The organism is Mesorhizobium escarrei (assembly GCF_935825525.1).
GTDB classification, from domain to species: domain Bacteria; phylum Pseudomonadota; class Alphaproteobacteria; order Rhizobiales; family Rhizobiaceae; genus Mesorhizobium; species Mesorhizobium escarrei.
In genome coordinates this window covers 1-57,671 of record NZ_CAKXZT010000166.1, presented here as the reverse complement: position 1 = coordinate 57,671, position 57,671 = coordinate 1, and the positions used below count along the sequence as shown (strand labels likewise).

Here is a 57,671-nt window from a genome sequence, read left to right as displayed (position 1 = left end):
AGCTACCGCCGCGGCGGCGCCGCCACTCGATCCGCCGGGCGAACGTGTCCGGTCCCAGGGATTGAGAGTAGGCCCTCCGTTCTGCACGGCTTCAGTAGTCGGCGCCATGCAGAATTCCGGAACGGTCGTCCTCGCGAAGGAAAGGAAGCCATCGGCCACGAAGCGCGTGTTGAGCGTCGAGTCGACCTTCGCCTTCATGCCGGCGAACAAACGCGATCCCACGTCAGAGGCAAGTTGCGTCGAGGCGAGTCCCGAATCCTTCAGGAGGAACGGCATTGCCCCGAACGTGCCCTTGAGTTCGGCGCCCGCAGCGAGCCTCCGGCCCAAATCGTAATCCTGGTTGCACAGGGCGTTGACCGCTTGGCCCCGATCCGCAGCTAGCGAGATGGCGCAATCCATCAATTCGACGGGGCTGACCTCCTCGGTGCGAAGCAGCTTCGCGAGCCCCAGGCCGTCATGCTTTTCGTATTCGGTAATCCGCACGTCGGTTTCGCCCTTTCAAATCTTCTCAGCTGTGCGCCTGAGCGGACGGCCGCCTGTCCCGGTTCGTCAGACGACGCCCGGCAACAACGGGTCGCGACGCCTTGCCTCGTCCCCGAGCGCCGTGAAGCTCACATTGGACTGCGACTGCATATGTTCGATCAATCGGGCCAGCATCCTGATGCGCGGGCCGCGTCCAATGATTTGGGGATGCATCGTCAAAGTGAAAGCGCCGTCGTCTATTGCCTCGTGGCAATAGTCGAACTCGCCGCGCCAGCAGTCGTAGACGTCGTCGGGGGTGCGCAGACCCCCAAACAGCGGCTTGTTGATGAACGTGAAATACGGAAAATCATCCAGCTCCCAGGCGACAGGCATCTCGATCAGCCGCATTACCTCTCCCGGGACGAACGCCTCTTCGTCGACCCTATCGCCGCGGCGAGCGCGGTAGGGCCTGAAGTCGTCCGCCATCATGCTGCTGTCGTAAAGAAAGCCGCGCTGCACGAGCAGCTCAACGCTGTCTGCGGAAAGGTCCCAGGCGGGCGAACGGTAGCCGATGGGCGCGAAATCTTTGCCAAGCACCGTGCGCAGCTTGGCTATCGACCGATCGAGAAGGTCAGCCTCGGCCTCGCGCGTGTATCCGATAGGCGTCTCGTGGCAGTAGCCATGAACACCGATCTCATGCCCTTCCTCGATGATGCGGCGCGTCTGCCGGGGGAATGACACGGCGGTATGCGCCGGCACGAAGAAAGTTGCTTTGACGTCCTTCTCCCGCAAGAGATCAAGCACGCGTCCGATCCCGACATTCGCGCCGTATTCACCGCGGGAAACAGGCGTCGCGGTCGTCTGCTTGAAGGTGCTTACCCAGAGAGAAACCGCGTCAAAGTCGAACGTGAGGCAAACGCTTGTCATGGCAGCAGACCAAGATACTGCATCTCTTCTTCGCCTTTCATCCGGCGAGAGATGACAATGCGGTTGATATCGTTGGTGCCTTCGCCGATCGTGTAAAGCAGAGCCTCACGATGCAAGCGCTCGACAACATAATCCCGAATGTAGCCGGCGCCGCCGTGGATGACGACGGCTTGATGGGCGATCTCGAGCGCGCAATCGCTTGCATAGGTCTTCGCCATCGCGGTGATCATGTCGCAACGCCCGCCGCGCTCTTTCGCCGACGCGGCCTCCATCGTCATCAGCCGCGCCCCAACGAGCTTCGTGGCCATGTCGGCGAGCTTCATCTGGATGGCTTGATGGTGGTCGATCGTAACGCCGAACGCGACGCGTTCGGAGGCATAGCGCTTCGCCTCTGAGAGGGCGTTCGCCGCAACTCCCACGGCGCTCGCCGCGATCGCGACCCGACCGATCTCTAGCGAATCCATGAGCTGGGGAAACCCCATTCCCTCGGCGGGACCGAGCAATTGCGCCTTCGGAACAGCAACGCCGTCCATTTCGATCTGCACGGTATCGACCAAGTGAAACGCTGTCTTCTCGAACGTCGAGGTCACCGAAACCTTCGGGTATGCTTTCTCTACGATCAGAAGGCTGATCTTGGGCTTCGTCTCTCCGGCCACGGCGGGGTGCTTCACCAGCGTCAGAAGCAACGTCGCCTTTGCTCCGTTCGTGACGTAGGTCTTGCTTGCGACCAGGTCATAGTGATCGCCCGCGTCCTTTGCCAAACCCTTGATCGCCTGCAGATCTGAACCGCAACCTGGCTCGCTCAGGCAAAGGGCGCCGCGATGCTCGCCGGTCGCTAACCTTGGAAGATATCTGCTTTTCTGTTGTTCGGTTCCATGCGTGGCGATCGCGTACGCCACGGTGCTATGGCTGTTCACATAGGCAGCGAGCGTCGCCCATCCGCTGCCGAGCACCTCCAAGATGATCGCAAGCACGGGAATGCGAGCGCCAAGTCCGCCATAGCTTTCGGGGACCGCCAGCCCGAAGAGCCCGAGCTCCATCATCTCGCCGACCAGATGCTGAGGGTATTTACCCTCGCGTTCCAGCTGCTGGACGTAAGGCCTCACCCGCTCCTTTACGAACCGGGCGACGGTCCCGATGATCTCGTTCTCCTCCGGGGTGTGCAGTTCGCCTGTCATTTGGCCGTCCATCCACCGTCCACCACGAACGATTGGCCCGCCATGTAGGTCGCCTTGTCGGAGAGCAAGAACAGGATCATGTTCGCGATCTCGTCGGGCGTGCCCTTGCGCTGTTGCGGGACTGCCCGCTTCAGCCAGTCCGGATCTGCTCCGACCCCGCCCATCGGAGGGGCATCTTCACCAAGAATCTTGATCGAATTGCTTCGGATCGGAGTTTCAATCGCGCCAGGACAGACCGCGTTAACGGCGATTCCGTATTTGGCGTAGCTGCAGCCCAGGTGCCTGGTCAGGCCGATCACCGCGTGCTTGGAAGCCGTATAGGACGCGCCGTCCGCCATGCCGACGAGCCCGCCAATCGAGGCGACGTTGACGATCTTGCCGCGTCCTGCGGGCACCATGTGGCGCAGGGCCGCCCGGCACGCGAAAAAGGTGCCGCGCGCATTCACGTCCATGATCTGGTCCCACAGACGGTCAGACGTGTCGATCCCGCTCGCGAAGCCGTCGAAGATGCCAGCGTTGCAAACGAGCCCGTCGATGCGGCCATGCTTCTCGACCGCCGTATCGACGAGGGAGTCCACTTGTGCGGTCTCTCTTACGTCAGCCTTCTGAAATACCACCGATCCGGGCAGGCCTTCAGCCGCGCGCCGAGTGGCATCGGCCTCGTCCGCTAGGATGCCGCCGATGAGCACATGGGCGCCTTCTGCGGCCAACTGCAGCACGACCGCCCGGCCGATACCCGTCTCTCCGCCTGTGATCACGATCGCCTGGCCGCTGAGTCCTGACATTGTTCGCCCCTCCATCTGGTGGCATCTAGGTTGTACCAACAGGTACGCAAAAATGAACGATTGGTATAATTAATCATATGTCCGTAGGACGCAAGGCCCGGGAAACGGGAAATTTGCATCTATGTCAGGACAGAGGGCGCTGACCCAATATTGACGGAGTAGACTTTTTCGACTACTCATTCGACAAATTTGTGCCAACGTCGAATGTGCGGTGCGCTGCTGCCCGTCCGTCACCGCTTTGGTATTTGCAAGGATGTCGGAGATGGTCCGTAGGATCAATTTTATAAATCCGTTTGGCACCACCGCGTATGACGCCCTTATCCAGGAAACGCTGTCGCACTACGCGATGGAGGGGACCAGGCTGGACGTTACCCATCTCGACGCGTGCCCCGCCGACATGGATTACTTCTATCCGAAGCACATCGTCGAAGCCTCGCTGCTAGACGCCATAAAGCAGTCCGAGGAGGATGGATACGATGCCGTCATCAGTGGGTGCTGCTACGACCCCGCCGTCATGATTGCGCGCGAACTGGTCGACATTCCCGTCATCGGACCGTTCGAGGCATCCCTCAATCTTCTATCCTACTACGGCCGCACCGCGGTCATCGTGACCGACCACGTCAAGGCCGGCTCGCAGATGAAAGATAACGTCAAACTGTACGGCGCTTCGGATCGGGTCCTCGGCCTGGACGTCATCAATTGGTACGTCCGCGATATGGTGAACGATACCGAGGCTGTTGCGCGCGACGTCGTCGAGGTCACCGCCAAGTCGATCGAAAGGACAGGCGCGGAGGCCGTCATCCTCAATTGCACGATTATCGCGGCTTCATATCAAAAGTACCTAATGGGTGGCGGAAAACCCGCGCCGTTCCCGATCCTGAATCCGAACCTGATGGCACTGACGATGGCTGAATCGATGGCCCATCTCCGTCAGAAGGGCGCCTACGGAATCTCGCGCCTCGGTTACTATATGCAGCCTCACAACGACTACTTCAGCGGGCTCAGTCAGAAGACCCGCCAAGCTTGGCATTCCGCTCGCCCGACGCTGCAAAAGACTTTCGCGGCCAGCGCCAAGGACTGACCGCGACCTCCGCCATTTTCGATGGCCGTCGCTTCCTCCAACTGAAGGATGACCATGACAAAGAACACGCCCTCCCATTGGGTCTCCAGGGTCAGTGAAATCACCTCGGAGGACATCTTTATCCGCGGCTATCCGATGCGTTCCCTGGTCGGCGAACTGCCTTTCTCCGCGATCAGCTTCCTCCTGGTTCGAGGATGCCTCCCGACCCCGCGCGAGGCCAAAATGATGGACGTCATTTTGTCGTCCATCCTCGACTACGCCCTGCAGAAATCGGGGACAATTGCTGCTCGATCGGTCGTGTCGGTGAATCCGCGCATGACGGCCGGCCTTGCCGCCGGCATGCTAGGCGCAGGCGAATACGCCGTCTCTCCAGAGGATACAGGCCGATTCATCGCCGACAGCATCCGGGCGTGGAAGGCGTCCGGCGACCCGATGGAGGCATGCGCCGAAAGGCTCGTCGCGGATTACCGGGCAGGCAGGCGCCGGATTCCAGGCTTTGGCCATCAGGTCTTCCGCGGCGTCGATCCCCGCGCCGAAAAACTAAAGGCGATCGCGATCAAGCAGGGCATTTGGGGCGAAGCGAACGAATTCTACGAAGCAGTCCATCGCGCTTTCCAACGCGCCGCGAACAAGCCCGATCTCGTCCTCAACGATGTCGGCATGCTTGCGGCGATCATGACCCAGATGGGTTTCACTCCGCCCGAAATGACGGGGCTCGCGCTGATGTCGACGTTCCCAGGCCTGATCGCTCACATCTCGGAAGAGCTGCAGTCGGGGGTCGTCAACCGCATCATCCCTGACACGAACTCCGACTGCACCCAAGACCACCGTGACCTGGCTCGCGACATGGAAGATTGCGGCTGGGCCTGAAAGCCCGGGGTGGCGCAACACCAGGGGCTGCATCGGCGAGTGGCGCATGGCGCCGCTCGTTGCGTTCCTCAAGCTTCAATCCGCGAGCTGGCTGCGGCCTCTGACCTGACGACGCGAAGCGGGATGAGATAAAAATACCGATTGAACAATTTATTTGACTTGCTGGTATGTTCATTCGTATGGTTCGGCGACCGCGGCTGCAGTCGGCAAGAATGCTGATGCCTAGCACGCATCACAGGTCGGGACACCACGGGAATCCATAGGGGAGAAATGCATGCCGCTCGTTCCAGCAAATCCAGAGGGGGCTGCGTGGCCAGGCGTCTCCATGGGCCTAGCCGTGACCGGAAGCGGCCTCTTTCTGACGACCGGCCACACCGGAACGGACGCTCAAGGTGAGCCTGTCACGACTTCGGTGGAAGACCAGGTCGTCGCGCTTTTCGAGAATCTCAAGGCAACCCTGGCATCGGCGGGGCTAGACTTCGAGCACGTCGCCCAGATCAAGGCCTATCTCAAATCGTTCGACCCCGATTTCATGTCCACGTATCGCGCGGTTCGCTCGCGGTATCTCAACCAGACCTGTCCGCCGACAAGCATCGCCGTGCAGGCAGGCCTCTACGACGACAGGCTGCTCATCGAGGCAGAACTCATCGCAGTCGTCCCGTGAGCGAGGAAGATCTTCATGGAATCCTATGATGCCATCATAATCGGCGCCGGGCACAATGGCCTGGTCTGCGCCTGTTATCTAGCCAAGGCGGGGCAGAAGGTCGTCGTCATCGAACGCCAGCCGTTCGTCGGGGGCGCCGCTATCTCGCGCGAGGTCTGGCCAGGGTTCAAGGTCTCCGTCGCGTCCTATTGGATGAGCATGCTGCAGCCCAAGATCATGATGGATCTCGAACTCCTCAAGAACGGCGTCGAGGTGATCCCTGTGCCGCCCTCTTTCCAGCCGTTCGAGAGCGGCGAAAGCCTCGTCTTCTGGCCCGACGAAACCCGCATGGTCGAGGAGATCGCCAAATTCTCGAGAAAGGACGCGGAAAACTACCCCAAATTCTCGGCGCACATGCAGAAGCTCGTTCCCTTCATTCGGCGGATCATGTTCGAGACGCCCGTCGATCCGACGACGCGCAAGGTGAAGGATCTAGCGAAGACAATGGGGCTCGCCTGGCGTCTGCGTGACGCGGCGCCCCACCTCTTCGACATATGGGACGTGCTGACGCTCAGCGCCCACGACTACCTGAAGCGCTGGTTTGAAAGCGACCAGATGCTTACGGCTTTCGGCAGCTACGCCTCTGGCTCGGCGGGATTCCTCAGCCCGAAGGCCCCAGGGTCGGCCTATGTGCTTCTACGGCCCTACCTGCGCGACAATACGACCCCGATGGGGCCGGGGGGCCTCATCCGAGGAGGCATGGGCAGCATTTCGGAGGCGCTCAGGAAGGTTGCCGCCGAGCACGGCGTCGAGGTCATAACCGGACACAAGGTCGCGAAAGTCAGTATCGAGAACGGGCGCGCTCAGGGAGTCATCCTGGACAATGGCCACCTGATCAGGTCCCGCGTCGTTATCTCCAACGCTGGCGCGAGGATGACCTATTTCGACCTGATAGGACGGGAGAACCTGACAGAGGAGGTCATTGCCCAAGTCGAGCGGCACCGCACCAAATCGATCGCATTCAAGATCAATCTCGCCTGCAAGGCCCTGCCGGATTGGACCGCCTACAGAACTCGCCGACTGAACCAACCAACTCCTGGATCCGTGACGATCGCGGAAAACACCGACGAACTGGAGGAAGCTTTCCAGTCGGCGCAAAACGGCGAGATGTCGCGCCACCCGTATCTGTGGATCACCACGCCGAGCGCCTTCGACGACACGGTCGCTCCCGAAGGGAAGCATGTCGTTCAGATCATGGGAGGGCACGTCCCGTACAAGCTCAACGGCCGCGATTGGAACGAGGAGTCCAAGAAGGAACTCCTCGACATCGTTCTTGCTCAGATTTGCAGATACGCGCCAGGTTTCGACAAGGAAGTGCTGCACGCTCAAATCCTGACTCCCAAGGACATCGAAGAGATGTTCGCGATGACCGACGGCCACGTGCATCACGGCGAGATGAGCCTCGACCAGGTGTTCTTCCGTCGCCCGATCGCGCACTACGCCGACTATCGGACTCCCGTCAAAGGCATGTATCTGTGCGGAGCTGCTTGCCATCCGGGAGGCGGTGTCAACGGCGTGGCAGGGCATAATGCCGCTCGGGAGATTCTCGCTGATTTGGGAAAGCCGTTTCCCGCGGACAAACGCCCCTCGCGCAAGGCTAAACGCACAAGTCGCGAGGCCCTTCCAGAATTCCCTTCATCCCTTCGCAGTTGAACAATGACCCAAACCGTATACTCGCATTTGGCCAGAATCATCGACCGCCAGGGCGGCAAGGTTGCCGTCCGCTTCGAAGCCGAGACCCTCACCTACGGCGCGTTCGGTGCGGCCGTGGAAATTGCGGCCCGACATCTGCAAGCGCTTGGGATCGGCAAGGGCACGACATTCTCGGCATATGCTCAAAACTGCACCGAAATCATGATCGCCTATTACGCCGCCGCGCGTCTTGGGGCGGTATTCGTGCCGCTCAATCCAAACCTGACCGCTTCCGAAGTCGAATATGCCTTCAGGCATTCCGGCGCGACCATCCTTTTTCATGACGACTTCGCAGCCGATGTCGCGCGGGCGGCCGTTCCCGAGGGGTCGCTGCGCGGCCTGAAGGCGTTGAGGGCTCCGGCAGACGGACTTCCAGCTCTCGAAGAGTCAGTCGTCGCGCCCGGCGACGACTTTCTCATCATCTACACCTCCGGTAGCACGGGCGTGCCCAAGGCGATCCTGCTCGACCATGCGGCACAGGTGGGAGCGGCGACGGCGCTTGCCAGCATGTGGGGGCTGACGCCCGAGGACATCACGCTCGTCGCGCTGCCGCTTGGCTACCTGTACGGCCTCTCGACGGGCGCGGCGGTCGGGCTGCAATCAGGTGGTGCCGTGGCAATCCTTCGGCGCTTCCATCCGCGGGATGTACTCGGGGGGTTGCTGTCGCATTCCGCGACCGTGTTTCACGGCGTGCCCACGATGTTTTCGATGATGCTCGAGTATTGCGAGCAGCGCGACCTGAGATATGACCTTTCGGGCGTGCGCGCTTTCATCTGCGCCGGCGCACCGCTGCCCGAGGAAATGCAGGAACGGTTCGCGAAGCGCTTTGGCAAGGAGATTCAGAACTACTACGCCACGACCGAGAGCACTCCCGTTTTCGGCGCCTTCGCCAACGATCCGAGGCCAATTCCGAAGGGCGCGGTCGGACGGGCGGCGCCAGGGCTTCAGGTTCGCATCATCCGTTCCGACGGAACGGACTGCGCCGACAACGAGGACGGCGAAGTTCTTGTGCGCGCAGCCGCGACGATGAAGCGCTATCTGAACAATCCGGAGCAGACTGACGCGGCGTTTCGCGAGGGGTTGTTCCGCACGGGTGATCTCGGCCGCCGTGACAGCGACGGATATTTTTATCTCACGGGACGCATCAAGGACATCATCATCCGCGGCGGAGCGAACATCTCGCCTCCCGAAGTCGAAGCTGTCCTGTCATCGCATCCGGCTGTCCAGGACGTCGCCGTCGTAGGCGGCCCCGACAGGATCTTCGGCGAGGTGCCGATTGCTTTCGTCGTGCTTCGGCACGGCGCAAGCGTCGCGCAGGAAGACCTCATCGCGTACGCCGAGAAGACTTTGTCCGACTTCAAGGTCCCGCGCACGATCCATTTCGAGACCGAACTTCCCCTTGGCCTGACAGGGAAGTTCGACAAGAAAGCTCTCAAGGCGAGGCTGCAAAGCTAAGCCACGAAGTCTCGCCGGTTGACCACATACCGACCGGACTGTATAAGATACCAACGGGTATGTTCTTTGGGAAAGCGCGTCAGCCGAGACGAAGCTGCTTCGAACGCTGGGTCCCCAACAAGCAAAGGTTCAAATCCTTCGATGAAAACCGCCGCCACGGAACTCCTCGATATCGAAGCGCCGATCTTCGCTTTCAGCCACTGCAGGGATGTCGTCGCCGCAACCTCCAAGGCGGGAGGCTTCGGTGTTCTGGGCGCAGCCTGGATGACGCCCGAACACCTTGAGCAGGAATTGAAGTGGATCGACGATCATGTCGAGGGTCGGCCCTACGGCGTCGACATGGTGTTCTCCTCCACGGCGACGGCCGTCGACTTCAAGGAGACGCCGCGCGAGCTCGTTCCGGAGGAAAACCGCCGCTTCATCAACGAACTGATGGATCAGGACGGGGTGCCGCCGCTCTCGGAAGAGGATGCCAAGGGCTGGTATGCGGAATATGCGCGCAATCTGGCCTTCAGTCCCGAGGCGAGCGAGGCGCTGCTCGATGTCGCGCTGCGCCACCCCGTCAAGCTCGTCGTCAGCGCGCTGGGCGTCGCGCCCGATCACGTCATCAAGCGCGTTCATGACTATGGGGCAAAATTCGGGGCGCTCGTCGGCAGCGCAAGACAGGCGCAGAAGCAGGTGGCCGCCGGGGTCGATATCATCGTCGCGCAGGGATCGGAGGCGGGCGGGCATACGGGCGAGATTTCCTCGCTCGTGCTATGGCCGCAGATCGTCGATGCCGTCGCTCCGGTCCCTGTGCTTGCCGCGGGCGGAATCGGCCGAGGCCGCCAGATGGCCGCCGCCATCGCCCTCGGCGCCGAAGGCGTGTGGTGCGGAACGATCTGGCTCGGAACCGTCGAAAGTGAGCTCGCGCCCGACATGCGGGACGTGCTCTACGCGGCAAAGGCAGACGATGCGGTCATCACCTATGGCTATACAGGCAAGCCCTGCCGCGCCATCCGATCGAAGTATACGGAAGCCTGGAAGCGTTCCGATGCCCCGAAGCCGCTGAAGGCAGTCCCGATGCAGTCGATCCTTTCCGGCGAGCCGTTCCGCCGCGCGGAGCGCGCTCATCGGAAGGACTGGATGACGTACGCCGCCGGCCAGATCGTCGAACTGGTCAACGAGCCCGTCTCGGTCAAGACCGTCATCTACGACATGATCCTGGAATACGCCGAAGCGATGGACCGTCTCTCCCAGGTCAACGAAGACTGAACGCAAGGAAGGGGCAGAAAAGATGTCTCCGCGTACCGTCGTTGTTCTCGGCGCCAGTGGGGTAGGGTGTCGCTTTGCGCTTGCCGCCAACGCGGCAGGCCATCGGGTGACCCTGGTCGACGAACATCCGCAAGCGCTCAAGGACATGTCCATAGACGCGCCATATTTTTACGGGGCCGGACTGCCTGCGGCTCTCAACAATGCCAATGCCATCGCGCAGTCGTTTCTGGAGGCAAATCCCGAACTGATGGAGTGTCTCGAAAGCGGAATCGACGTCCGCTTGTCGACCATCCTCTGGGGAGCTTTCCGCAACGGCGAGAATTCGATCCACATTGGAACGCCGAAAGCGGGGCTCGTTTCCCGAGAGGGTAACGAACTTCTCGATCACGACGTCCTCGTCATCGCCTCCGGCGTGCGCGATTTCGTGCCGTCGTTCCTCGGCTGGGAGCTGCCAGGCGTCTTCGGCGCAAAGGCGGGCCTCGCGCTTCTGGATTACTACGGGGTTTTCGAGGGCGAACGCGTTCTGATCCTTGGAACCTCGGATATCGCCCTGCGCCTGATGCGATCGCTCAGGTCCAAGCAGATCACCGTCGCCGGCGTCGTGGAACCCGGCAGCAGTATCGCGGCGGGTCCGGAAGCCGCCGCATGGATCGAGGGCGAGGGCATTCCGGTCCACTTCGGCAAAGTCATCGCTTCCGCCAAGGGCAAGGTTGCCGTGGAAGGAGCGCGGCTCGTCACGCTCGACGGCACGGGAAGCGAAGAGATCGCCTGCGATTCCATCGCGGTCGCGGTCGCCACGCTTCCCAACGTCGAGCTCCCCGCCGCGATGGGATGCGGGATGCGGTTCTCGACGGAACTCGCGTCCTGGGTGCCTGAGGTTTCCATCCAGGGTGAGACTAGCGTTGACGACGTGTTCTATCTCGCTCCCAAGGCCGACGAGGCAATGATCGAAGCGATGCTCGCGAGAATCTCAGGTGCCGCACGCGCGGAGTGGCAGCCGTCCAGCTTAACCCTTGCGGACGCGAGTTCGTACATCCAGCAATGGATCAAGTCGCTCCATCAGACTGGCGGTCCGGACGTGATCATGTGCCAGTGCGAGAGCGTGACGCGGGGCGAATTCTGTCATCTCGAGCCCCCCAAGTATCTTGGCCAAGGGATGCGAACCTCGCAGACACCGACCAATCAAACGGACAACCCCCATGCGCCGCGCCTTGATCAGGACCTCGTCAAGCGCATGACGCGGGTTGGCATGGGACACTGCCAAGGCAAGCGCTGCCGCGATGAAGCGGCTTTCACGCTGGTGCAACGCTTTGGCATCGATGCCGAGGACATCCGGCCCGGAAGCTATCGCTTCCCGCTTCGCCCCGTCGACCTGTCCCTGATCGCCGACGACGACGAGACCGACGACATTCGGTTGAACTGGCAGATGTGGCCGTACGAAACCCGCAACGCCTGAGCCGTATTGGGTAGCAATCATGCAGAACTATGATCTCATCGTCGTCGGCGCTGGCATCCTCGGCCTGGCGACCGCCTACCAGGCTCGCAAAGCGGGGGCGAAGGTCGTCGTTCTCGACAAAGGCGCCACGGCATACGAGGCCTCTTCGAGGGCGACCGGCTACTTGAGCCTTCGGGGCGAGACGCCGGAGGAAAGCCCGCTTGCCCAGATGGCCGAGAAGCTATGGGACGGGCTGGACGAGGAACTCGGCTACCCGACCGAGTGGACGCAGAGAGGGCGTATTTGGGCCGCAGTGAATGAGCGGGAGCTCGCCGAACTGAAAGAGCTCTACCAGTCGTTCGAAAAGACCGACATAGCGTTCGAGTTCGTCGACGGCCAGGCGCTCAGGAAGATGATCCCGAGCCTCACGGACAGCTGCCTCGGCGGCATCCACACCCCTCGGTCCGGACACGCGAATCCCCAGCGGACGTCGCAGGCATTCGCCTGGGCCTTCACGGACCTTGGCGGCGAAATCCGCGAATACACGCCTGTGCTCGAGGTCCTGGCGACCGGCGGCCGCGTTAAGGGCGTCAAGACGCCCTATGGCGAAATACACGCGCCTCGGGTCGCGCTCTGCGCGGCTGCGCACAACACGCTCCTGCTCGCCCCCTTCGGCATTTTGTTTCCGCTTGCGCCCGTGCGGCTCGAAGCGCTCGTGACGACGCCAATGCCGCCGCTGTTCGATCAGTGCTTCATCGGCAACGGCCTGTCGGTCCGACAGACGAAGCGCGGCAACCTCCACATGAACGGCGGCCCATACGAGTGGATCGACCTCGAAATCGACAAGGAATCGCCCAAGCCGACGACGCCGATCGTGCGCAACATCCTGCGCCGCGCTATCGAGACGATCCCACTCCTCAAGGGCGCGCAGTTCCTGCGCTCCTGGGCAGGGATCGTCGACATGGCGCCCGATCAGATGACGACGATCCACCTTTTCGACAACCCCGAGGGACTGCTGACCGTCGCCGCGTCAGGGCACGGATTCGGTATGGCGCCAGCTGTCGGCGTAGCCATGGCGGACCTCGCCCTGAAGGGCGCCACAAGCCTTCCGATCGAGCACCTTTCCCTGAACCGATTCCGCCATATCACGTCCGACTGGCGCGAGAAGCGTCGTTGGCATGCTGGCCAGTACAACACCTGATAGGCGCCGCAGCCTTCACCGTAACTCCGCGCCGTGGTGTGCAAGGCAGGCCGCCCGTTCGTCGGTGAAAGGTCGTCAACGATAGGGATTTCCGGCGACGTCACCGAGCCGCTCAAGAAAGGTCTGATTCAGCCGGACGACGTCGCCGACCTCTTCGAGCTAGCCCAAGGACCCAAGCCAGGCAGGCGGTCGGAACGTGAAATCACCGTCTTCAAATCGGGAGGAGGGGGATATGAGGACCTGGCCGTCGCCATGTTCTTGTTCGAGTGGGCAGTCTCGCATTGAAGGACACAAGGGTTACGATTCTAAAGGCGGAGTTCAAGGGCGCGCGCAGCGATCGCCGTGGATGGACATAACTGATTTCTGTGGGCCTCTTCACCGTGGCCGTCTTTGGCCTTCAAGGTGTCCAGTCCGGCCGTGGTGGTCCCGCTTTACGACTATTTACCCGACTGTTTGTAATCACCAAAGGGCAATGCGAGGATTCCATTCGGGATGCTTAAATGAAGATCTCCGCCCAGATCTTTCGGGCAACTTTCCTGGTGGGACAGGATCCTCAGATTGAACGTCGTCGGCGTTCAGTCGCCGTCAGATTGGAGCTACACGTCTACGCGACATCAATAGGGATGCATGGAATGCGGCAGAAACCCAACCCTCGCGTGAAAGCAAGAAAACAATCAAGAACGAGGAACGTCGTGAGGATCCCTGTAGCTGATCGAAGAGAGCAGCTCATCGATGCGACGATCCAGGTGATGAGACGGGACGGCGTGCGATCAGTAACCATGCGGGCTGTGGCCACGGAAGCAAATGCGTCGCTTGCCGCAGTGCACTATTGCTTTGAAAGCAAGAATGCCTTGCTCGGAGCGGCAATAGGGCGGTGGCTCAAGTTGATGATTAACGATGCCGTCAACGTTCATGTAAACCGAGGGATTCGGTCATCGGTTCAGGCGATGCTGGACGCATACTGGGCAGCGTTCGAAGCGATGCCTGAGGACCTCCTGGCTCAGTTCGAGCTCGCGCTCTGGGCCGTGAGGAGAGAGAAGTCGCGCGACCTGGCCTCGACGATCTATCCAATGTACATTGCCGAGCTCAAATCGATGCTCGCCAAGTCGCTATCACTTGGGGGGGAGACTTGCCAATGGGATCTGGAGCGGCTCTCGCGAGCGCTGCTGGCGGTCATCGATGGATGCAGCCTTCAATATCTTTCTGACCCGACTTCCAACGCACGCTCGCTATGCGGCGAACTCGTTGGACTTTTGCTTGAAAGCGCGGGCATTGCCAGGTCCAGCAGTATCCGAAACTCGGACATGTGAGATTTACGCAGGATCAGCGCTCACCTTTGCTGGGTGCGCCAGTTGGGATTGACCCACCACTCGGCGTTCTCGCTTTCGGGCGGCCGATTTCCCAGTATCAAGTCGGATGCCTTTTCGCCGATCATGATGGTGGATGCGTTCAGGTTCGCGCTCACCTCCAGCGGCATGATCGAGGCATCGGCGATCCGCAGGCCTCGAATCCCTCGGACGCGCAGTTCGGGATCGACCACGCTTTTTTCGTCGCCACCCATCCTGCAGGTTCCCGCAGGATGATAGGCCGTCGCTACATGTTGGCGTAACCATTGGTCGATATCGCTGGGGGCCGTCATTTCGCGGCCAGGCGCGATCTCATCGCCGGCGATGTCCTTGAATGCTGGTTGAGCAACGATCTCGCGCGTAAGACGTATTGCCTCCCTCATTACCTGGATGTCCCTCTCATCCTCGAGGTAGTTGAAAAGGATGGCGGGACTTTCACGCGGATCGCGGCTCTTCAAGGCCACATGTCCCCTGCTTTTCGCACGGAGCAAGGTCATATGGATTTGAAACGACGGGCCCTTGTGGGGAGTGAAGCCGCTTTCTTCGAATGCCAGCGGCAGCAATTCGAGCTTGATGTCGGGATACTCGACGCCCGCTCGGCTCCTGATGTAAGCGGCCGCCTCGAACTGGTTGCTGGCGGCTGGCCCGGACTTCAGAAGAAACCACTGCAGCCCCACCAGCGTCCTCCGCGGATTCCGGGTTGTCGCATACAGGCCGTGCGGCGTTTTGCACCGAAACCGGATCGTCACATCCGGGTGGTCCTGCAAGTTCTTTCCGACCTCGGGGCTGTCGACGGCAGGGGTGATGCCGAGCTGTCTCAATTCATCAACGGGCCCAATCCCCGAGCGCAGAAGCAATGCGGGCGAGCCGAATGCGCCGCAGCACACCACGATCTCGCGCGTTGCCCTCGCAGTCAGTCGCGCGTTCCCGCCGAAATAGACTACCCCCGCAGCTGCGCCGTTGCTGACGGCAATCGTGCCCACGAGGACACTGCTCCGGACAGTAAGGTTCTTCCTGTCCATCGCTCCGTCGAGGTAAGCTCGCGCGGCGCTTTGCCTGCGTCCTCTGGCGATCGTCTGATCGTTGGGGCCGAAACCTTCCATCATGCGGGCATTGCTGTCGACGGTCACAGGATACCCGGCTTGCTGCCCAGCCTTGACGAAGGCAGCGTTGAGGGGGTCCCGGCTCAAATCCGGATGCTGAACTTTCAGCGGCCCGCCTTGGCCTCGATAGGCGTTGCCGCCTCTCGAAGACGTCTCGGCTCGCTTGAAATAGGGAAGCACGTCGGCGTAGCCCCATTCGGAACATCCGAACTCTTTTTCCCAGCGCTCGAAATCCAGGGCGTGCCCCCTGGTGTAGACCATTCCGTTGATTGAAGACGAACCGCCGAGCATACGGCCTCTGGGATGCGTGATCCGTCGGTGCGCGATGTGCGGTTCCTCCTCAGTGACGAAGTTCCAATTCCGCGGGCCGTCACGCAGGAGCCGCTCGACCGCGAGCGGCATGTCTACGTCCCATCCCTTGTGGGTCCCTCCTGCTTCCAGGAGCAGCACGGAGTTTTCGCCGTTTTCCGTAAGTCTCGACGCCAGCACGCAGCCCGCGGATCCGGCGCCAATGACGATGTAATCGAAAGCTTCATCCAACTGCGCAGTCCCCTCTGTCGATGCCGCCAGCCCCCCTTGGGCTGGCGAAACTCAGTGCTTTCCGGCGACCCTTCGCATATCTCGGTAACTGGGTCAATTGTCCCACTTGACCTGAAAGACGCATAAAATCGTTTTGAAACAGCAAGTTGTGCTAAATCTGCATTTGCAAAAATCGCTGAAAATCCACCTTGCGGGGAGCCGCAAAATGTTCATAATCTGACTCGTCGGTCGAATTCACAGATTGCTCAGTCGATAAAAATGGCCGGACCATCAGAGGAGCGAACATGTCCAGAATCAATCTGCATTTGACGCGCCGGCAGGCACTCGTCGGCGCCGTGGCCACTACCTCAGCGCTTGCCATGCCGAGCGTGCTGCGGGCAGCGAATAAGATCGTGAAAGTTGGTGCGCTTGCTCCTCTCACGGGAGACCTCGCGCTCTGGGGCATTCCGGCCAAGAACGGGGCCGAGGTTTGGGCGAATCAAGTCAACAAGACCGGCGGAATCAACGTCAAGGGCGAGCGCTACGATGTACAGGTGGTCTCCTTCGACGGAGCGTATGTCGCGGAGAAGACGCTCCAGGGCGCGCGGGCGTTTGTGGATCAAGACGTCAAATACACGATGGTCATCGGCGGCGACGATTGGTCCGCGCTCCAGGACTTTTCGAACCGCAATAAGATGCTGACGTCCACTCTGTACGTCTCCGACCTCAACCCGACCAGCAAGTATCTGCTGGCGCCCGTAGAGGTTCACCCATTCTATTTCGGCCTCGGCGTCGAATATCTTCGCAAGGTCGAGCCAAACCTGAAGACGGCGGCGCTGTGCGCCCAGGACGATATCACCGGCCGCACGTCTCTCGCCTACTGGCGCGCGGGCTTCGACGCGCACGGATTCGAGATCGTCAGCGACGCATATTTCGATAACAGCACAACCGATTTCGCGCCTATCGTGAGCTCCATGCTGCAGGCAAAGCCCGATACCGTCTGCATCGACACGACCTATCCGTCGGTAGCGCTTCTGCTGGTCGAGCAGTTGTTCACGCAGGGGTACAAGGGCCGCATCCTTCACGCCGGCCTGGAACTGCTTCCGGACATGGTCGCCCGGACGAGCAAGGAATTCATGGAAGGCTCAATCGCCTTCTTCCCTCGATTTGACGATCCCAACATCAACGCGTCGGCAAATGGTTTCTCCGACGCGGCAGGCTTCTATAAACAGTTCGAAAAGCAGTTCCCCAAGCAGTGGAACAACACGTCTTGGGAGTTCCCCGGCTGCCTCGAGGTCTGGAAGCAAGGTGTCGAAACCGCCGGGACCTTCGAGCCTGACGACCTCCTTGCCAGCCTTAAGGCTAACCCGCCGAAGCACATCTTCGGCGCCGCAAGGTGGTGGGGCAAGGAGTTGTTCGGGATCGACAATGCGCTCGTCGGCAACTGGCCGATCGTCGCCGTCAAAAACGGCAGCGTCGAGATTGTGGAGATCGGCGATCAGGCTGCTTGGTTCGAAGCGCATAAGGCGATTGTCGAAAAGCGTTTCCGCGAAGAAAAGCTGATGCCCGACCAGAAGCGTTGACCGCGCTGGCTGATTCCAATGCAGTTCCTTGTAGAGACCGTTCTGAACTCCGCGATGGCGAGCGCGTCCACCGCGCTCGTGGTTGTCGGGCTGGCCCTGATATTCGGGGTCATGCGCATAGAGAACTTCGCGCACGGAGAGCTTTACATGGTCGGCGCATATGCGACGTGGCTCTTCGGTACCTCGTTCGGGGCGGGCTACTGGGTGGGATTCGCCGCCGCGATACTGGTAACCGCCGTTCTCGGCGCAGCGATTGAAATCCTGCTTTTGCGACGATTGCGGAATAATCCAATGGGAGCGCTCATCGTCACCATCGGCGTCCTGCTGATCCTGCAGACCGGAGCCGCCTGGTTCTTCGGGATCAACAGCAATCTTCTGGTCGACGCTCCTGTGTCAGGCGTCCTCAGCCTTGGCGGGTTCAACATGCCTTGGCACAGGATCGTCGTCATCGCGGCAGCTGTGCTCATTCTCACGGCCTTGACTGTGATTCTGCGTACCACGAAGTTCGGCTGGGCTCTTAGGGCCGTGGCGCAAGACAAGGATGCCGCCAACCTTCAGGGTATTTCGATAGGCAGGATATCCATGTCTGCCATGGCTCTCAGCGCGGCGCTCGCAGGCGCCGCGGGATCGTTGATGGCGCCAATCGTCCGGATCAGCCCGTTCATGGGGCAGCCAGTGATCATCACCGCGTTCATCGTCATCATCCTCGGCGGCATAGGGTCGATGGAAGGGGCGATCGTCGCAGCTGTGATCTACTCCACCTTCTTCACCTTCGTGTCCGTCTATTTCGATACAACCATAGCCAACGTCGCCGGCCTTTGCCTCATGCTCGCCGTACTCATCGTCAAGCCCAGCGGCCTTATGGGCAAGGCCCAGAAAGTGTGAGCCTTGGCCAGATCAAATCAAAGCAACGCAATCTTGACGACCACCCTGGCGATCGCCGCATGCGCGGTACCTTTCGTCGCGGGAGACTATTACACGTCCTTCGCGACCGAGATCGCCATCACGGTCCTGATGCTCTCGAGCTACAGGATCGTGGTGCTTACAGGCGAATGGTCATTCGCGCATGTCGTTCTCCAGGGTGCCGGTGCCTATACTGCAGCGATCATGGTCAAAGACCACGGCGCATCCTTCCCTATTTCTCTGGTGGCTGGAAGCATCGTCGCCGCCGCGATAGCGGCGGTGCTCAGCATGCCGCTGCTGAAGATGCGCGGTTTCTATTTCCTGATGGGCACCTTCGCCGCCGCGGAAGCGATCCGGCTTCTTTGGCGCAAGTTCACGTATTTCGGCGGCACGAGAGGGTTCTCCGGCATCTCCGCCCCATATTTCGACTTCGGCGGCGTCCAGATCGATTTCGGAAGGTCGGCGAACTATTACTTTCTGACGCTGGCGGTCGTTGCGGCATGCCTGGTGCTCCTATGGCGGCTCGAACGGTCTCGCCTCGGGAAAGTCTGGAAAACAATCGAGCAGCAGGACGTGCTGGCGCAATCCGTCGGCATCGACACGCGCCGCTATCGACGTATCGCCTTCGTCATTGCGGCGGCGTTCGCCGGGATCGCGGGCGTGCTCCTGGCATATGCGTTCGGATCGGTCACTCCGAACAGGTTCAGCCTCAACTTCGCCCTCTATCTCATGATCTGGGCCATCGTAGGCGGAACCCGGACGTTTTTTGGTGTGATCGTCGGTGGTATCGTCCTGATGGCCTTCGATGAATCGCTTCGTTTCGCCGAGCAGCTTCGGCCGGGCGTGTACGGCGTGATTCTCATCCTGGTCATGTTGTTCTGGCCTCAGGGCTTGGAGCGATTGATCGGCTGGACGGGTCTCTACGGCCGCGGCGTGTCCAAGGCTGCCCCGGTTTCTTCCGAGGGAGGCGCTTGATGCCGATCCTGTCGCTCCACGAGGTGACCAAGGCCTTTGGAGGCCTGGTGGCGGTCAACAGGGCCACCTTTTCCGTCGAGCCTGGTTCGATCCACGGACTGATCGGACCGAACGGTGCCGGGAAAACAACCCTGTTTTCCCTCATCACGGGATTTTATCGGCCCACCATGGGGCGGGTAGAGCTTGACGGCGAGGATATAACCCGCCTCTCGACAAGCGCCCGAGCTCGCAAGGGACTGGTGAGGACGTTTCAGGGCACCGTTCTGTTTTCCGACCTCACCGTGGAGGAGAATATCGCGAACGGCATGCTCGCTGAGAGCTCGTCGCCATGGACGGATTGGCTCTTCGAGAGTCCGGCCTCAAGGAGTTCACGGCAGGAGCGGGCGGCCGCGATCATGGACTATGCCCGACTGTCCGACCTGCGGAACGTAGGCGCCAAAGACCTGTCCCATGGCCAGCAGCGGGTGCTCGGGATCGCGATCGCGTTGGCCGCGAAGCCCCGCTTGCTGCTCCTAGACGAACCGTTCACCGGTATGACCGCTTCGGAGAAAAACCGATTGGCGGAGATGCTGCGACGCATCCGCGAAGACGGCGCGACGATCGTGCTCGTGGAGCACGACATGAGGACTGTGATGCGCCTCTGCGACGTAATCACGGTTCTGAATTTCGGCAGCGTGCTGACCGAAGGCACTCCGGAGCAGGTCCGGCGTCACCCTGAGGTCATGGCGGCCTATCTCGGGAGCGCCGCGTGATCGAGCTCAGGAATCTTAGCGTTCACTATGGTCGCGCGATCGCGGTCAACGACGTGTCCCTGTCATTCCCGTCGGGCACGGTGAACTGCATCATAGGGTCGAACGGCGCGGGGAAGAGCACGATACTTCGGACGATTTCCGGGCTGGTGCGCCCAAGTTCGGGGCAGATCGTGTTCGAAGGCGAGCCCATCCAGAATCTGACGCCGAAGCAGATCGTCGAACGGGGCATCGCCCATGTTCCGGAGGGCAGGCACGTGTTCCCGGAACTCACGGTCGAGGAGAACCTCAAGATCGGAGCATACCTCCGTGCCGATGCGGCCGCGGTCAAGCGCGATTTCGATGCCATCTGCGGAGCTTTTCCCAGGCTCGCCGAGCGCAGAAAGCAATTCGCCAACACGCTCAGCGGCGGCGAGCAGCAGATGCTGGCCATCGGGCGAGCAATCATGGCGGCACCCCGCCTCGTCCTCATGGACGAGCCATCCATGGGGCTGTCGCCAGTAATGGTCGCGACCATGGGCGACATCATCCGCAGCATCAACGCCGAAGGCAGGTCCGTGCTTCTGGTGGAGCAGAACGCCAACGTGGCCCTGTCGCTCAGCGAGGATGCGGCGGTCCTCGAACAGGGCCGAATTTCCCTTGCCGGAAAGGCCGCGTTGATGAAGGACGACGAACATGTCCGTGTCGCCTACATTGGAGTCTGAAAGCAGTCCTGGCGATGATGCCATCGACCGCCTCTGGGCGTGGTGCCAGCTGGTCAAGTCCGGGGGGAGCTTGCAGGCTACGGTCAGAGACCAAGACCTGAGCTCTCTTCCGGACACCGAACGCGAGGTGGCCACCGCCGTCGCGCGCCACCTGAGTTCCATCTGCGCCTTCAAGCTCGGCGGGCTCGGCCTTGCGCTCGAGATGGCGGAGGAGGCTGAACGGCGATGGGGTGTCGTGCTTGCGTCTGACATGGTTGCGAGGCCGCTCCTGACGCCCAGATCGAATGCGTTCCATATGCGCTTGGCCAGCCGGCATGCCGAATACTATCGGAGCGTGGAACAGGGCGCCTTGGCCCAATGGGGGGAGGCAAGCCGCCTGAAGGGCAGGTTTTTCCACGCCATGGTACTGCAGGCAGGCGGCGAGACATCCGGGGCGCTGGCCGAGGCGTCAGCGATCGCCGATGAATGGCGCGGCAGGTTATCGGCTCGCCTTCCCGGTCTGGGCACGATCGAGCTTGCCTGCGCCACCTGGGCGTCCAGCCTGGGGCGATCGGTCCTCTGCGAGGAGATGTCGCGGCGCCTTTCGACGATAGCCGATCGGGCCGCCGCATACCCTGACGACATGCCGGAAATCTGGTCACGGCCGAGGAAAATTGAGAGCGTGCTGCGCTTCGGATTCGCCGCGACGCCCATTGCATGGCTCTAGCCACCAGTCACGAACAACGATGCGTTTTGGAGGCAATTGATGTCGGATGGCGGAAAAGCAGCATATGACTATATCATCATAGGAGCGGGTTCCGCCGGCTGCGTCCTTGCAAGCCGATTGACGGAAGATCCCGACACGAGCGTTCTGGTGATCGAAGCCGGCGGGCCGGACAGGTGGTGGGATTTTCGGATTCAAATGCCTGCCGCGCTGGTCTACCCCCTGAACGGCAAGACCTACAACTGGCAATTCGTCTCCGAGCCGGTTGCCGCGCTCGGCGGCCGCCGTATTCCGCTCTTCCGCGGCAAAGTCCTCGGCGGCTCATCCACGATCAACGGCATGGTCTATGTTCGAGGCAATCCCATGGACTTCGACAACTGGGCGAAGGATCAGGCGCTGGCGCACTGGTCCTATGCGCACTGCCTGCCCTACTTCCGCCGTTCCGAAACCTACGACCAGGGTGCGGATGAATACAGGGGCGGAGACGGTCCGCTGCACGTCACCAAGGGGATCGCCCGGAGCCCGCTGTACCAGATTTTTCTGGAGGCCGCCTACCAGGCCGGGTACGCGCCCGCCGGCGACATGAACGGATACCGCCAGGAGGGCTTCGGGCGCATGGACATGACCGTGCATAACGGAGTCCGGGAAAGCGCCGCCCGCGCCTATCTGCACCCGGCGATGAGGCGGCCGAACCTGGAGCTCGTAACTGGAGCGCTGGTTTCGAAGATCGTCGTCGACGGTGGGGTGGCAAGAGGTGTCGAGTTCAAGAGCGAAAACGCGATACGCACCGTGCAGGCGGAGCGCGAGGTCCTTCTGAGCGCGGGAGCGATCCAGTCGCCGCAGCTACTCATGCTGTCCGGCATCGGCGACGCCGATGCGCTGAGGCGACACGGAATCGACGTCGTGTTGGACCTGCCCGGCGTCGGACAGAATCTCGGGGACCACCTCGAATACATCGTAGCTTATGAATGCACCAAGCCGCTCTCGTATTTTGAGGCGACGAAGCCGCTCAACCAGGCGAAGATCGGCGTGCAATGGTACGCCACAAAGACTGGCCTTGGCGCATCCAACTTCTTCGAAGCAGGTGGCTTCGTCAGGAGCTCTCCGGATAAACCATGGCCGGACGTCCAACTTCATTTCGTGGGCTTGGCCGCGGAGTATTCCGGACGGCTTTCCGCTCCCGGTCACAGTTTCCAGGTACATCTTGGACCGCAGCGTCCGAAGAGCCGCGGCACGGTATCACTGAGATCGTCCCGACCAAGAGACTATCCTGCCATCCAGCCGAACTATCTGGCGGAGGAAGAGGATTGGGTGGATTCACGGAACGCCATTCGGCTATCGCGCGAAATACTCCAACAGGACGCGCTGCGCCCTTACAGGGGAAAGGAGCTAAAGCCTGGATTCGACATTTCCGGCACCGCTCGCCTCGACGAATTCATTCGCAATCACGCTGAGAGCGGCTATCACTACGTCGGCACCTGCAAGATGGGAAGCGACAGCCGCGCTGTAGTGGATGGAGACCTCAAGGTTCACGGGATCGACAAGTTGCGTGTTATCGATGCGTCGGTCATGCCCGAGGTGACGAACGGCAACACGAACGCTCCCACGATCATGATCGCGGAGAAGGCGGCGGATCTCATCAGACGGACCTCGCTGCCGCCGTCCGACGCGGCGTTTTACCGAGCCAAAACTCAATAGGTTCCATTCCGTTCAAAGTGCGTAGAGCAGCTGGAATGCCTTAGGAGAAAGTCTCCCTCGCTGACCTTTTCCGATCGACGTTAACCGCGTGCATCGGTCAGGCGGTCGTTCGCTGACATCCGAATTTGTTCGGGCAGCGGAAGCGCCTTCCGCCCGTTGAGGTCGAAGTAGACCGACTTCACGTCGTCGGTGGACGAAAGCTCGCCGCCGGGGTCGAAAAGCCGATGACGCGTCGAAAGGGATGTCTTGCCGATCGCGACGACAGAGCTCTCGACCCAAAACAGGCCGCCGACACGCAGCTCCTTGGAGAACGTCACGTCATGGCGTACGTCGGCCCAACCTTCTCCGCGCTCCGTCTGCCATTCAGGTCGGTATCCGAGCGCGTGAACCAGATGCCACATCGCTTGGTCGAACGCCGCGACATAGTACTGAACCGTCATATGGCCCATCGCATCGGTCTGCGCGGGATAGACGACGCCCGAATAGGTCCGCATACAATTCCCCTTCCATCTGAATGGCTCTTCCTGTGCGGAGGGACTGGAAGAACTAACGTCTTGGTTTCCCAGGCCGCAAGCGCGCCCGTTCGCACTCCAGCATACTCAACAGTCAAGTTAAAAGTCTTTTTGGGTTCTGAGTGGCATCGCATTGGGATGCAGCCAATGAGGAGCCAAGCTGCTGCCTAAGGCGAATTGGTTTGACTTGCAAGATTTTATATTTGACTAATTAGTCGAAAATCTGGATCCTGGAGTTCGCCCGCTAAAAAAGAACGAAATGCTCAACAGATGCGCCAATTATCGATCGGCCGCCATCTCCCGCGGTGTTGGCGCGACAACAACGGTCTACGCCGCTCGTGCTGAGAATGCAGAGATCTGGGAAATCGAGGGATGCCGCTACATCGACTTCTCATCGGCCATCGCTGTCGTGAACACAGGGCATCGCCACCCCAAGGTTTTCATCGCTTGACAAAACTAACTCATTGGTCGAAAATTAAGTCTTAAAAGTATGTAATCTGCCCCCTGCGCATCGTCTGGCAATTTCGCGCATTCGCGAGGATGGCATAAATACCGGAAATCAGGAGAGACCCATGGATGCCCGCACGAAGCAGGAAGGCCCAAAAATCACGGTTGGGCCGAACGCATTGTTTTTCGATGATTTCAAAGTCGGACAGAGCTGGCTGACACCGCGTCGAACGATCTCGGAAGCAGACATCGTTATGTTTGCGGGGCTGACCGGCGATTACAATCCCGTCCATACGGACGAAGAGTTTGCGAAGCGGTCACCCTTCGGAACGCGAATCCTGCACGGACCTGCCGTTTTCGCCATCGCGACGGGCTTGGAATTCCGTCTCGGCCTTAAGGAGGGTACGGCTATCGCCTTTCTCGGCATGACCTGGAACCTGAAAGCTCCCGTAAAGATGGGCGATACGATTCATGTCTATCAGCGTGTCGATGCTGTGCGGCTGACCTCCGACCCGAACCGCGGAATCGTCACCTTCTGGGTCGAGGTGCGAAATCAGTTGGGGACGGTATGCCAAGACGGCGATTGGAAGGTTATGTTCCACACAAACGCCGTTTGACGGGCTGGCACTGGCTGTTGGTTCGATGCCGACAGAGGCCTGAGCCGGATGGCCGATCCGCCGACGATCGTAGTTGCGGTGAACCGGATGTTCGTTCTCGTCGCCTGACGATTTTGCCGTCGTGGTGTCGATATCCTCCCGACCGACATCATGACGGCCCTCCGTCCGCAGCCGCCCCTTCATGGGGCAGGGCTACACCGAAAAGAACGAACAGTTGGCGGGAGTTGAGCCATGCTTCAGCACGAGGACGAATGTAGATAGATTGCGGGTTCATTTGGCACCAATTGGCACCTTAGCCGACGAGAGACTCGGCGCCCTAGCCTTACCGAAGGCCAGCTTGGTGCAACCCGTTGCAAAACCGCTTTCAGCGGCTGAGTGCGGCATACCTTGACGCTGCTGTTTCTGCCGGTTCTGCAAGCGCATTATCGAAGGATATTTCTGAGAAGATTGCGGGCTGTCTCCTGGGGTCGAAAGCGAGGCAGCAAAGCGAAAAGCTGGGTCAAGGTCGCGGGCTATTCGAGTATCGCCGCAGAACTGGGGTTGCGCATCTTCAACACCAAAATGAAATGCAACGCGTTGCAATATGCTTGTGGATGTTAAACCACCCCCTGCGTGAAGCGCGACGGGTCGACGATACGTTGGGCACCTGTCAAGGCAGGCATATTGAGCGTCGGGCGCCAAGAGTTCGCTCAGCCCTTCAGCGTCATGATGCGCGTCATCGGATAACATGAAAGAACGTCGAAAGGTGTTACCGCTCACGGGATCGAAACGCGGTCAACGCCGGCAGCGCCTACAAGATGGTGGACTAAGCCGGGCTCGCGATTGAGATCACGGGGCAGCTCAAGCCGTCCGACTCAATTACCCGTTCCGACCTATTGCAGACCTTCCCTAAAGGAGAGATCAAGGGACAATCATACTGAAGAGCGACTTCCGACGGGCGACAGCTTTGCGCCGCATCTCGGACGTTGAGCCCGAAATTCTGTTCGTCTGGAAGCCGACATGGCCGAAGGTGTCAACTCTCATGCCCGAGGCGGACCCCACCGGTGAATTTCAGAGACAGAGCATCGTTGCTGAAAGGTTGCGTGCCCAGGCTGTAGAAGCTCCCGACCAGATTGAAAGTCTGGTTCCGGTTGTAGTCGAATTCTTGAAATCGAACGGGCTGGCCCATCAGTTGCCCGAACTGGCTCTTAGTCTAGAAGCACATGGCTTGTCGGAAATGGCACGCATTGTGCGCCGTCACATTGGCCCCGGCAGAAACACGGTGAAGCTGACCACCTAGCCGAATGACGATATTCGCTGGTGATCTGTGCTAGTTTGACGACGGTGGTTGCTGGATAGACCGGTTGAACAACATCAGGAGAGGCGTTGCCCGGAACTCGCCAAGCTCGGTGTTAACCTCCATCTGGCACGCTACTTTCCATTCTGGGTCAGGCGCAAATCCAACGCTGCCGCTATTCTCGAACGCGAACAGACCCAACGCTGTCAGTCTCGCGAAAGTGTTCGAAAGGTCTGGCTCCTCAACCGAAAAGTGCTCGTGGTCTAGGCGTATCGGGTCGTGGACGGGAATGGAAAGGTCCTCGGCCGCTAGACGCCGGATCACAGGGAGGTCGGTCGGCTCAAGATTCTTGATCACGTTGATGATGAGGCGATTGATGACAACCGATTGCTGGGAAGAGTCCAGAGCGTTAGCAAGGTAGGCTGCCCACAAGTCCTGGACCGATTCCTCAGGCTCGTCAGAGATGCTTTCCAGCAAAGGAATTCCGTTGCGGAAGTCGATGGCCTTAAAGTCTGTCACTCCCAGCTTTTCCAGATGCGCGCGAGTTTTTGCAACGACGGTTGCGCGATTGCGAACCCGGTAGGCTGCAGCTTTATCAGCGAAAGCCTCCGACATGTGGTCAAAGGCTTTGCCGAAGGTTTTGGTCAGCCAGCCACCCGCGTCAGACGCCGCCTCGACGCTCTTCTGGCCTAGCTTAGCAAGCTCCTGAGCCGCCTTTGCTTCTTCGTCGCTAATCATTGGTCGCCCTCGAATTCAGTCATCACCGTAGGGAGGTCCAGCGTTCTGAATCGCTACGCTGGCGATCTCCGAAAGGTCTGGCGCACCGGGAAAGCCCTTGGTTTTCTCCAACAGGAGCACAGCAATCGCCTTTTTTATCCGAGCGAACAGCTTCTGCATGTCATCATGGGATAATGCGATCCGCTTTTCCGGCTGCACCAGGTCGCCCAGCTCTTTGAGCTTCGCATGGTCGGCTTGGGTCAGAATGCCCTTGTTATGGACAATTGATTTTCTGAGGATGCGTAGGTCGCCAAGGGTATCCACCTTAAGATCGTTTGGCTCGATTTCGCGTATCTTAGCGATCTGAGGCCGGATTTCCTCGTCCCAATAAGCAAACATGAATACAATGATCGACCAGCATATCTGCCGGTGGCTAAATCCGCCGTCCCGGTTCGCCTTCAAGAAGTCGCTGGCTGCAATGATGCGGTGGTGAATTGCATCCGGCTGCGAGGGGTCCTCGAAGCTTTCCATTATCATGACGGGATGCCCATCCTTCATCCCGGGCCTTGGCCGGTTTACCCGCGCCACCTGACGCTCGATCCGAACGGTGTTGCCTCGAAAGCTGGACAGACAGTCCATATAAACGCCGACCTGGGCGTTCACGAAGTCAATAAAATCACGGAGCGGCACAAGCTCTGCGGTCGCCTTGTCAAAGTCGAAGCCCTGAGAGTTCAGTGCCATCCCCCGTTTTTTGCCCATACCTTGCCAGCATACCATTCCTGACTCATGATTCCGAGCAGTGAAGAAAACGACCGCTAGCACCGAAGGAATAGCGAGACGCGTCGCTAACCTGAAGCGTCCGTTCCAACCCGGCCAGTCCGGTAGTCCCGATGGTCGGCCTAGAGGGTCAGTTAGCGTCAAGACCGAGCTGCAAAAGATCATCAACATCGCCCTGAAAAACGAGCACAACCCGCTGTCCGACGAGCTGGAAGCGGAGATGCCGGTCGGCCGCAAGATTGCGCTGAACCTTCGATCAAGGCAGCTGAGGGAGACCCGTTCGCGATAAACCGGGTGCTGGAACATCTGGATGTCAGACCGCATCAGTCGATCAACCTCGGCGGGCAAGATGACAACCCGGTCAAGATCGACAGCAAGCTCGAAGTGATGCGGCGCGAAACTGAGTAAACTACGTCCAACACAATCGTCTTATTTCCGGCCTCGCCAACCTTCAACCGGACTATCCGCTTCCGGCCCCTTTCAAGCCTTTCCGATGCTGTGACGTCTACAGCGGCACGGTTTGAACTTGCGACCCCTTTGCCGTGCAAGTTAGCCGGTCGATCGCTATCGATTGGTCCCGGTCAGGCATCGAAGAGGTCCTGTCCTAGCTAGGTTTCGGTGAGACAATCTCGACGAAAAAGATAAGGATCTTGAATGGCCTATTCTGTCCCACTTTCGAAATTGAGCGTTGAAAAGGTTCAAATCTTGCCTCCCGGCTAGGGGCACCACCGCAGCGTCCGGCTGCTAACCACCAACTTAGGCGAACCGATCGATTGCGCGATTCACCGAAGCGCGGGCTAGCCTACCAAACTGGCTTCGTGGATGATCGCGATATTTCCCTTCGCCGAGCCACTGGGGGATTAGGTCGCCCTGTGAAGCAAAATGCTCTACATGCACAACCGTAATGAGGTCATCCTCGTAGGCCACAGCATTGATCTCCCTCATGGTTTTGCCGCGAACGGCCGAGAGCAAGGTGCGTGTCTCCCGGACGTAATTCTGGTGTGATCCCATCCCGAACATCACGACGAGCTTAGTTGCCCTCGGAAGGTTGACCAAGAATCGGGAAGCGCAGTTTCTGGCAACCTCGGAGCCGAATGGTGTCGCGACAAATCTATCGAGCATGCCGCCACCCGACCCTTTCCATTCCCGCTCCCCTCGGTCGTAACGCTCAACGCTGCACCTGATAAGAGAGCCGAAGTGGAACAGCCCGTTCTTGTCGGCGATCATAGAATCGACCGCGGCTGCCTGGGATTCGCGTGTCCCTTTTTTCACAAGTCCCACGTGTGCCAGAATTCGCCCGACGTTCGGACGGCTTCCTTTGTAAGCTATCTGGTCATGAGGCGTCCTTGCAAAGCTTTCAGCTTGGGTCGGTCCCTTCGAGAATCCGAGAATGATGATCCGGGCGTTGGGGTTACCCCAGGCTAAAGGATTAGCAGTGATGCGCCAATCCTGACTCTCTCGACGACTACGGCCGAACAGGACATTCTCGCCCCTGTAGCATGAAGTGCAGTCGATGCGCCCATGAGCGGGGAGGCAGCCCATCCGGTATCCCTGACATCTTGTTGTTCGCTGATGACCCAATCCCATATAGATCGCGTGCGACATCGTCACCCCAGCGCTGAGCGGCGTTGGGGCATTTTCGTCATATCTGTGGGGATATCCGTGAGGTAGCGGAAATGCGCGATCGGTAGCCCACTGTTTTTTTGATCGGAGTGGCTGGATCTGAGCCTGCGACCCCATCGCCCCAAACGAGATGGCACTAGGGTCTAACAGCGTAAATGGTGGACGAGACATCTCGGGTCGTGAAGCAAAAATGAATTCACGCCCGCGGAATGGTACGGAATGGTGAGGGAAAGCTTCCGATTTCGGCCCGCGAAAAAACTAGTGAAATCAATGCACCTGCTCCGTCCTCCGGGCCCACCAAAATATTGATTTCATTGCGGCCGGCGTGACGTTCCGCTACAAGGATTAACGGCAGCGAGCGATACCGGTCCATGACGCCCGATCCCAGCGAGTTCATCCGCCGCTTCCTGCTCCACATCCTGCCCAAGGGCTTCCACCGCATCCGCCACTATGGCCTGCTCGCCAGCGCGCACGTCAGCGCCAACATCGCACGCGCCCGCGAGCTTCTCGCCGCATCCCAGCCTGAGGCCGAACGTTGCGAAACGGGCTGCGCCGATGCCGCTCCCACGGACTGGCGGCCGCCATGCCCGTGCTGCGGCGGCAGGATGATCGTCATCGAGACCTTCGAGCGCGGCAATGACGCCCGAGCGCCGCCATCAGCTGGCTCTACAAGCGCAGCCCGAATGCCATGACGGCAACCCGCCCACCACGGCGTATCCCTGCCGATGGACCCCATCGTCGCCGGATCGGCGGCTTTCGTGCGCCAGCGCCCACCAACACGCCACGTTGCAACTCAACACGCCAAAATCGTCCGCCCTGCAACCGCTACGCCGCAGCATCGGCGGCACCGGTGCGGCTCACTCGGCCGTCACCATCATCATTCCCCTCCGCCGGCCGCATCACCGCGGCCGCAGCGACCAAGCACAAACGTTAAATCCCATAGAGACCGAACCGCGCTCTTCATCCCGCGGGTTCGTTCCCTGGAGGCTTTCGACCCGGCGCCACGGACCACGTGGATCGCCGGCATCCCGAAACGTTCGGACCTTTGCCGGTGATGCCGCGAAGATCGCGTCTCGACCCCATCTCGGACTTTCGCTGGCCACCAGAGTGTGACGATGTTGTGCTTTCAGGATGACCCATCAAAGTTAGCCGGCCTCGTCCGATCGGGTTCAGCGACCCCACGGCGGACGTTGCGGGCCTCGTGCAATGCCGGGCCAAATGCTACCTTTCAGATCGCCTTGCGGTCGCATCACGAGACCCGTCTGTGACCGCGAACGGATTGGCAATTCCCGGTTGATGGATTGACGGGCAGCAGCAATGTAACTAGTCAATTGCCAAGGGATAACTGAGTGCCAATGGGGGGCTGACAGGAGGCCCTGGTGACGGAGCTTTCGGGCTATGTATTCTCGGCGTTGCGGGGAGGCGAGTTCACACTCTACCGCGGCTCGGGCGACGGCTTGGACCCGATCCTGCTGCTCGCGCCCATCGGGGAATACTTCGCGCGTGAGTCTCTCAAGCGGCTCGAACATGAACATGACCTCAAGGCCGAACTGGATGCTGACTGGGCTGTCCGGCCGGTAGACTTGTCCCGCCACGATGGCCGCATGGCGTTGGTACTCGAGGATCCCGGCGGCGAACCTCTCGACCGACTGCTCGGCGCGCCCATGGAGGTGGGAAGCTTCTTGCGCCTCGCTATCGGCATCACCGGGGCTGTGGGCAAGATTCACCAGCGCGGCCTTATCCACAAGGACATCAAGCCCGCCAATATTTTGGCTAACTGCGCGGACGGACAGGTCCGGCTCACCGGGTTTGGCGTCGCCTCGCGTCTGCAGCGCGATCGCCAATCGCCCGGGCCCCCGGAGACCATCGTCGGCACGCTCGCCTACATGGCACCCGAACAGACCGGACGAATGAATCGCTCGATCGATTCCCGCAGCGACCTCTACTCTCTTGGAGCAACGCTTTATCAGATGCTCACCGGTCATCTCCTGTTTACCGCGGCCGATCCAATGGATTGGGTCCACTGCCACATTGCAAGGATGCCTGTGGCCCCCGACGAGCGGCTGAAGGAGGTCCCTGGCGCCACCTCGGCGATCGTAATGAAACTGCTCTGCAAGACCCCCGAGGAACGCTATCAGACCGCGGCTGGCCTGGAGAGCGACCTTGGGCGCTGCCTTGCCGCCTGGGAGGCTGAGCGCCGGATCGATGATTTCCCGTTGGGGGAACACGACACGCCAGGCCGCCTTCTCATTCCTGAGAAACTGTATGGGAGAGCGGACGAGGTCGATGCCTTGCTCGCAGCCTTCGATCGGATCGTCAAGGGCGGCGCGCCGGAGTTGGTGCTGGTCTCCGGATATTCAGGTATCGGCAAATCCTCGCTCGTCAATGAACTGCATAGGGTGCTGGTGCCGCCGCGTGGGCTCTTCGCAGCAGGGAAGTTCGACCAGTACAAGCGCGACATCCCCTACTCGACGCTGGTGCAGGCGTTTCAGAGCCTTGTGCGACCTCTTCTCAGCAAGAGCGATGCCGAGTTGGCGAGTTGGCGCGATGCCCTGCTAGAAGCGCTTGGCCCAAACGGACGGCTGATGGTCGATCTGGTCCCTGAACTGAAGTTTATCATCGGTGAACAACCGCCCGTCCCGGAGCTTGAGCCGCAACAAGCACAAAACCGCTTCCAACTCGTGTTCCGACAGCTCATCGGCGTCTTCGCACGTCCCGAACACCCACTGGCACTCTTTCTCGATGATTTGCAATGGCTCGACGCGGCGACGCTCAATTTACTCGAGGATCTATTAACGAGGCCAGATGTCCGACATTTGATGCTGATCGGTGCCTACCGAGACAATGAGGTGGATCGCGCTCACCCCCTTATGCGCAAGCTCGAAGCGATCCGAAAAGCCGGGGGGAAAGTCCAGGATATTGTACTTAAACCGCTATTGCGCGAGGACTTGGGGCAGTTGATTGCTGACGCAATTCAGCTCGAATTCGAGCAATCCGCTCAGCTGGCTGGACTCGTACACGAGAAAACGACCGGCAATCCATTCTTCGCCATCCAGTTCCTTTCCACCCTTGCCGAAGATGGATTGCTCACGTTCGATCAGGGCGAGGCGCGATGGAGCTGGGACCTCAATCGCATACACGCCAGGGGCTACACGGACAATGTGGCCGATCTGATGGCAGCGAAGCTGAGCCGGCTGCCGGATGCTACGCAGGACGCCTTGGGACAACTCGCTTGTCTGGGCAACGCTGCCCAGATCGTGACCATGACGTTGGTACACGGGGAATCCGAGCAGAAGGTCCATGAGGGATTGTGGGAAGCGGTTCGGGCCGGTCTCGTCTTCCGCCTAGGTGACAGCTATGTGTTCCTTCACGACCGGGTCCAGGAGGCTGCCTATGCGCTAATTCCCGAGAGTGAGAGGGCCGCCACGCATCTCCGGATTGGCCGGGCGCTCGTATCGCGTATCGCACCGGAAGCACTCGAGGAAGTCGTCTTCGACGTCGTGAACCACCTCAACCGCGGAGCGGAGATGATCCTGACGCAGCAAGAGCGCGAGCACGTCGCCGAGCTCAACCTCATGGCGGGCAAGCGCGCCAAGAACGCCAGCGCCTATGCCTCGGCTCTGAAGTATCTTGTCGCCGGAACTGCGCTGCTGGCGGAGGACCGCTGGGAGCGGCGCTATGACCTCGCCTTCCCGCTCGAGCTACATCGCGCGGAATGTGAGTTTCTAATTGGCGATCTTGCAGCGGCCGAAGCGCGGCTGTTGGCGCTCTCGCGCCGCCCGGGAAACCTCACGGACGAAGCCGCGGTTACGTGTTTACGCATGGATCTTTATTATTTGCTCGTTCAGACCGACCGCGCGGTCGCCGTATGTCTCGAGTACCTCCGGCGCGTCGGGATCGAGTGGTCGCCGCATCCGAGAGACGAGGAAGTACGGCAGGAATACGAGCGGATGTGGCGGAAGCTCGGAGACCGCCCGATCGAGGAACTCATCGACTTGACCCTCATGAGCGACCCCGCGACTCGCGCAACAATGGATGTCCTGACAAAGCTCATGCCCTTTGCCTTTATGAGCGATGAAAACCTCGGCCGCCTGATGGCCACACGCATGGTGAACCTCAGCCTGGAGAATGGCAACGACAACGCATCGTGCTGCGGCTATGTCTGGCTTGGTGTGACCCTGGGGGCGTACTCCGGCGACTATCCCTCGGCGTTCCGCTTCGGCCAGCTCAGCGTCGATCTGGTTGAAAAACGCGGGCTGGACGCATTCAGGGCTCGCGTTTACCTGAACTTTGGACAAGCCAATGCCTGGATGCGGGACGTCCGGTCCAGCCGTACGTTCTTCGAGCGTGCTTTTGAGGCGGCAAACAGAGTCGGCGACCTCGTCTATGCGGGCCATTGCTGGAACAACCTGGTCACGATTTCTCTGGGTTCCGGCGAACCCCTGAGCGAGGTAGAGCGCGAAGCGGTGAAAGGGCTCGATTTTGCCCGGAAGCTGCGGTTCGGTATCGTCGTTGACATGATCACCAGCCAGCTGCGCCTGATCCGGATGTTGCGGGGCCTGACCAACGAATTCACCTCATTCAATGACGCGGAGTTCGATGAGGCCGCGTTCGAACAGCACCTTGAGGAAAATCCAAATCTGACCCTTCCCGCCGGCTTCTATTGGGTCCGAAAACTCGAGGCGCATGTCTGGGCGGGCGACTATTTGTCCGCCCTTGGGGCGGCCGCAAAGACGCAAGAGCTCCTGTGGACATTGCGGCCGTTCTTTGAGTACGCAGAATATCATTTCTACGCCGGGTTGGCGCAAGCAGCCCGCTCGAGCATGATACCGGCGGAGGAGAGCGCCCCACACCTAGAAGCCCTGGCAGCGCACTATCGGCAACTGGATCTCTGGGCTCGCCATTGCCCGGAGAATTTCGCGGATCGCCGGGCGCTTCTTGCGGCAGAGATTGCGCGCCTTGAAGAGCGCGTAGTCGATGCCGAACGCCTTTACGAAGACGCAATTCGGCTGGCACGCGACCGCGGCTTCGTGCAGAACGAGGGACTTAGCAATGAACTTGCCTCGCGGTTCTATGCGGCGCGCGGCTTCGAGACCATCGCCCACACCTATCTCCGGAACGCCAGGTCCTGTTATCTCCGCTGGGGTGCCGAGGGCAAGGTGAAGCAGCTCGATCGGCTTCATCCGCATTTGGCCGCTGCGGAGGGCCACCTTCCCACTGCGTCCATTGGCTCTCCAATCCAGCAGCTCGATGTGGCGAGCATCGTCAAAGCCTCTCAGGCCGTGTCCAGCGAGATCATCTTACCCAAGTTGATCGAGCGGCTGATGATGATCGCGCTCGAAAACGCAGGCGCGGATCGCGGCCTTTTGATCCTGCCGGCAGAGGAAGACTATCTGATTCAAGCAGAGGGCCGGGCTACCGGCGATCAGGTCGAGGTCGAGCTGTGCCAAAAGTCGATCACTGGGATCACCTGTCCAGAATCCCTCGTCCGCTATGTCATCCGCACGCACGAAAGCGTGATCCTCGATGATTCTTCGAGGCCGAACCTCTCCTTCGAGGACGATTATCTTCGCGGCCGACAAGCCAAGTCGATGCTCTGCCTCCCGCTGCTCAAGCAGGGGCAGTTGACGGGCCTGCTCTATCTGGAAAACACATTGACCTCGTTCGCGTTCACTCCGAATCGAATCGCGGTCCTGGAGCTGCTGGCGGCGCAAGCGGCAATCTCGCTGGAGAACACGCGTCTCTACGGCGATCTGCAGGAACGGGAGGCAAAGGTCCGACGCCTGGTCGATTCCAACATCATTGGGATCTTCATCTGGGACTTTGAAGGCCGCATCATCGAGGCGAACGAAGCCTTTCTGCACATGATGGGGCAAAGCCGCGACGATCTCGTTTCGGGTCGTCTGAGTTGGTCGGCGCTGACCCCGAACGAATGGAGCTCGGCCGACGAACGAGCCCTGGCAGAGCTCAGGGCGACCGGATCGTCCAAGCCCTTCGAGAAGGAGTTCTTTCGCAAAGACGGCATCCGGGTTCCCGTCTTCGTCGGCGGGGCGACCTTCGGCGTACGGGCAGACCAGGGCGTAGCCTTTGTCCTCGATTTGACAGAGCGCAAGCGGGCGGAAGCTGAGGCACACGAGAGCGAGCGGCGCTACCGCGAGGTGCAGCTGGAACTGGCGCACGCAAGCCGCGTTGCAACCATGGGTGAGCTCACGGCATCGATCGCCCACGATGTGAACCAGCCCATCGCGGCGACGGTCATCAACGCCCAGACGGGGCTGCGCATTCTCGCTGGCCGGATGCCGGATCTGGAGGAGCTGCGCCAGGTGCTCGCGAGCATCGTCAAGGATGGCAATCGAGCGGGCGAGGTCATAGGCCGCATCCGCGCCCTGATCGCGAGGGCGCCGGTGCGCAACGATCGCTTGGAGATCAACGAAGCAGTCCTTGAGATTGTCGCGCTGACCCATGCCGAAGTTGTGAAGAATGGAGTTGCAGTCCACACTGATCTCGCCAACGGCCTGCCGCCGATTCAGGGAGATCGGGTTGAGATGCAGCAGGTGATCCTGAACTTGATCGTGAACGCCGTTGAGGCAATGAGCAGCGTCAGCGAGCGGACCCGGGAATTGCTGATCAGTACCGGGCATGCCGAGTTGGGTGGCGTGCTCGTCTCCGTGCGAGATTCGGGTCCTGGGTTGGCTCCAGCTGATCTCGAACGGCTGTTCCAGGCGTTCTACACGACGAAGCCAAGCGGTTTGGGGTTGGGGCTGTCGATCTGCCGTTCGATCATCGAAGCGCGGGGCGGACGATTGTGGGCAAGCGCGAACGTTCCCCGCGGCGCCATCTTTCAATTCACTGTCCCTGCCCATCCAGATCTTGCGGAGTGATCGACGCGCTGGCGCCTTGCGCTTGTCGATTGCTGCCTTCATTTTCGCCACCTACAGCAATGAGTGGCTCGGCAGGGCTGGGAAGACTATCAGCATTTCCTCCGATCGCCGGCCGCAAGATGCGTGTAGATCCGCCGATCGGCATAAAACTCTAACTCGGCGATCGAGGCTACTTCAATTCCCTTCGGGGCCGATGCCGGCTTGGACATGCGCGGCGGAGTGCGAAGCAATCCTCGAGGTTATTGCCCTGACCCATGGCGAGGTGGTGAAGAACGACGTCTCGGTGCAGACGGAACTCGAGGGGGATTACCGCGCAGCTGATCGACGCAACAACGGGGCATCTTCTCTGGGCGTAGCGGCATGATCGGCCGATTCAGAATGTCTTCGAATTGCAAGACGGCGCTTCAGTTTGAGCTGACTGAGGGCGAGCGAGCCAGATTGAGGGGCAAGCACCAAAACCTTGATGTCTGGGAAACGCCATTCAAATACTGCCGGCCCGCCAACTTAAAAAATGGTGCGACCGGTTTCCTTTGAGAAGGCGTGCCACTTGTCGCGATTGGCCGTGATGTAGCAAACGTCGCCCTCGTTTCCGGCGAAATCGGTCGAGGTCTTGACGCGGACGCGCTCGGGGCCGAGGTCGACATCTACGATCATGTCGCCGCCGAGGAGCTCGTTGACGAAGATGCGGCCGGTCATAGACTCCTCCTTGGACTTGGCGAGCGAGATGGTGAGTGCATCGGGCCTGACACCCAGGCGGATGCCTTGCGCGCGGTTCGAGGCTTCGAGCAGGCGCGCCTGCTCAGGGGTGACGGCGATGCGGAAGGTGGGGTGCACGAAGCGGACCTGACCGCCGGTCTCCTCCAACGTGCAATCCAGGAAATTCATCGCCGGTTCGCCGACGAAGCCGGCCACCCAGGCGTTCACCGGCTTGTTGTAGACCTCGCGCGGGGTGGCGAGCTGCTGCAGCACACCCTCGTGCATGACGGCGATTCGGTCGGCCATCGACATGGCTTCGAGCTGGTCGTGGGTGACGTAGATCACGGTGGTGCCCAGCGTCCGCTGCAGGTGCCTGATCTCGCCACGCATATGGGCGCGCAGCTTGGCGTCGAGATGCGCGATGGGCTCGTCGAACAGGAAGAGTTTGGGCTCGCGCACGATGGCGCGGCCGATGGCGACGCGCTGCTTCTGGCCCCCGGAGAGTTCCTGGGGGCGACGGTCGAGGAGCTCGGCGATCTCCAGGAGCTTGGCGGCGGCTAGCACGCGCTCGCGGATGCGTACCTCAGCCTGGCCGCGCAGTTTGAGGGGATTGGCCATGTTCTCGTAGACGCTCTTGTGCGGATAGAGCGCGTAGTTCTCGAACACCATGGCGACGTCGCGGTCCTTGGGGGCGAGGTCGTTGATGCGCCGGCCGTCGAAGCGGATCTCGCCAGCGCTGATGTGCTCGAGGCCGGCGATCATGCGCATGGTCGAGGACTTGCCGCACCCCGAGGGGCCGAGGATCGACAAGAACGAGCCGTTGGCGCATTCGATGTTGAGATCCTTGACCGCTGGAATCCGGCCGTAGATCTTCCAGACCTTTTCGATCGATACGGTGACCATCCCAACTCCCGCTATTCCTTGACCGCGCCCATGGTGAGACCGGCGACCAGGTACCGGCGAATGACCAGGCCCAGGAGCATCATGGGCAGGGTGGTGACGACGCCGGCAGCCATGATCGGGCCCCATTGGATGTTCTGAGGCTGCACCAACTCGCGGGTGGCGACGGACAGCGTTTTGGCGCCGCCGGACCCGATGATGGCGGCGAAGAGGTAGTCGTTCCAGGCGAACAGGATGCATAGAACGACGACGGCACCGATGCCCGGGCCGACCAGCGGCAGGATCGACAGGAAAGCCTGGAAGCGCGTGGCGCCGTCCACCATCTGCGCCTCCTCGATCGCATAGGGCACGTCGTCGAAGAAACCTTTCAGGATCCAAATGGCGAAGGGCAGGTTGAAGGTAGTGTAGGCGAGGATGAGGCCGGGCAAGGTGCCGACCAGCTCCAATTCGCGGAAAATCCAGTAGAGCGGTACCATCACCGCGACGACCGGCGCCATGCGCGTCGAAATGATCCAGAAGAGCAGGTCGCTCTTGCCGTGGAAATCGATGCGCGACAGGCTGTAGGCGGCCATCGATCCGAGGATCACCGAGATCGCCGCCGAACCGCCGGCGGCGATCAGGCTGTTGGCCATGTACTGGCTGAAGTTGAGGTTTACGAACAGGTTCTCGTAGTGCTTAAAGGTCGGCGTGAAGTCGAAGAACAGGGTGACGCCCGCCCAGTCGCCCACCGGCGGGATCTTGAATGCTTCGAGGAGGTCCTTGAAGGACGATATGAACATCACAAGGATCGGCAGCAGCGTCCACACTAGGTAGAGCGCGAGGAAGACGGCGGAGAACCATCCGAAGGCCCGGCTTAGGGGCGCCTGGTACTGAACGATATCGCGGGAGGCCATCGGCTATGTCCGTTTCGGGTGCAGCCGGTCAAAGACCTTCGCCAGGATCATGCCGAGGATGATGGTCACGACGAGTAGAGTGAGCGCGATGGCGGCGCCGCGCCCGAGCTTGAAGAACTTGAACGACACCTCGAAGAGATAGATCGGCAGGATCTTCGTGGCATTGCCGGGGCCGCCGCCGGTGAGCACCAGGGCCGAGTCGATGAAGCGAAAATTGTCCATGAACCGCAGCATGATGGCGATCAGCAGCACGGGATAGAGATTGGGCAGCGTCACCGAGATGAAGTTAACGAAGGGCGAGGCGCCGTCCACCATGTTCGCTTCGAGCTGATCTTGCGGCACGCGTTTCAAGCCGGCCAGCGTGATCAGCGTGATCAAGGGCGTCCACTGCCAAACGTCAATGATGACGATGGCGAGCATCGCCGTGTCGGGACTGCCGAGAATGGATTTTGGCCCCAGGATTCCGACACTCTGCAGAAGCCAATGATACCAGCCGAAGGTGCCGTTATAGAGAAAGTACCAAACCATGCCGGCGACGAGGGGCGCAATCATCATCGGCATCAAAAGCATCGTCACCAGGATCTTTTCGTGGCGCAATCCGTTCAGCGCCACGGCGAGGAACACGCCTATACCGATCTGTAGCGCCAAGCACATGGCGCTGTACTGGAACAATAGCAACCAGCCGCCGACATAGCGCGAGTCGCTCGGGAGCCGGGTGAAGTTCGCGAAATCGTTCCACACCACGCTGCCGATTTCGACATCGTGAAGGCCCATGTAGATCATCCAGAAGAAGGGATAGATCGAGATGAAGGCGAGCAGCGCCACGGCGGGCGCCACCAACCAGAAATAATAGCGTTTCGAGGCCGCCGGATTGAGCGTCGCCGGCCATGTCAGCGCCGTCGAGACCGGCTTGGCCTCGACATTGTCGAGGATCTGGCGGACGCGGAACAGGCCGGCGCCGGGCTTGGCCCTATCCGCTGCTATCGAGTTCATCTTTCCAGTCCGTCTCCGTACCAAATCCGGCAGGGGTCACTGCCGCCGCCGGAATTTTCGCGTGGGATCAACCCGCGCCGTTCAGCTCGTCGAGCTGGGTCTGGATCGACTTGCAAGCCTCCTCGGGCGTCTGCTCGTTGGAGAGGCACTTCTGGACTTCAGCGGCGAGGATGGAGTGATACTCGTTGGCCTGCGGGATCTTCGGGCCTAGCACGATGTGCGGGTTCTTGATGCAGTAGTTGTAGACGGCGTCGAAGGTGAGCGCATTTGGCATGGTGGTCGGGCGCACCATCGACTTCTTCACTTCTTCCATCGCGAACACGGACTTGCGGGTCGGCGTACCGCCGAGGCCCTTCAGGTCGTTGAACTGGTTCTCCCGCGAAACGGACCAGATGGCGAATGTATAGGCCGCGCGCTTCAGGTCGTCGGAGGCATTGCCGTTGATTCCGATGCCGCCGATGCCCAAGTTGCAGCCATTGACCGCCTCGCCACCGTTCTTGATCCAGCTCGCCTCGCCCTTTGGGCAGACCGCATAAGCGGTCTTGCCGCCGGCGGCGCGCGATGTCTTCTCATCCTCGATCGACGCGGCAAACTCGTGATACTGCGTTTGCATGGCGATGTTGCCGGCCTGATAGACGGTGTTGAGCTCGAGCGTACCGTTGGCGAGGTTGTCGGGGTGGCAGACGTCAGCCAGTTCCTTGAACTTCGTCATAATCAGGACCGACTGCTCGTCACCCCAGTTGGTCTTGCCCGGCTCTTTCGAGCCATAGACGTCATCGATATTCCAATCCATCCAACGGCCGTTGGCGAAGAGCAAGCGCTGGATGTCGAGCTGCGTCGTCCAGGCGAATGAGCCATGGTGCTGGGCATAGCCGTACGGCACGTCTTTGCCCGCCTCCTTCGCCTTCTTGAAGAAGGCGGCCATGTCGATCACGTTCTTCCAGGTGGAATCCTTGGTGAACTCGAGACGGTAGCCGTGCTCGGCTTCGAAGTCCTTGCTGTTCGCCTCGAAGATGTCCTGGCGGTAGAAGGTGCAGGCCACGGCGCAGTCATAGGGAAGCGCAACGATCTTGCCTTCCGTATAGAAGCGGCCGCAGGCCGACAGGAAGTTCTCAAACCAGGCGTCGTCGCCGTAGCCGTCGGGATCCTGCGGCAGCGTGGCGTCGCCGAATAGCGGCGTCATGTCGGCATAGAACTCGGCGAAGGGCGCGCCGATCGGCTTGTCCTGCACGTAGTTGAGCAAATAGTCGGCCTTGCCGCTGCGCAGGTCGATGCCGACCTTCTGCTGCACCACCGGCAGATCGTCGGTCAGGATGGTGACCTCGATGCCGGTCAGGTCCTGAAAGGTCTTGATGTTATCGCGGACGGCGAAGGACGGCGGCGTGTTCTCCGACAAGAAGGTGAGCTTCGAGCCAGCATACTGCTTCCATTTCGCATCGTCGGACGACTGGGCCTGAACACGCCGACGCGTGATGGTTGAGCCGAGGCCCAAAGTCATCGACCCCACGCCCAGAGAGGAAGCGGCCCCGCCTCCCAATTCGAGAAACTTGCGCCGGCTAATTCGCCTGAAAACGGCCTCTTTCGGCACGTAGAACATTGCGTTTCACTCCCCTATTTGGTTCGCGGCTTCCCCTTCGCGGCTGTTTGTGGGCCCTTTGAGCCCTCACCCCGGTTCTTGAACCTGCTGTCCGGTGATTGCGCCTTGATCAGCGCATTAGCCTTGCTGGCATGCTCCATCTGGACCATGTGACCGGCGCTGACGGAGCCCGAACTGTAACCCATGTTGATTTCGGGGCCTAGTCTTACTGAGTCAGAAAGAGGTGGCCCACCGGACTTGGGCCTGAGGTGCCTGACCTGGCCGAGGTCCGCGATTGCGTCGGTGACATGATGAGCAATGGCGGGCGGGCAAGCGAGATCATCCAGCGACTGGAGGACATCCTCCAAGCCTTCTACGACGACCCCCGCCGTCACCAGCGCGACGACCGGATGCATGTGCTTCGGAATGCCGAGCCTCGTGTGCAGCGCGATCGCGGTCCATACCGTCTCGATGTCCGTCTGTGTGAATCCCGTGCCGCTTTCAGGAATCCCGCGCCGCATTGGCGGCCGCCGACCCGAAGCGTTCATCGGCGCTGCTGTGGGCCTTGGTCAGACCCATGTCGTGGAACATCGCCCGTATAGAGCAACTCCGGATCGAACTTCAGTCGCGACAAACGGCGTGATGCTGCCTGCCTCGCGCCATCGTCTTCGTGGATTGGTGACCTGAAGTTCGTCCCTTGCGATGGCAACGCGCATCCCGTGAAGGCCGATCCAGTCCGATCTCTAACTGGAAAGGAGGCGAAGAATGCGACGGATCTGCATGTTCATGACGGGACCCCTTTGAGCGGGTCAGGCTTCATCCGAGGCGGCATAGGCATCGAGCGTGCGGGTCGAGTAGACGATGGCGGCACCGGCGTTGACACTGACAGCGACGCCCAGCGCCTCCGCGACCTCCTCCTTGGTTGCGCCGAGTTTGTGGGCGGCGTCGGTGTGGACGGTGATACAGCCGTCGCATCGTAGGGTGATCGCGACCGCGATCGCAATCAGCTCACGGGTTTTCGCGTCGAGCTGGCCGGTCTTCTGGCCAGCGCCACCCATCGCCCCATAGCCCCTGACCGTCTCTGGGCTAAGCTTGCCAAAGCCGCCGACCCCAGCGACGACCTGCTGGCGATAGGTGTTCCAATCGATCATATGCATGACAACCTCCTTCGTGACGCAGCCAAGATGCGCGCATAGCCTGCGCTTATTTCGCGTAATTAATGCCGACCCGCTATAGCCTGGGTAGGCCAGCCTGACTTTTTCAAGATTGCGGTGAACGGCTTAATTTTGTTTGCAAACAAGCGAAGGTGAGAGGGCAAGGCCAGAGACGTAGCCGCCGACAGCGCGCGCTTAGATCTGACAGCGGCCCGTCGGTGGCGCCTTGTTGGCCAGCAGAAAGACGCAGCGCGACAGCCGCAGGACAGGTGGATAGGTGAATTCGCGTAAATCCGCACACGCCGTGTATCGAACTCGACGACAATGCAGGGCATGTTGTCACGCTCGAGCAGGTTGGGACCCGGGTCATCGTGTTAGGGCATCAAACTGTGCTCTGTCTGTGCTGACGTATGTTTGCGGCGTCAGTCCGACCAAGACGAAGCGCTTGCCGTATTTGTTCGCTTCAGTCCAGCGATAGGGCCAGGCGTTGTGGCAGCTTACGCGATACGCCGTGAATAGCGCCTTGCCCGCCTTGGCTTTATCACGATCAATCTTACCAAACGTCTTCTGGCCAGCTTGGCGACGCCAGCCGTGCCAGTTGGTTTTCCACCCGCTGAAGTTTGCGCTGAACCACCATTTGTGTCGCTCGTCGGGTTCTGCAACACGACGGCGCTAAGCATCCGGCACCATTTCTGCGAGCATCAAGATTGCGACTTTATGCCGGGTGGGGTTTCGCGTCTCTCTGTGTGCCCAATGCATTTTGCCGTTCCGCCCGTTCATCGGCTTTGGATCATTAGGCGCGCTTGGGCAGATGCTTGCCATAGACTTCGAGCAGAGTAATTTAACTTGGGGCTCGCGAGAACTGCAAACGGTCTTGAGCATAGCGGGATAGACCTCGCCAGTGAGGGTGCCAGAAATAGAGAGGACCGGCGCTTTTCGGCGGACGGAAATAGGCCAACCGCGCTATCCTGCCAAACTGCCGGAGGGGAATACGTGCTCGGCGGGAAATTCGATCACAACCCCGGCTGCGTATACACGAGGGGGCCAACGCCGCCCTGATAGTCCTTTGCCGGTAGGGCCGGTTGCGGCCGTGCGTAGAACATCGGCTCGCGGGTATCGAGGCCGGGACCGCCAGCCATCTTCATCTCAACCCCGGTGCCGTCGGCCTCCGCCTTGCCCATCGCATCTTGCAGCTGTTGCGCGGCTTGCTGGCTCCAGGGCAGCACATATGAGCGCGGCTCAGTCGAACCGGGCGTGGTGAGCCAAAGGTAGATGGCCTCGTTCTCAATCGGAACCGCCCCCACCACCTGGACTTTTGCCGTGTCGCGCCACTCGAGCGTCAACGGCTTCGGACGGCCAAGAAGCTCGGTGGCGCCGACATAGACGACGGCAATCAGCGCCAGGAAGATGCCGACCGAGAGGGTGCGGCGGGCAAAACCTGCATGCGGCAGGATGACGAAGATGAACGCGCCCAGCAGCAGGGCGAAGATGATGGGAGCGATCATCATTGGGTGGCCGCCACGCGTAGGGGTTTGAAGATGCTGTTGATGCTGCCTGGCACCAGTTGGCCAGTCGAATCGAGCCGGAATCTCACAGCGGTAAGCTCCTGGTTTCGCTTGCGCAGCTCGACCTTCGTTGTGGCCAGCGGCGCTGACGACTTGGTGGAATCGCCCTTTACATTGACGGTCAACCTCACCGGGACGGGATATTTGACGTTCACGCCGCGATACATGTGAACATTGACGACGTATTCGCCCGCGGGAGCGCCCCGCGAATAGGCGACCTCATGGTTGGAGTCGGTGATGTCTTGCGCCATGCCCAGGTCGTCGCGCAGCAGGTCGAACACTCTGCCGCTCTTGTTGGAGTAGCCGACCGGCACATCGCCGGGTGCCTGGACCCACAGATCGACATCGGCGTCGAGTCTGTCGGGCCACTGCGTTTCGACGGTCACGTTTCCGGGCGCTGTGACGCCATCGGTTTCGCTCGCCTTGGCAGGCGGGTTCATCACCGTCATCATGAGGACGGTCATGAGGACGAAGCCGCCGAGCATCAAGAGAGCGGTGTCGAGCCAGACGGTGAGAGTTTCCTCATCCATCGACGTTACCCAGCAGACGAAGGTTGATCTTTAGCCACAGGTTCGTGGCTATGCCGAGCAGCGTCGCATAGAGCGCGACATACATGCCGTCGATGACCGACGCGATCATCGGGCGGATCGCATTGGGGTCGGCCGAGCCGCCGGCGCGCGCCGCAGAGAAAGCGACAATGAGCCCGACCACGGTTCCGAGCAGCCCGATCCGCACCACATGGGTCGCCAGCCAGTCGACGTCGTGCCAGCGTCGAAGGAAAACGCACAGAATGCCCAAGGCTCCGATGGCTGCGATCAACCAGCACAGAAACGCGTTGTCCCCGACGAACGGTTTGCCGGCAATGCCAGCGATCCACAGGCCGGCGATCCCGGCGGCGCCGATCGTCTGAAGAACGATGAACCGCGAGAGAAACGCCAGCGGAGTGCCGTGTGTGTCGTCAGGGCTCTTGTCCCACAGCTTGCGGGCAACGGCTTGCGAGCCCAGGTCGCCTGGCTGCTCTTGCCCTGGCTTCTGGGAGATCGGACCAACGATGGGCCGCAACTTCTGCCGCGACACGCTTTCCCGGAAATAGGTATCAACCATTTTGACTTTCCTTCTATGCGATCAGGCGCCACGCTCGCCCTTGGTGGCGACATGCTTCACTTCTTCCCAGCCTTCGCCGACCGCCACGAGGCAGCTCGAGCCGTTCGGCTGGCTGATCATAATCGTCCACGTCGAGCCGTCGTCGCTGGTCAGCACTTCAATGATTGAACCATCCTTGGCCAAACCGAGGGCAGAGGGCGCTTCATTGAATCGTTTGGAAAGTTGCTTCAAGAGTTCCGGCCGCGAGCCGCACAGAGGTGATTGTGTCGCGGCCGCCACAGGAATGGTGGACATAGCGACCAGCATGACTGCCGCGCTCGTGGCTTTGATAGGCGTCAACTCAAAACGTGATTTAACCTGAACTTGGTTGGACATCCGGACCTCCGAATTTTGGACGAAGGCTGACCTCTCAGCCAGCCCTGCGGTCGATTTCAACCTTCGTGCCAACGGGTGTATTTGTTTGCACCTGCTATTAGCCTTGCAGACTATTGCAGGAGTCGGGGTGCCTTCCATTCTACTAGCGTTTAATCGGGTATCTGATCTGTCTGGGAAGCTTAAACCTTAGTATGTGCGAGACGCTGTGCGAATTGGAAAGACCAGGTCGCCATGGTCCCCACGAGCATTGTAAGCCGCAATCAGATCGCTTCGCCTCGGCCAGGTGTTTCAGAAAGAGCTTCGGCGACTATGCGCATCCGTCGTTGGGCTGAAGGGGACCACGGCCCTCGGCACTTCCGGCTTGCCACGTGATGCCGCGCTTCCATTCCGCACAGTGTTCTTGGCCAAACACACTACGCCCTCGCTTCCTTCAAACGTCTCACCATAACGCAAGCATGGCCTTGGTGACTTATTATCACCGGCCCAATTTTGCCTGCTCCAACTCTGAGGAATCTGTTCCACCAAAAATTTTCATTGCTATTGGCAAGGGATGCATCTCCATTGTTTTAGTTCCCACGGGGCGCCAGAATAGGTCGGCCATGCTCAGCAGCACTTCTCTGCGTCGATTCCCGCCAGCGTGGAGCGGCCGTGAAGTCAGATGAGTTGCGGCAGGCAAAAAGGCACGATTGCAATGGCCCAAATGCTGTCTCCGCTGGCCTCCGTCAGCAGCATCCTCTTTCCTGTGGCTGCCGGGTTACTTGCCATCGGGATTTTCGCAGTCGACACCCTTGTCCTCAGGCCGGATGCGACAGCGGCGCTCTACGTCGTCGTTGTACTGCTGTCGGTCAACTTCCTCCACTGGCGCGGTGTGTTGTTCTTATCGTTGGGATGCGCCGCACTGGCGATCCTTGGCTATTTGCTGCAGCACGGTCCGTCTTACGCGGGTGACCCCTTTGTCAGGCTTCTCGTCAGCCTCCTGGCGATTGGAACGACAGCGTTCCTCGCCGTGAAGAATCAAGCAGGAGCGGCCGTGTCGCGCGAGCGTGCCGACCTCCTGGACCTGACGCACGACACGATCTTCGTCCGTGATATGGAGGACAAGATCACCTACTGGAATCTGGGCGCTGCGGAACGCTATGGATGGCAGAGCCATCAGGCTATCGGCCAGGTGGCTCACCAGCTCATGCGGACGGTCTTCCCGGCGCCGCTTGAAGAAATCAACACGGAGTTGCTCCGCACCGGCCGCTGGGAGGGAGAACTCGTCCACGCCAGGCGAGACGGGCGTCCGCTGGTGGTTGCCAGCCGTTGGTCCCTGCAGAGGGACGACGGTGGACGCCCGGTGGCGATCCTCGAGACCAACAACGACATCACGGAGCGCAAGCGGGCTGAAGATGCCCTGCGGCGAAGCGAAGCCTTTTTGACCGAAGCGCAGAGATTGAGCCACACGGGGAGCTTTGGCTGGAGTGTCGCCACCGGCGAGATCATCTGGTCGGACGAGACTTTCCGGATCTTTGGATACGACAAGGCTCCTTCTGTCACCGTCGACATGATCGTTCAACGCACCCATCCGGACGATCGCGCTGCCGTACGACAGACCGTCGACCGTGCGGCTCGCGACGGAAAGGATTTCTCTCATGAATATCGTTTGCTGATGCCGGATGGCTCCGTGAGGCATGTCCACGCCGTGGCACACGCGACGAAAGGCGCATCGGAGGACGTGGAGTTTGTCGGGGCGGTGACGGACGTCACGGCAACCAGGAGGGCAGAAGAAGCGTTGCGCCAGTCGCAGGCGGAGCTGGCGCATGTCTCACGCGTGACGACGCTGGGCGAGCTGACCGCCTCGATCGCCCATGAAGTCAACCAGCCGCTTGCCGCCATCGTGACCAATGGCGAGGTCGGCCTGCAGTGGCTCGACCGCGAGGTGCCTGATCTGGCCGAGGTGCGTGAGGCTCTTCATGACATGATCAGCAATGGCAGGCGGGCAGGCGAGATCATCCATCGGCTTCGCGCGCTTTCCAAGAGGACCGAGACCCAGAAGGTGGGACTGGACATCAACCACGCGATCAGGGAGGTGATCCCGCTCATGCACCAGGAGGTGCTCAGCCGTGGGGTGTCACTGCGCCTGGAACTGGCGCCGGCGTTGCCCGCCGTGCTCGGCGATCGCGTCCAACTGCAGCAGGTGATCATCAATCTGATCGTCAACGGCGTGGAGGCCATGGCGCCCATCACCGACCGGTCGCACGAGCTGGTGATCCGATCGCAACTGGACGACGCCGGCCAGGTACTTGTCGCGGTCGAAGACGCCGGCGTTGGCATCGACCCGGGCAATGTAAGGCAGCTCTTCGACCCCTTCTTCACGACCAAGCCTAGCGGCATGGGTATGGGGCTGTCGATCTGCCGCTCGATCATGGAGAACCACGGGGGCAAATTGTGGGCCTCGCGCAATGCCGGGCCTGGTGCGACGTTCCAGTTCGCCTTGCAGTCGCATCACCCGGAGGAACGCCACTGTGACCAAGATAGAAGGTAAATCGACCAGCGCTGCTGAGGAGGCAAACCGCTACATCAACATGGACGACCTGCGCGAGCACAAGAAGCTTGCTCTGCGCCAAGCCGAATGACCAGCCCCAGGGCCGCCCTTTTCCAGAACCTGACGCACACAACCTCCATACGGCTGCACTCGACAGATCGCCGGACATTCGAACCGTTGCTGTTTACCGCAAGAAGATGCCAGCCGCCGCAACCGAGACAAAGCCCTTCGACAAACCGGCACCTATAAGAGCCAAATGTCTCTTGAAAATCCAATGGTAACCGATCGTCCCTGCAAATGAATGTTTCCAGGAATTAGCCGAGGCTCCTGGGATTGATGGATACTCGGTCTCGACTTGTTGCTGATCCCGCAATGGTGAGTCTGATCGGCCGGCCTTTGAGCGCATCTTTGGTCGGGGTTGTCGCATCGCTCGGGGCCACCATCAGTATGGGATGCTCGGAAGCCTGTGGTGGAAGGGGTACAGGGTGGCCCGCTGCGTCGCGGTGCCACTACAAGCGTAGCGACCAGCATCGGCGGCATGATCGCTAGCCTGCCGTTCCTGATCCCGGCATGCCGAGAAGCGAGGTAGGAAATGAAACTCGGATTCACCGGACTAAGACGCATTGGCCTCGGTAGGGCAGCGAACCTGTTAAAAGGCGGTCATGACGTGACGACTCACAGCCGGACGCGTTCGAAAGCTGGAATGCTCGTCGCGTTCAGCCGTGGCGCGTCCCAACGGATGTCCGCTTCTGTGAGATATCGCATGCTCCGCTCGATGAAGGCTCAACGGGCATTCTCGGCCCCGAGCGAACTGGACAAGCCCGCGTCGCTTCGAGCCGTGGATGCCGAGTTAAAAGGACCTTTTTCGATCGGCATCGACGTGGAAAGCGCCGACGAAGGCGTTAGCGAAGCCGAAAAGCGCGGTTTTTGGAGCCGCAACCGTCCGCGCTTCCTCGCCCTGGCTGTCGTTGCCGTGGTGGCACTTTCGGTGCTGGCGCTCAATCGCATTCTGGCCGACGTCAACAACGACGACCTCGTCATTGCGATTCAGGACACTTCATGGCTGAATATCGGCCTTGCGTTGCTTTTCACCTCACTCAGCTTTGCTGCCCTCTCGATCTATGATCGGCAAGCGCTCGCTCTCGTGGCACACAAGGTGCCGTTCAGCTATGTAGCCCTGACCAGCTTTTGCGCATTTGCCGTGGGCAACGTCGCCGGTTTCGGTCCCTTGACCGGTGGAACGATCCGCTACCGCTTCTACTCGCCTCTTGGCGTGTCGCCGGAGGACGTTGCGCGCATCGTCGGCTATGTCGCAGCGGCATTTGGCTTCGGCCTTCTGTTCGTGACCGGGCTTGGCCTTCTGATGGCGGACGCAAAGCTTGCTGCGCTTGTCGGCTTGCCGGCGATTGCGTTGCGCGTGACCGCTATAGCAATTCTCGCTTTCGTCGGCGCGGTGTTCGTCGCAGCGACGGTCGGTCCGAGGCAGGTGACGGTTTTCGCGCGCAGGGTTGCTCTGCCAGGTCCGGGAGCGCTGGCTTTTCAACTCGCCGCGACAGCGTCGGATCTGATTGCCTCGGCGTTTGTCTTGTGGATATTGCTTCCTGCAGATGCGATCGACTTTCCCTCGATGCTCTCCATTTACGCCGTGGCAATCGGGCTCGGCATACTGAGCCACGTACCTGGCGGTGCCGGTGTTTTCGAGGCGGTCATCCTTGGCACGCTTGGCACCGCGGTGCCGCTCGATGGGCTGGTCGGTGCGTTGGTTCTTTACCGCGTGATCTACTATGTGATGCCACTGGCGGTGGCGGTAATCGTCCTCACGGTTACGGAGGTCAGGCGCGCAGCAGCGGCAAATTCGGCTCTCGCCCGGGGGACGGTGGCGCTGGTACCGCCTGTTCTGTCGGCCTTTGCGGTGATGCTCGGAGCGACGCTCGTCTTCTCGGGTGTCACGCCCGCCTCCGACCAGAAGCTGGATTGGCTACAATCCGCATTTCCACTTCCGATCGTCGAGGCAGGCCACTTCATTGCCAGCATTCTCGGCGTCCTCATGGTTCTGGCCGGCCGCGGACTCGTGCATCGGCTCGACGGCGCGTGGTGGCTGACAGTCGTGCTTGCGGCGAGCTCGATCGTGCTCGCCTTCGTCAAGGGCTTTGAGGTCGGCGAGGCGGTGCTGCTTGCCATCCTTCTCGTAACACTCTTGTTGACTCGCAACATCTTCAGCCGGCCCGCCTCGCTCATCGAGGATCGACTGTCGCCCGGATGGTGGCTTTGCGTCGGCACCATCATCGCTATGGCGCTGGCGATACTGTTCTTCGTGTACAAGGACGTCGGCTATTCGCATGACCTATGGTGGCAGTTCGAATTCACCGCAACCGCCCCACGAAGCCTCCGGGCTGTGCTCGGCGTCGGCGTGACCGCCGGGTGTGCAGCCGTCTGGTTGCTGACCCGCGCGCCCGCAGGCAGAAGCCCTCGACCGACTCTGGACGAGGTACGTGCAGCCATCTCGATCATCGACAATCAGCCCCTGGCGGATGCCAATCTCGTGCGGACCAGCGACAAGAGTCTGCTTTTTTCCGATAATGATGACGCCTTCCTGATGTACCGCAAACGAGGGCGTTCCTGGGTTGCCTTGTACGGTCCAATCGGCAATCCCGCCGCTCATTCGGAATTGATCTGGCGTTTCGTCGAGCTGGCGAGGCGGCATGGGGGGCGCGCCGTGTTCTACGAAGTGCCGGGGGAGAGCCTTTCTGTATACGCCGATGCCGGCCTTTCGGCCTTCAAACTCGGAGAGGAGGCGCGCGTCGGGCTGGAGTCCTTCGATCTCAAGGGTTCCCGGCGCGCCTCGATCCGGACGGCGCTCAACAAGGCCGAACGTGACGGTATCGTGTTCGAGCTCTTGCCCGTCGACTGCGTCGGCGAGGTGATTGACGAACTTGAGCGCGTCTCCGTAGCTTGGCTCGCCGAGCACGCGGTGCGTGAGAAGGCTTTCTCACTCGGCGCATTCGAGCGCGGATACATCGCCACTCAGCCGGTTGCCGTGTTGAAGCGGCAGGGCCGCATCCTCGCCTTCGCCAATGTCATGACGACGGCTCAGAAGCAGGAAGCGACGATCGATCTCATGCGCTTCGATCCGCAAGCGCCGAACGGCAGCATGGAAGTCCTGTTGGCGCGCCTGCTCATGCATTTCAAGCAGGAGGGTTACAAATGGTTTTCGCTGGGCATGGCGCCCCTTGCCGGACTCTCCGCGAATCCGGCCGCGCCGATCTGGCATCGCGTCGGCAGAGCCGCCTACGACCACGGAGAAGCCTTCTACAACTTTCGGGGCCTGCGTGCCTTCAAGAACAAATTCGATCCGATCTGGACGGCGCGCTACATGGCCGTGGCCAGCGGCTTGAGTCCATTGCTCGCGATCGCCGACGTCACGGTTCTGATCGGCGGCGGAATTCGCGGAGTGATTTCCAAGTGAGACCCCTGTGGTTTCGCCTCGGCTTGGCAGCGATCATCGGCGCGACCGCCTTCACCGTGTACTGGATGCGCCCCGAGCCTCTGCCCGACACCGATACCTTGGCGGTCGCCGACCTCGTCAATCCGAAACAGGCTGCCAAAGGCATAGTGTTCCTCTTCTCAGGCGTAGACGGGTACACTGGGGGCGATGCGCAGACCGCTCGCGAGCTCGCGGCGGCCGGCGCGCTGGTCGTCGGCATCGATCTGCGCAAGAGCTTCGCCAAAGTTCAATCGGAATCCGATTGCGTCTATTTCGTCTCTGATATCGAACAGCTAAGTCAGTTGATCCAACGCTCTGCCGGCGCCCAGACCTATCTCAATCCCATCATCGCGGGGATCGGCGCCGGGGGTTCGATGGTGATGGCAATCATGGGGCAGTCGCCGGACGCGACGGTGGGACGAGCAGTCGCCGTCGATCCAAAGGCGGATTTGCCGCTTCCGCAGGAGCTCTGCAGCGATGCTCCTCACCTGCGGGCCGCAAACAAGAAAGGCTGGATCTACGGCCTGCAGGAAGGCGCGCTGCCCGCACCGATCACCGTCGTCCAGACGCCGAAAGCAGATCCTGCGGGGCAGGCCCACGTCTCCGATTTGATTGCCCAAGGATTTCCGATCGATCGCGTCACAGCAGCGGGGGAGACGATTGCGTTGACCGCTGCGGTCGAACACGCTCTCACGCAACCGGCTGCGCCGGCTGGTGATGCCTTGGCAGATCTACCGCTGACCGTGCTCCCTGCAGCGGCCAGTCACGATACGATGGCGATCGTGTTGTCGGGTGACGGAGGCTGGCGCGACATTGATAGTGAAGTGGGAGTAGCGCTCTCGCAAGCGGGGGTTCCAACCGTCGGGATCGATTCGTTGCGCTATTTCTGGACGCGCAAGCCGCCCGAGGCGATCGCCGCGGACCTGGCCCGAATCATCGAGCACTTCACCAAGACCTGGAAGGTCCGGCGTGTGGCCTTGGTCGGCTATTCGTTCGGTGCCGACGCCCTGCCTGCGGCTTACAACCAATTGCCTCCGGCAGAAAGGAATCGCGTCTCCCTGATTTCATTGCTGGCGCTGAGCTCTTCGGCGGAGTTCGAGTTCGACGTCAGCGGCTGGCTCGGTATTGACGGAGACACTTCGCACCCGACGCTTCCCGACGTCGCGAAAATTCCCGCGTCGATCCTTCAATGTGTTTACGGTGCGGATGACGACGAAAGCGTCTGCGCCAAACTCGCCGGCAGCGGCGCCGACGTCGTCGAAATGGACGGCGGACATCACTTCGATGATGACTATGCGGCGCTGGCCAACCGAATCACCGCACGGATACGCTGACCGAAGCCTCGCTCGCAGCGTCGCTGCCGCAGCACCGCGAACTGGGCGGGCAGCACCAGGTCACGCTGAAGCGCGTGGATCGCCAGGCACCGGCAGGTCGAATTGATCCCAGTCTGCCGAACATCAGTGGGACCGACACGTCCGGGACTGGACACTCCGGATCCACCGACGGATAGGCTCTGCGACTCAAAGGGGTGATAACCGCAAGGACGGACTAGCCGCCGCAAAGGCGACAAAGCCTTTCCATCAACCTGCCGGTATTTTGCTGCTGAGCGTGATGGAACGCAGCTTGGGAGAGGCAAGCAGATGAATGTCGGATTCATCGGGTTGGGCGCAAGGGGCGCTGAGGGCATCGAACCGGTTGAAAGTCGGTCACGATGTGACCGTCTTCAACCGGACGCGTTTCAAGGTCAAGCCATCGATTCTCTGCCGTACCAGTTGCCGGCGGGCCTAACATGGAGACTGCAAATGGGCTGCAACCTAGCATTGTTGCGTATTCCGTTCATATCGATCTGTCTCGCCGGTACGGTTGCGACTGCCACAGCCCAGGACACCGTGGCGACCATCGTTGCCGACCAAGTGCGAAGCCAAGGCTTCCCTTGCAAAAATCCAAGTTCAGCGGAGCGCATTGAAGCTGAGTCCACCCCGAACCAAACCGTATACCTGCTCAAGTGCGAGGGCATGACCTACCACGTGCTTTTAGTTCCAGATCAAGCAGCTGACGTGGCCAAAGTTGACTGAAGCCTTGCGGGATGAATGGGAACGGTTCCAGCGATGAGGCGCCTTCACGATCGACCATCAAATTTTCTTGAAACACGATGCATCGGTTCCAAGTTAACCTATGTAGTACTGAAATGAAAAGTACAATTCAGAACCAACCAGCAATAGCTTAAGTAAATCGGCTTGATCGGAAGCTTAACAGCAAGGCCAGCGCGTCCGATCGGCCATACGCCGGATAGACGGTTCCTCACGAAGAACACGCCACGGCGCCTGGATCAAGGCCATGCCCGGATTGCGACCATGTCAAATTCCAGCATTCTTCGCAGGCGCCGCGCCGAGCTGCTTGTCTTCGCGGGGCTCGTAGCGCCGTTCGCCGTTGGGATCGCTCTGAAAGCGAGCTTCGCCAATTCGGAGACGCGCTCCTCCCAGGTCGCTTCCGCCATTCGGGTTTCATCCCCCTCCTATGCTCCGATCATTGCGGCCGACAAGCCGGCGGTAGTGACCATCACCTCCATCATGAAAGCTTCATCGGTGGCCGATGACCAAACCCAGCCCTCCGATAGCGGCCCTTCTTCCGACGAGCAGTTGCCTCAATTCTTCGACGACCGGGGAATCCCGGCGCCTAAGGCGCCGCCGGAAGGAGCGACCCAACTGGCAGAGGCCCTCGGGTCCGGCTTCATTATTAGTTCAGATGGCACCATCGTAACCAACAACCATGTCATCGACGGAGCTTCGGACATCAAGGTGACGCTTGAAGATGGAACCGAACTCCCGGCAACCCTTGTCGGCCGAGATGCAAAGTCGGACCTCGCGGTCCTGAAAGTGACCACTGCGAAGCCTCTTCCCACTCTTGCCTGGGGTGATTCCGACAGGCTCAGGGCGGGCGACCCGATTCTGGCGATCGGCAATCCGTTCGGCATCGGAACGACAGTCACAGCGGGAATCGTTTCCGCCCGCGGGCGCGACCTAAACAGTGGTCCCTACGACGATTTCCTGCAGATCGACGCACCAATCAACCACGGCAATTCGGGTGGGCCTCTTGTCGACACCAACGGCGCCGTCGTGGGTATCAACACAGCAATCTATTCGCCCAATGGCGGCAGCGTCGGCGTCGGATTTGCGATCCCTTCCCATGAGGCCGAACGGATCGTCGCGAAGCTGGTGAAAAGCGGTTCGATCGAACATGGGCTGATCGGCATCGAGATGCAGCCGGTCACACCGGACCTCGCCAACGCCCTCGGCCTCCCGACATCTGAAGGTGCATTGGTCGCTCATGTCGGCGATGGATCGCCCGCCGCCCATGCCGGCATTGAGACCGGGGACGTCATTACAGGATTTGCCGGTCAAACCATCAGGAATCCTAAGACCCTGTCTCGAGCTGTGGCGGATCTCCTGCCGGGGATGAAGGAAGCCCTGTCCGTTTGGCGCGATGGGAAGACAGTTGCTTTGTCGGTAGTGATTGGTGGCAACGATGACAGTGTTAAGCCGGTGGCCGCAACCAGCTCTTCGCAGCCGGAGCATTCCAGTTCTCCAACCCTCGGTTTAGCGCTTGGTGACCTTGATAAAACCGTTCGCCAGGCCTTGAATGTGTCCTCGCGCGTGCGTGGTGCCGTGGTAGAAGGGATCGATCCGGACCAGCCGGCAGCCACCACCGGCATTGCATTGGGCGATGTCATCGTCGCGGTCAATCAGGTGCCTGTGACGACTGCAAAAGAGACAAGTCAGGCCATCAGTGCTGCGGCAAAATCCAGTAAGAAGTCGGTGCTGTTGCTGATTGAACGCGGCGGACAGCAGACATTCATCGCTTTGCCGTCCGACAACGGTTAGCTCGCCGTGATAGTGGCGTGCTCGCTGGGACGGGGGCGAAACCCTACGAACTCACCTGATCTCGGCAACCGCTCCGGCCGCGGGCATTAGAAAACGAGGCTGCCTCGGTGCGCGTGAACTACCTTGCAGCACAGCGCGGCCCGGTGGATGCAGGCGCCCTGCGCAGCGGCGAGACACTCGCGATCATTGGGGCGGGTGCTGGCGTGGGGAGTGCAGTGGCCCAAATCGCGCGGCGCAGGGGGCAAGCAAGATCGTTGGCGTGGATGGTCGGCCCCCGACCCGGCCTCGGCAATCGCAAGGCAACGGACGCATTCATTGCCGGCGCATCAGAAACTGCAGCCGCCGTGCGTAAGGCGCTCGGCGGCAGTGGCGCAGATGTGGTGTTCGACGCCGTGGGGCCTTGTTTCGTACTTCGTTGGCCTGCCTCGCGCCGCAGGGATGCCTGATCGAGATCAGCGCGACCGGGTCAGCGGAGGTGAAATTCAACCTCGCGGGTTTCTATCACAATGAGAGCCGGATTTTCGGCGTGGATACCTTGAAGCTGGACCTGATCGCCGCCGGCAACACGAGGCAGCGGCCTACGAATCCTTGGCGGATGGGCAGGCCGGACGGGTCGTGCTGCGGCCGCAAGGATGAACCGCCATGCTCCCGGCAGCACTTTCCACTGGGTCGGCCGTCGGGATAGGCTACGGGCTGTGCGGGGTCCGTTCCCCGGCGCCACCGGCGATTGCCCTTTTGGGGGCTGCTCGGGATGCTGGCGGGGGAACGCGGCGTCCTTCTTGCCCTACACCATTTCGGCAACCAGCTTTACGATGCCCTGCCTGCCCAGGCGCCCACCCGGCGGCCGGTATAACCGACCTCTCTTCGGATGTAGCCCGCGACATCAGCGCCGCACTTAACGGCCTGCTTGCCGACGTCTTCGCCACCTACCTAAAGACGAAAGACTTTCACTGGCGCATGACCGGTCCGCATTTTCCCGACTATCATCTCCTGCTTGATGAGCATGGTGATCAGATCTACGCAATGACCGATCCGGTTGCCGAGAGGGTCCGCAAAATTGGCGGCACCACACTGCGATCCATCGGGCAAATTGCGCGGACTCAGCGCATCGCCGACAATGATGCCGAATACGTCGAGCCGCAGGATATGCCCGCCGAGTTGAGGGACGACAATCTACGTCTCACGTCGGCGATGCGCGAGGTACATAATACCTGCGACGGTTATCATGACCTAGCAACGGCGAGCCTTCTTGAGGTCTGGATTGACGAGACCGAGCGACGCACGTGGTTTCTCTACGAAGGTTACGCCGGCCGCGGGGTTCGAACAGGCGCGCGTGATCTCCTCCCTCCTTGCCGAATACCCATGCCAGCGGGTCTGGCTTGAGTCTAGATCACGGATCGCAAGCAACAGTCCATACTATTTTATACATAAGACTATACCTTAATATATTACAGATTGCTGCATTTTCTCCCTAGATATTCGATGAAGGCCGGGACCTGTGAGAACGAGATGACTCGCGTTTGACGGTTCCCGAGAGCCTGTAACCGGAATGCGCGGCGGACAATTAGCCGCCTTCCTCATCGAAAAGGACATGTAATCATGCGTTCTATCACTGTGAAGGCGGCGCTTGCCGCGATGCTCATCGCCATTCCGCTGACCGGGGCCTTTGCCGCGGGCGGTGGCCATGGCGAGGGCCGCGGCAGCAGCGCTTACGGAGACTTCGCCCAGAAGCGTTGGTTTGACGGCATTGACTCGTTTCACCACTACCCGACGCCTCTGGGCGTGAAGCACTACGGCAGCCCCTACAATCGTTAATAGGTAGGCGCCAGCGCCTGACCTTGCACCCGCCGCTGCTCTGCAGCGGCGGGTGCGGTCACGTCAGGATTTATCCCGAGCGAGTTCGTCGAGTTGTGCGGGGTGTTGGTACGCCCGAACTGGCCTATCGCCTGCAGTGAGGCGAATGGGCGGGCTCTTGGGAACCGTCATGGCCTCGGGCCAGCCCCTGCAGTCTTCATTGCGAGAGACGGCTTTCCTCGGGCGCAATTAACGGGCTCGGTTGCCAGCGACTGCGAAGAGACCAGCGTCGCCTGGGCGGCCCATCCTTGATGTTGGAACGCGACAAAGACTTCCCCATCGCCTAGCCGATGCATATCGAGACAGCCGCGTGATGAACGCCGGAGTCAGCGTCGTCATCCAAGACGCTGCCTTGCGAAGCGTTGGAACATCCCAGTTTGACTTGCCGGAAACAAAAACGCCAGTTCGATGGCGCTGAAACAATCTTGGGATACATGTCGAACTACGCAATTCCCAGCCAAACCGGCATACTAGTACCTTTTCACAGTGATGT

General features: G+C 60.4%; 46 protein-coding genes and 4 pseudogenes (1 of these 50 running past the window's edge). 31 read left to right on the top strand and 19 right to left on the bottom strand.

Translation table 11 applies throughout. The features are described 5' to 3' along the window. The 4 genes from NMG80_RS30880 to NMG80_RS30865 all read right to left on the bottom strand — a co-directional run. On the bottom strand, positions 1-483 hold the 5' portion of the coding sequence (locus NMG80_RS30880) for an amidase (protein ID WP_436798726.1). Its footprint begins 963 nt before the window's first position; only the first 483 of its 1,446 coding nucleotides appear in the window; the start codon lies at positions 481-483; the stop codon falls past the left edge of the window. Between the two features lie 66 nt (positions 484-549). Next, the gene (locus NMG80_RS30875; protein ID WP_436798725.1) at positions 550-1,266 is read right to left on the bottom strand and encodes a polysaccharide deacetylase family protein; all 717 of its coding nucleotides are present in this window, start codon (positions 1,264-1,266) and stop codon (positions 550-552) included. Between the two features lie 119 nt (positions 1,267-1,385). Continuing rightward, the gene (locus NMG80_RS30870) at positions 1,386-2,567 is read right to left on the bottom strand and encodes an acyl-CoA dehydrogenase family protein (protein WP_254021624.1); all 1,182 of its coding nucleotides are present in this window, start codon (positions 2,565-2,567) and stop codon (positions 1,386-1,388) included. Then, the gene (locus NMG80_RS30865; protein WP_254021623.1) at positions 2,564-3,352 is read right to left on the bottom strand and encodes an SDR family NAD(P)-dependent oxidoreductase; all 789 of its coding nucleotides are present in this window, start codon (positions 3,350-3,352) and stop codon (positions 2,564-2,566) included. The genes NMG80_RS30870 and NMG80_RS30865 overlap by 4 nt, the downstream gene beginning before the upstream one ends. A 262-nt stretch (positions 3,353-3,614) precedes the next feature. Here NMG80_RS30865 and NMG80_RS30860 point away from each other — a divergent pair, with 262 nt between their 5' ends. The 10 genes from NMG80_RS30860 (at position 3,615) to NMG80_RS30820 (ending at position 14,353) form a co-directional block, all read left to right on the top strand. Continuing rightward, positions 3,615-4,433 carry an aspartate/glutamate racemase family protein gene (locus NMG80_RS30860; protein ID WP_254021622.1) on the top strand — a complete coding sequence of 273 codons (819 nt, stop codon included), beginning with the start codon at positions 3,615-3,617 and terminating at the stop codon, positions 4,431-4,433. A 54-nt stretch (positions 4,434-4,487) separates the two neighbouring features. After that, complete coding sequence (locus NMG80_RS30855; RefSeq protein WP_254021621.1) at positions 4,488-5,303, top strand: citryl-CoA lyase; 816 nt, start codon at positions 4,488-4,490, stop codon at positions 5,301-5,303. A gap of 274 nt (positions 5,304-5,577) precedes the next feature. Beyond that, on the top strand, positions 5,578-5,967 hold the full coding sequence (locus NMG80_RS30850; RefSeq protein ID WP_254021620.1) for a RidA family protein: 390 nt from the start codon (positions 5,578-5,580) through the stop codon (positions 5,965-5,967). Positions 5,968-5,982: 15 nt separating this feature from the next. Then, positions 5,983-7,659 carry a phytoene desaturase family protein gene (locus NMG80_RS30845; RefSeq protein WP_254021619.1) on the top strand — a complete coding sequence of 559 codons (1,677 nt, stop codon included), beginning with the start codon at positions 5,983-5,985 and terminating at the stop codon, positions 7,657-7,659. A 3-nt stretch (positions 7,660-7,662) separates the two neighbouring features. After that, positions 7,663-9,153, top strand: a complete 1,491-nt coding sequence (locus tag NMG80_RS30840; RefSeq protein ID WP_254021618.1) for a class I adenylate-forming enzyme family protein — start codon at positions 7,663-7,665, stop codon at positions 9,151-9,153. Positions 9,154-9,171: 18 nt separating this feature from the next. Further along, entirely contained in the window at positions 9,172-10,407 is a 1,236-nt protein-coding gene (locus NMG80_RS30835) for an NAD(P)H-dependent flavin oxidoreductase (RefSeq protein WP_254021617.1), read from the top strand. Between the two features lie 247 nt (positions 10,408-10,654). Beyond that, on the top strand, positions 10,655-11,863 hold the full coding sequence (locus NMG80_RS30830) for an FAD-dependent oxidoreductase (RefSeq protein WP_436798724.1): 1,209 nt from the start codon (positions 10,655-10,657) through the stop codon (positions 11,861-11,863). Between the two features lie 19 nt (positions 11,864-11,882). Then, on the top strand, positions 11,883-13,043 hold the full coding sequence (locus NMG80_RS30825; RefSeq protein WP_254021615.1) for an NAD(P)/FAD-dependent oxidoreductase: 1,161 nt from the start codon (positions 11,883-11,885) through the stop codon (positions 13,041-13,043). Between the two features lie 33 nt (positions 13,044-13,076). Then, a complete protein-coding gene (locus tag NMG80_RS37545; protein WP_367186034.1) occupies positions 13,077-13,328 on the top strand; it encodes a hypothetical protein in 252 nt (83 codons plus the stop codon). Between the two features lie 215 nt (positions 13,329-13,543). Beyond that, entirely contained in the window at positions 13,544-14,353 is an 810-nt protein-coding gene (locus NMG80_RS30820) for a TetR/AcrR family transcriptional regulator (protein ID WP_254021614.1), read from the top strand. Positions 14,354-14,373: 20 nt separating this feature from the next. On the opposite strand, the gene NMG80_RS30815 is transcribed toward NMG80_RS30820, so the two are convergent. Further along, a complete protein-coding gene (locus NMG80_RS30815) occupies positions 14,374-16,032 on the bottom strand; it encodes a choline dehydrogenase (protein ID WP_254021613.1) in 1,659 nt (552 codons plus the stop codon). A gap of 284 nt (positions 16,033-16,316) precedes the next feature. Here NMG80_RS30815 and NMG80_RS30810 point away from each other — a divergent pair, with 284 nt between their 5' ends. The 7 genes from NMG80_RS30810 to betA all read left to right on the top strand — a co-directional run bounded on the left by NMG80_RS30810 (position 16,317) and on the right by betA (position 23,326). Continuing rightward, positions 16,317-17,594: an ABC transporter substrate-binding protein gene (locus tag NMG80_RS30810; RefSeq protein ID WP_254021612.1), complete on the top strand. Its 1,278-nt coding sequence runs from the start codon at positions 16,317-16,319 to the stop codon at positions 17,592-17,594. Between the two features lie 18 nt (positions 17,595-17,612). Further along, positions 17,613-18,479, top strand: a complete 867-nt coding sequence (locus NMG80_RS30805; protein WP_254021611.1) for a branched-chain amino acid ABC transporter permease — start codon at positions 17,613-17,615, stop codon at positions 18,477-18,479. A gap of 33 nt (positions 18,480-18,512) precedes the next feature. After that, positions 18,513-19,472, top strand: a complete 960-nt coding sequence (locus NMG80_RS30800) for a branched-chain amino acid ABC transporter permease (RefSeq protein ID WP_254021610.1) — start codon at positions 18,513-18,515, stop codon at positions 19,470-19,472. Beyond that, the gene (locus tag NMG80_RS30795; RefSeq protein ID WP_254021609.1) at positions 19,472-20,224 is read left to right on the top strand and encodes an ABC transporter ATP-binding protein; all 753 of its coding nucleotides are present in this window, start codon (positions 19,472-19,474) and stop codon (positions 20,222-20,224) included. The genes NMG80_RS30800 and NMG80_RS30795 overlap by 1 nt, the downstream gene beginning before the upstream one ends. Then, a complete protein-coding gene (locus tag NMG80_RS30790) occupies positions 20,221-20,925 on the top strand; it encodes an ABC transporter ATP-binding protein (RefSeq protein WP_254021608.1) in 705 nt (234 codons plus the stop codon). Before NMG80_RS30795 ends, NMG80_RS30790 begins: the two co-directional genes overlap by 4 nt. Positions 20,926-21,052: 127 nt before the next feature. Next, positions 21,053-21,631 (top strand): hypothetical protein, encoded by a 579-nt coding sequence (locus NMG80_RS30785; RefSeq protein WP_254021607.1) that lies wholly within the window; start codon positions 21,053-21,055, stop codon positions 21,629-21,631. Positions 21,632-21,670: 39 nt separating this feature from the next. Beyond that, positions 21,671-23,326, top strand: coding sequence for a choline dehydrogenase (gene betA, locus NMG80_RS30780; RefSeq protein ID WP_254021606.1), 1,656 nt, complete (start codon positions 21,671-21,673; stop codon positions 23,324-23,326). Between the two features lie 80 nt (positions 23,327-23,406). Here betA and NMG80_RS30775 read toward each other — a convergent pair whose 3' ends face one another. Continuing rightward, on the bottom strand, positions 23,407-23,820 hold the full coding sequence (locus tag NMG80_RS30775) for an acyl-CoA thioesterase (RefSeq protein ID WP_254021605.1): 414 nt from the start codon (positions 23,818-23,820) through the stop codon (positions 23,407-23,409). Positions 23,821-24,097: 277 nt separating this feature from the next. Between NMG80_RS30775 and NMG80_RS30770 the strand changes: the two are divergent. The 3 genes and pseudogenes from NMG80_RS30770 to NMG80_RS30760 form a co-directional block, all read left to right on the top strand. After that, positions 24,098-24,286 (top strand): annotated as a pseudogene (locus NMG80_RS30770) (aminotransferase class III-fold pyridoxal phosphate-dependent enzyme); the annotation flags it as partial. Between the two features lie 124 nt (positions 24,287-24,410). After that, a complete protein-coding gene (locus NMG80_RS30765) occupies positions 24,411-24,902 on the top strand; it encodes a MaoC/PaaZ C-terminal domain-containing protein (protein ID WP_254021604.1) in 492 nt (163 codons plus the stop codon). A gap of 946 nt (positions 24,903-25,848) precedes the next feature. Beyond that, positions 25,849-26,181 carry a hypothetical protein gene (locus NMG80_RS30760; RefSeq protein ID WP_254021603.1) on the top strand — a complete coding sequence of 111 codons (333 nt, stop codon included), beginning with the start codon at positions 25,849-25,851 and terminating at the stop codon, positions 26,179-26,181. Positions 26,182-26,211: 30 nt separating this feature from the next. On the opposite strand, the gene NMG80_RS30755 is transcribed toward NMG80_RS30760, so the two are convergent. Both NMG80_RS30755 and NMG80_RS30750 read right to left on the bottom strand, forming a co-directional pair. Beyond that, complete coding sequence (locus NMG80_RS30755; protein ID WP_254021602.1) at positions 26,212-26,916, bottom strand: Abi-alpha family protein; 705 nt, start codon at positions 26,914-26,916, stop codon at positions 26,212-26,214. 15 nt (positions 26,917-26,931) lie between these two features. Continuing rightward, on the bottom strand, positions 26,932-27,636 hold the full coding sequence (locus tag NMG80_RS30750) for a hypothetical protein (protein ID WP_254021601.1): 705 nt from the start codon (positions 27,634-27,636) through the stop codon (positions 26,932-26,934). Between the two features lie 58 nt (positions 27,637-27,694). On the opposite strand from NMG80_RS30750, the gene NMG80_RS37540 reads away from it, so the two are divergent. Further along, positions 27,695-27,961 (top strand): DUF5681 domain-containing protein, encoded by a 267-nt coding sequence (locus tag NMG80_RS37540; RefSeq protein ID WP_367186033.1) that lies wholly within the window; start codon positions 27,695-27,697, stop codon positions 27,959-27,961. Positions 27,962-28,428: 467 nt separating this feature from the next. On the opposite strand, the gene NMG80_RS30745 is transcribed toward NMG80_RS37540, so the two are convergent. Further along, positions 28,429-29,277: a hypothetical protein gene (locus tag NMG80_RS30745; protein ID WP_254021600.1), complete on the bottom strand. Its 849-nt coding sequence runs from the start codon at positions 29,275-29,277 to the stop codon at positions 28,429-28,431. A gap of 337 nt (positions 29,278-29,614) precedes the next feature. On the opposite strand from NMG80_RS30745, the pseudogene NMG80_RS30740 reads away from it, so the two are divergent. Both NMG80_RS30740 and NMG80_RS30735 read left to right on the top strand, forming a co-directional pair. Next, positions 29,615-29,987, top strand: a pseudogene (locus NMG80_RS30740) (transposase); the annotation flags it as partial. Between the two features lie 687 nt (positions 29,988-30,674). After that, on the top strand, positions 30,675-36,176 hold the full coding sequence (locus NMG80_RS30735) for a trifunctional serine/threonine-protein kinase/ATP-binding protein/sensor histidine kinase (protein WP_254021598.1): 5,502 nt from the start codon (positions 30,675-30,677) through the stop codon (positions 36,174-36,176). A 504-nt stretch (positions 36,177-36,680) separates the two neighbouring features. On the opposite strand, the gene NMG80_RS30730 is transcribed toward NMG80_RS30735, so the two are convergent. The 10 genes and pseudogenes from NMG80_RS30730 to NMG80_RS30685 all read right to left on the bottom strand — a co-directional run bounded on the left by NMG80_RS30730 (position 36,681) and on the right by NMG80_RS30685 (position 45,432). Beyond that, complete coding sequence (locus tag NMG80_RS30730) at positions 36,681-37,775, bottom strand: ABC transporter ATP-binding protein (protein ID WP_254021597.1); 1,095 nt, start codon at positions 37,773-37,775, stop codon at positions 36,681-36,683. 11 nt (positions 37,776-37,786) lie between these two features. Beyond that, on the bottom strand, positions 37,787-38,665 hold the full coding sequence (locus NMG80_RS30725; RefSeq protein ID WP_254021596.1) for a carbohydrate ABC transporter permease: 879 nt from the start codon (positions 38,663-38,665) through the stop codon (positions 37,787-37,789). 3 nt (positions 38,666-38,668) lie between these two features. Then, a complete protein-coding gene (locus NMG80_RS30720) occupies positions 38,669-39,658 on the bottom strand; it encodes a carbohydrate ABC transporter permease (RefSeq protein ID WP_254021595.1) in 990 nt (329 codons plus the stop codon). A 67-nt stretch (positions 39,659-39,725) separates the two neighbouring features. Next, entirely contained in the window at positions 39,726-41,156 is a 1,431-nt protein-coding gene (locus NMG80_RS30715) for an extracellular solute-binding protein (protein WP_254021594.1), read from the bottom strand. 443 nt (positions 41,157-41,599) lie between these two features. Beyond that, positions 41,600-41,859 (bottom strand): annotated as a pseudogene (locus tag NMG80_RS30710) (phosphohydrolase); the annotation flags it as partial. A gap of 184 nt (positions 41,860-42,043) precedes the next feature. Then, a complete protein-coding gene (locus tag NMG80_RS30705) occupies positions 42,044-42,391 on the bottom strand; it encodes a carboxymuconolactone decarboxylase family protein (RefSeq protein WP_254021593.1) in 348 nt (115 codons plus the stop codon). A gap of 1,010 nt (positions 42,392-43,401) precedes the next feature. Next, complete coding sequence (locus NMG80_RS30700) at positions 43,402-43,896, bottom strand: hypothetical protein (protein WP_254021592.1); 495 nt, start codon at positions 43,894-43,896, stop codon at positions 43,402-43,404. After that, a complete protein-coding gene (locus NMG80_RS30695; protein WP_254021591.1) occupies positions 43,893-44,483 on the bottom strand; it encodes a DUF2135 domain-containing protein in 591 nt (196 codons plus the stop codon). Before NMG80_RS30695 ends, NMG80_RS30700 begins: the two co-directional genes overlap by 4 nt. Then, positions 44,476-45,057, bottom strand: a complete 582-nt coding sequence (locus NMG80_RS30690; RefSeq protein ID WP_254021590.1) for a MotA/TolQ/ExbB proton channel family protein — start codon at positions 45,055-45,057, stop codon at positions 44,476-44,478. The genes NMG80_RS30695 and NMG80_RS30690 overlap by 8 nt, the downstream gene beginning before the upstream one ends. A gap of 21 nt (positions 45,058-45,078) precedes the next feature. Then, positions 45,079-45,432 carry a hypothetical protein gene (locus NMG80_RS30685; RefSeq protein WP_254021589.1) on the bottom strand — a complete coding sequence of 118 codons (354 nt, stop codon included), beginning with the start codon at positions 45,430-45,432 and terminating at the stop codon, positions 45,079-45,081. 700 nt (positions 45,433-46,132) lie between these two features. Between NMG80_RS30685 and NMG80_RS30680 the strand changes: the two genes are divergently transcribed. From NMG80_RS30680 to NMG80_RS30650, 8 genes and pseudogenes are all read left to right on the top strand, one after another. Then, positions 46,133-47,959 (top strand): ATP-binding protein, encoded by a 1,827-nt coding sequence (locus NMG80_RS30680; protein WP_254021588.1) that lies wholly within the window; start codon positions 46,133-46,135, stop codon positions 47,957-47,959. A gap of 763 nt (positions 47,960-48,722) precedes the next feature. Continuing rightward, positions 48,723-51,425: a bifunctional lysylphosphatidylglycerol flippase/synthetase MprF gene (gene mprF / locus NMG80_RS30675; RefSeq protein ID WP_254021587.1), complete on the top strand. Its 2,703-nt coding sequence runs from the start codon at positions 48,723-48,725 to the stop codon at positions 51,423-51,425. A gap of 23 nt (positions 51,426-51,448) precedes the next feature. Then, positions 51,449-52,777: an AcvB/VirJ family lysyl-phosphatidylglycerol hydrolase gene (locus NMG80_RS30670; RefSeq protein ID WP_254021586.1), complete on the top strand. Its 1,329-nt coding sequence runs from the start codon at positions 51,449-51,451 to the stop codon at positions 52,775-52,777. Positions 52,778-53,083: 306 nt separating this feature from the next. Then, a complete protein-coding gene (locus tag NMG80_RS30665; protein ID WP_254021585.1) occupies positions 53,084-53,518 on the top strand; it encodes a hypothetical protein in 435 nt (144 codons plus the stop codon). Positions 53,519-53,797: 279 nt separating this feature from the next. Further along, the gene (locus tag NMG80_RS30660) at positions 53,798-55,324 is read left to right on the top strand and encodes a Do family serine endopeptidase (RefSeq protein ID WP_254021584.1); all 1,527 of its coding nucleotides are present in this window, start codon (positions 53,798-53,800) and stop codon (positions 55,322-55,324) included. Positions 55,325-55,966: 642 nt separating this feature from the next. After that, positions 55,967-56,053, top strand: a pseudogene (locus NMG80_RS37535) (XapX domain-containing protein); the annotation flags it as partial. A 120-nt stretch (positions 56,054-56,173) separates the two neighbouring features. Then, positions 56,174-56,707: a Dps family protein gene (locus NMG80_RS30655; RefSeq protein ID WP_254021641.1), complete on the top strand. Its 534-nt coding sequence runs from the start codon at positions 56,174-56,176 to the stop codon at positions 56,705-56,707. 216 nt (positions 56,708-56,923) lie between these two features. Beyond that, positions 56,924-57,139 (top strand): hypothetical protein, encoded by a 216-nt coding sequence (locus tag NMG80_RS30650; RefSeq protein ID WP_254021583.1) that lies wholly within the window; start codon positions 56,924-56,926, stop codon positions 57,137-57,139. The last annotated feature ends 532 nt before the right edge of the window (positions 57,140-57,671 follow it).

Bases quoted from the DNA above. Each gene is read 5' to 3' on its own strand.
- NMG80_RS30870 (WP_254021624.1), bottom strand. From the start codon at position 2,567: ATGACAGGCGAACTGCACACCCCGGAGGAGAACGAGATCATCGGGACC.
- NMG80_RS30865 (WP_254021623.1), bottom strand. From the start codon at position 3,352: ATGTCAGGACTCAGCGGCCAGGCGATCGTGATCACAGGCGGAGAGACG.
- NMG80_RS30860 (WP_254021622.1), top strand. From the start codon at position 3,615: ATGGTCCGTAGGATCAATTTTATAAATCCGTTTGGCACCACCGCGTAT.
- NMG80_RS30855 (WP_254021621.1), top strand. From the start codon at position 4,488: ATGACAAAGAACACGCCCTCCCATTGGGTCTCCAGGGTCAGTGAAATC.
- NMG80_RS30850 (WP_254021620.1), top strand. From the start codon at position 5,578: ATGCCGCTCGTTCCAGCAAATCCAGAGGGGGCTGCGTGGCCAGGCGTC.
- NMG80_RS30845 (WP_254021619.1), top strand. From the start codon at position 5,983: ATGGAATCCTATGATGCCATCATAATCGGCGCCGGGCACAATGGCCTG.
- NMG80_RS30840 (WP_254021618.1), top strand. From the start codon at position 7,663: ATGACCCAAACCGTATACTCGCATTTGGCCAGAATCATCGACCGCCAG.
- NMG80_RS30830 (WP_436798724.1), top strand. From the start codon at position 10,655: ATGGAGTGTCTCGAAAGCGGAATCGACGTCCGCTTGTCGACCATCCTC.
- NMG80_RS30825 (WP_254021615.1), top strand. From the start codon at position 11,883: ATGCAGAACTATGATCTCATCGTCGTCGGCGCTGGCATCCTCGGCCTG.
- NMG80_RS30820 (WP_254021614.1), top strand. From the start codon at position 13,544: ATGAAGATCTCCGCCCAGATCTTTCGGGCAACTTTCCTGGTGGGACAG.
- NMG80_RS30810 (WP_254021612.1), top strand. From the start codon at position 16,317: ATGTCCAGAATCAATCTGCATTTGACGCGCCGGCAGGCACTCGTCGGC.
- NMG80_RS30805 (WP_254021611.1), top strand. From the start codon at position 17,613: ATGCAGTTCCTTGTAGAGACCGTTCTGAACTCCGCGATGGCGAGCGCG.
- NMG80_RS30795 (WP_254021609.1), top strand. From the start codon at position 19,472: ATGCCGATCCTGTCGCTCCACGAGGTGACCAAGGCCTTTGGAGGCCTG.
- betA (WP_254021606.1), top strand. From the start codon at position 21,671: ATGTCGGATGGCGGAAAAGCAGCATATGACTATATCATCATAGGAGCG.
- NMG80_RS30775 (WP_254021605.1), bottom strand. From the start codon at position 23,820: ATGCGGACCTATTCGGGCGTCGTCTATCCCGCGCAGACCGATGCGATG.
- NMG80_RS30765 (WP_254021604.1), top strand. From the start codon at position 24,411: ATGGATGCCCGCACGAAGCAGGAAGGCCCAAAAATCACGGTTGGGCCG.
- NMG80_RS30755 (WP_254021602.1), bottom strand. From the start codon at position 26,916: ATGATTAGCGACGAAGAAGCAAAGGCGGCTCAGGAGCTTGCTAAGCTA.
- NMG80_RS30750 (WP_254021601.1), bottom strand. From the start codon at position 27,636: ATGGCACTGAACTCTCAGGGCTTCGACTTTGACAAGGCGACCGCAGAG.
- NMG80_RS30745 (WP_254021600.1), bottom strand. From the start codon at position 29,277: ATGTCGCACGCGATCTATATGGGATTGGGTCATCAGCGAACAACAAGA.
- NMG80_RS30730 (WP_254021597.1), bottom strand. From the start codon at position 37,775: ATGGTCACCGTATCGATCGAAAAGGTCTGGAAGATCTACGGCCGGATT.
- NMG80_RS30725 (WP_254021596.1), bottom strand. From the start codon at position 38,665: ATGGCCTCCCGCGATATCGTTCAGTACCAGGCGCCCCTAAGCCGGGCC.
- NMG80_RS30720 (WP_254021595.1), bottom strand. From the start codon at position 39,658: ATGAACTCGATAGCAGCGGATAGGGCCAAGCCCGGCGCCGGCCTGTTC.
- NMG80_RS30715 (WP_254021594.1), bottom strand. From the start codon at position 41,156: ATGACTTTGGGCCTCGGCTCAACCATCACGCGTCGGCGTGTTCAGGCC.
- NMG80_RS30705 (WP_254021593.1), bottom strand. From the start codon at position 42,391: ATGCATATGATCGATTGGAACACCTATCGCCAGCAGGTCGTCGCTGGG.
- NMG80_RS30700 (WP_254021592.1), bottom strand. From the start codon at position 43,896: ATGATGATCGCTCCCATCATCTTCGCCCTGCTGCTGGGCGCGTTCATC.
- NMG80_RS30695 (WP_254021591.1), bottom strand. From the start codon at position 44,483: ATGGATGAGGAAACTCTCACCGTCTGGCTCGACACCGCTCTCTTGATG.
- NMG80_RS30690 (WP_254021590.1), bottom strand. From the start codon at position 45,057: ATGGTTGATACCTATTTCCGGGAAAGCGTGTCGCGGCAGAAGTTGCGG.
- NMG80_RS30685 (WP_254021589.1), bottom strand. From the start codon at position 45,432: ATGTCCAACCAAGTTCAGGTTAAATCACGTTTTGAGTTGACGCCTATC.
- NMG80_RS30680 (WP_254021588.1), top strand. From the start codon at position 46,133: ATGCTGTCTCCGCTGGCCTCCGTCAGCAGCATCCTCTTTCCTGTGGCT.
- mprF (WP_254021587.1), top strand. From the start codon at position 48,723: ATGCTCCGCTCGATGAAGGCTCAACGGGCATTCTCGGCCCCGAGCGAA.
- NMG80_RS30665 (WP_254021585.1), top strand. From the start codon at position 53,084: ATGAATGTCGGATTCATCGGGTTGGGCGCAAGGGGCGCTGAGGGCATC.
- NMG80_RS30660 (WP_254021584.1), top strand. From the start codon at position 53,798: ATGTCAAATTCCAGCATTCTTCGCAGGCGCCGCGCCGAGCTGCTTGTC.
- NMG80_RS30650 (WP_254021583.1), top strand. From the start codon at position 56,924: ATGCGTTCTATCACTGTGAAGGCGGCGCTTGCCGCGATGCTCATCGCC.